Genomic DNA, 57,671 nt, shown 5'->3' on the forward strand with positions numbered 1-57,671 from the left:
GATAACGCCAATGAGATGACGAATGCAAAAGCTTATGGACAGCAAGTGGTGGCCACAAACCCATGTGGTGAACAGCCGCTGGCTCCATTCTCCGTTTGTAATCTAGCTGCGGTCAACCTAGCTGAAATGGCCGATAAAGACAATAAGACCGTTAACTACGAAAAGCTTAAAAGAACGGTTGAAGTGGGCGTGCGGATGCAGGATAACGTCATTGATGCAACTCCTTATTTCTTAGAGGAAAACAAAAAACAAGCACTCGGTGAGAGACGGGTTGGACTAGGTGTGATGGGTCTACACGATTTGCTCATCTACTGTGAAACCGAGTATGGTTCAGAAGAAGGAAAGATCCTGGTAGATAAAGTGTTTGAAACGATTGCGACATCAGCCTACAAAGCTTCAGTGGAACTTGCAAAAGAAAAAGGCAGTTTCCCGTTCCTAACTGGTTCCACAGACAAAGAGACGACTGAGCTTAGGACACGCTTCACGAATACTGGGTTTATGAAAAAGATGCCTGAAGATATCCGTGAAAGTGTTGCCGAACACGGCATACGCAACTCGCACTTATTGACCGTTGCCCCAACGGGAAGCACAGGAACGATGGTCGGTGTTTCGACTGGTCTTGAACCATATTTCTCCTTCACGTATTTCCGTAGTGGACGCTTAGGGAAATTCATTGAAGTCAAAGCAGACATTGTTCAGGAATACTTGGATCGTCATCCTGAGGCAGATCCTGAGAATCTTCCGAAGTGGTTCATTTCGGCAATGGAACTGGCTCCGGAAGCCCATGCAGATGTTCAGTGCATTATTCAACGTTGGATTGATAGTTCCATCAGTAAAACGGTTAACGCTCCAAAAGGATATACCGTTGAGCAAGTCCAAAAAGTATATGAACGTTTATACAAGGGCGGTGCAAAAGGCGGTACGGTATATGTAGATGGAAGCCGTGACAGCCAGGTACTGACGCTTAAAGCTGAAGAAAACCAAATGGAACAGCAACTTGAAATGGATGGCTTAACAGATGTGGAAGAAAAGAAAAAGGTCGTTCTGGTCGATACCATCAATGAATTGCGTTCGACTAATGTTACGATTGGATCAGAAGTAGGTAACACGTGTCCAGTTTGCCGTAAAGGTGAAGTTCAGGAAATGGGCGGTTGTAACACATGTACGAATTGTGGTGCACAATTGAAATGCGGACTTTAAACTGAAGGATAATTAGTCGTTGAGGAGAGCTAAACAGCTCCCCCAGCGACTTTTTTTATTGTCAGATTTACTTTTATTTCATGTTCATACATTTTTTATAAAGGAGATTTCGTGAAGGATTTTATTTTTTATGGTTAAACTATTCATTATTAACTACGATGAGGTGTATGAATGGAAAACCAGAAGAGTAATAAGAAGGTAAGCGTTTGGTGTATTGTCAGCATGGCCTCGATTCCTCTCGTGATGACACTGGGGAATTCAATGCTTATACCAGTACTGCCTGTTTTTGAGGAGAAAGTAAACATATCATCTTTTCAATCAAGTATGATAATCACCAGTTATTCGGTAGCTTCGATCTTTCTCATCCCGGTTGCGGGTTACTTATCTGACCGGATTGGAAGGAAAAAAGTTATTCTACCAAGTTTGATCTTAGCTCTTATAGGAGGATTGATTGCGGGTTTTGCTTCCTGGAAAATGGAAGACCCTTATACTTGGATCATTATAGGACGGGTCCTTCAAGGTATTGGTGCATCTGGCGCATCACCAATTATTCTTCCATTAGTAGGAGATCTATACAAAGATGATGATGAAAAAACCAGTTCGACTCTCGGTATCGTTGAAACATCAAATACGTTCGGTAAAGTGTTGAGTCCCATTTTAGGGTCATTGTTTGCAGCTATACTTTGGTTTTTACCGTTCTTTTCAATATCTTTTTTTAGTTTGATTTCCATCGTTCTCGTTTTCTTTTTCATAAAGGTTCCAAAGAATGAAGATGAACCGGTAAAATTCAAGGAATTCATTAAAAAAACGAAAAGCACCTTCAAGGAAGAAGGAAAATGGCTTTACTTAGTCTTTTTATTGGGCGTTTTCGTCATGCTCATTCTTTTTGCAGTGCTATTTTTCTTATCGGATAATTTAGAAAAAATACACCATTTAAAAGGAGTGAAAAAAGGCTTCGTCCTGGCCATTCCTTTATTCTTTTTATGTGTTTCATCTTATGTAGCGGGAAGGAAAATAAAAGGAAGCATACCATTAATGAGGAAAATCATATTGGTTAGCATATTCTTGATGTCAGCAAGTATAGCTTTTGTTGGCTATACAAAGGCAAAAATCATCTTCTTGCTCATCCTGACCTCCCTATTGGGAATTGCTATAGGTGCTATGCTCCCAACCTTGGATGCTCTCATCACAGAAAATATTGAAAAGGAACAAAGGGGAACGATATCATCATTCTATAGTGCTGCACGGTTTATTGGTGTGGCGGCTGGACCGCCACTCATGTCGATTTTAATGAAAAATCATTTGAACACAAGTTATATCATTGCTGGAGTGATGGGCTTGGTCTTGCTTTTCTTTGTCTTTAAATTCATTACCGAAGATACGATGAAAACCGAAAAAACGGGGAAGGCCGAATCCTGATTCAGGATCCGGCCTTTCTATATTGTGTCAGTTATTTTCTATTTGCTGACCGATTTCCTTCTCGGCCAAGTAATGATTCACTCTTTTACTATTCTAAAAATAAATTTTGTCCAATGAATCTCTAAAATGTATTGAGATATTGGATTTTCGTTACTCGTGACTGCCATATAATCATTTTGTCTTTTTTGAATGAATCATGTTTTCCTTTCATTATTGGTCTCCTTTCTTGTATTTACCAATTTAATTTAATCATGAGGATAAAGGAAGAAGTTAAAACTATCCTTATAGATAAATTGACTAGTTTAAATAAAACCATGACCTGATATGGTCGCAGAATGGAGACGAATATGAAACCATTTATCCCACAACTTGTGTATATAGAACCAAAGGCACTGGAATACCCGCTTGGAAGAGAACTAAAACAGAAATTTGAGGATTTGGGTATCGAGATACGTGAAACGACTTCACATAATCAGATTCGGGACTTGCCTGGAGAAAATGACTTTCAAAAGTATCGCGTAGCAAAGTCCACACTCGTGGTAGGTATCAGGAAAACGTTGAAATTCGACACTTCGAAACCTTCAGCTGAATATGCAATTCCTTTGGCCACGGGATGTATGGGGCATTGCCACTATTGTTATTTACAGACGACGCTCGGTGCAAAACCGTATATTAGGACATACGTCAATCTGGATGAGATCTTTGAGGCTGCAGAAAAATATATAAATGAGAGAAAACCAGAAATCACACGTTTTGAAGCCGCTTGTACGTCGGATATCGTCGGGATTGACCATTTGACCCATTCTTTAAAACGGGCAATTGAATACTTCGGTAAAAGTGAATATGGTGTGCTCCGTTTTGTGACGAAATTTCATCATGTCGATCACCTTTTAGATGCCAAACATAACGGGAAGACAAGATTTCGTTTCAGTATTAACTCGAGGTATGTCATTAAGAATTTTGAGCCAGGGACTTCAAGCTTTGAGGAAAGAATGGAGGCGGCACGAAAAGTAGCGGGTGCTGGGTATCCTTTAGGTTTCATCGTTGCACCCATTTACAGGCATGAGAACTGGCAGGAGGGTTATCATGAATTATTCGAAAGGTTAAGTGTAGCCTTGAAGGGGGTACACATTCCTGATTTAACGTTCGAATTGATACAACATCGTTTTACGGGACCTGCTAAAAAAGTAATTCAAAAAAATTACCCGAAATCAAAATTGGAATTGGATGAAACAAAACGAAAATATAAGTGGGGCCGTTATGGAATTGGTAAGTATGTTTACCAAAACGAAGAAGCTAAAGAACTGGAAACCACCATCAGAGGGTATATAGAGGAGTTTTTTCCCGAATCTGTCGTGCAGTACTTCACTTAAAGAAAAAGTTTCCGTTAAATCAGTCATAATAATCCCTAATCCTGCTTAAAGATGAATAGACCGGGTTAGGGAGGGCAGCTATGATCATTGACGGCGTATTTTCCGGAGGCGGGATAAAAGGGTATGGTTTACTGGGAGGCTTCCAAGAGTTGGAGGAGAATGGGTTTACTTTTCATAGAACGGCAGGGACAAGTGCCGGCTCTATAATAGCTGCTTTTATTGCAGCTGGATATACAGGGGAAGAAATGGAGAAGCTTTTTCTTGATATAAACCTTTCTGGTTTACTGGACAGAAGATACGGTCTTATACCGATTCCTTTTGTCAAATGGCTTCTCGTTTATTGGAAATTAGGTTTATATAAGGGGGAAGCATTGGAGAAATGGGTAGCTGAAAAATTGGCTATTAGAAATGTAGTGACCTTTAAAGATATTCCCCCACAATCTCTTCGTATAATTGCCTCGGATATTACAAACGGAAAGTTGGTCGTATTGCCTGATGATTTGAAGAACTATGGGGTAGACCCACTCACTTTTCCAGTAGCTAAAGCGGTAAGGATGAGCTGTAGCATACCCTATTTTTTTGAACCTGTTAAATTGAATAATGGTAAACGAACTTCTTTATTTGTCGATGGAGGGGTCCTGAGCAATTTCCCTATGTGGTTGTTTAATTCAGAACATGTAAGAAAGGAACGTCCGGTCATCGGTTTGAGATTGAGTACAGATGAAATTTGGAAGCCACATGAAGTGGATAATGCAGTAGAATTATTTTCCGCCTTGTTCAAAACGATGAAAGATGCCCATGATTCACGTTATATTTCTAAAAAACATGTGAATAACATCGTATTTATTCCAATGAAAGGACTCTCTGCAATGGATTTCAATATGAATGATGAAATGAAGGGAGAGTTAATCGAGCGGGGACGTGTATACACAAGGGAATTTTTAAAGCGATGGACCTATTAATAAGTACAAAAAATCGGGCTCTTAAAATGAGGCCCGATTTTTCTTTTTATTTTTTTTTCCTTCAATGACGGTTAAGTGACTATCCGTTTTTTTGCGTGTTGTAATTTTTTTTGATGTTTTCGCTGCAGAAAAGCTAGCCACATTATCCTTTTTAGAAGATTTGCTTTTTATCCTTTTTTTCGACTGACGCGCAGCCTTACGAAATGCCTGCTGCTCTTTTTTTACTGGCTTACTCTTTGTTAACCCGGTGTAAATCATATAAATAATCCCTGCGACTGCGGCTATAATCAGAATATTTTTTAGGAGTCCAATCGGGTCATTAAACATTCTGCTTATTAATCCGAAGATTCCGAGGGCGATGATACCGTATATCAAAATTGATATGAAACGTTTCAACAAAGACACCTCCTTAAGAGCATCATGAGCATTTTTTGCTAATTTTAAACATTATACATCCTAAATTTTACCAATATGAAGAATGGTTTATATATTCTTATTACAAAAGTTTGTTATTAGTGTTTTACACAATAACATCTGAATCTAAACCTTGCTCAGTATTTTTTTCCATCCTTAAGAGCTCATTGAAGGAAGCAAGTGCAACCTCGACTTGATCGTCAGAAGGGGCTTTGGTTGTCAATAACTGTAGCCAAAGGCCAGGATATCCTAGGTAACGAAGAACCGGGATGTCTCTCACCTTATTAGTCAATTGCAATACCTCAAAAGCGATACCGAGGACGACAGGGATGAGTAAAACACGGTCAACGACTCGGAGCCATAGAGGATCGGTCGGGACGAGAAGATACACAAACATGCCAACGATTACGGTAAATAAAATAAAGCTGCTACCACAACGGTAATGGAGCCTTGAACTGGCTTGAACATTGGCTACAGTCAATTCTTTGCCACTTTCAAAACAATTAATTACTTTATGCTCTGCTCCATGATATTGGAAAACACGCTTGATTAATGGCGTCATGGATACTATGTATATATAAACGAGTAATAGTATCAATTTAAACAAGCTTTCCACCATGATCTGTGCCAGGTGACTAGGAAAGATGGGTCTCGTCAATTCAGCAAGAAACACGGGAACAAGAGTAAACATCAGTTTTCCAAAAAGAAAGGATAGGACGCCTATAACGGCAACGCTCAGCCACACGCTTAGTCTCGAAGATTCCTTAGGGTCTTTTTTCTTTTCTACCTTCGTTTCATCCGTTTCTTCTTCATACTGTTCTGTAGAAAAATTAAGATGTTTAGAACCGGTGCCACTTGATTGTATAAGCGCAACGATGCCACGTACAAACGGAACTTTTTTTAGCCGATTCAGAGAAGGCTTTGATTCTCGTGGTAAATGATAATACACAATCGTTGAATCCTTACGTCGGACAGCGGTCACTGTGTGATGTTTGCCGCCGAACATAACGCCTTCAACGACAGCCTGCCCTCCATAAACGGGTTTTTGAACCTCAGACATTTCTACACCAACCTAACTAGTTTTTCACGTAGCTCTCTCGTGGATGCTAACATGTTACCCTCATGTATGTTCAGGATTTATATGACGAACTATCAAAACCATTCAGAGATTCCTAAACAACAATGAATGAACGATCTCAGGAAGAAATATTTCATACATATAAACTTCAACAAACAATGGAAATTATCCTTTGAGAAAAGTACATTATTTATGAATTAATCATACAGAATAATTACTAAAACCTCTAGTAAATCTACCCCCTGCGGACAAAAAAAGAAAATATTCCTATTTAAGAAAGGACATACTACATATCGGAGGTGTTTGAAATGTCTTCTAATGAAAATGAAAATACTCTGCAGGAAGATAAACGTTTGTTGTTTGCTAATGTTTTCGCCATCGGTTTCTTTGGAGGAATCTTTGCTAGTTTGGCCGGAATAGTGGCACATTATTTTAAGTTTATGGAGTTTAGCCCTAAATTCATACTAACCTCCTGGTCGGACATGACCTGGATTGATCGATGGCAGGGAATGGTGATGACTGTGTTGGTGTTCGGAATCCTTTCCATTGGTATTGCTTTTATATATTATGGGCTCTTAAAAAAAATGAAAAGTATCTTTGCTGGCATTATTTACGGATTGTTTTGCTGGGTTATTCTGGTTTTTGCCTTGAAGCCGATGTTTTCCGATTTGCCTACTTTTTCAAAGATGACATCGAATTCCATCATAACCAGTGTTTGCATTTTTATTTTGTACGGCCTTTTTATAGGATATTCTATATCCTATGACCATCACGAATATCTGCGTCAAAAAGAAATCGCTCAAAATCAGTCAGGAAGCTAATCTGGCTGTTTGTAAAAAAGTAGTAAGACAATTTATACTTATGATAGAATATTCATGGAAAGCATTCTTTAACCATGAGCAGGTGTGAAAGATGAAAGAGATCTTATTAGTTAATGGTCCAAATCTAAATCGATTAGGTAAACGGGAACCGGTGCATTATGGTTCCACGACTCTAGAAGATTTGGAAGCACAATTACAAAAGCAAGCAGAAGGGTTAGACGTGACATTAATCTGTTTCCAATCTAACCATGAAGGTGCGATCATCGATAAGCTTCATTGGGCAGAAGACCATGGGGTGGATGGGGTCATCATCAATCCAGGGGCTTTCACGCATTATAGCTACGCGATTCGCGATGCAATTGCGGGTATTGATGTTCCAGTCATTGAAGTGCATATCTCGAACATACATGCCCGTGAGAGTTTTCGTCATGAATCGGTGACTGCCCCTGTATCTGCTGGACAGATCGTAGGGTTGGGGACGCAGGGATATGAATTGGCACTACAGGCCATTACGAAGATTGCAAAGGGGAGAAATGAATGAATAAGTTGGAACGGTTGCGAGCTTCGATGGAAAAAGTGAATGTTGATGGGTTATTAATCACAAGTACATATAATCGCCGGTTTATGACCGATTTTACGGGCAGTGCTGGTGTGGTCCTTATTTCGCAGAAAGGTGCTAAGTTCATCACTGACTTCCGCTATGTAGAGCAGGCAGGGAAGCAGGCCGTAGGTTTCGAAATCGTTCAACACACGGGAACGATTATTGAAGAAGTCGGAAAACAGGCAAAAGAGATGAATATTAGCAAGCTTGGCTTTGAACAAGATCATATGAATTATGCAACATATAAGGCTTACGAGAAGGTTATTGATGGGCAACTTATGCCGTTGTCTGGAGTTATTGAGAATTTACGCTTGATAAAGACTTCTTCAGAGATTAAGATATTAAAGGAAGCGGCTGCTATCGCTGATGCTGCCTTTACACATATTCTTGATTTTATTCGTCCAGGCATCACGGAGCTGGATGTGTCCAATGAACTTGAATTCTTTATGAGAAAGCAAGGAGCAACTTCATCTTCTTTTGATATCATTGTCGCCTCGGGGGTTCGATCGGCTCTTCCCCATGGCGTTGCAACGGATAAGATTATTGAAAAGGGTGACTTCATTACATTGGACTATGGTGCGTACTACAATGGATATGTCTCGGATATTACACGCACAGTAGCAGTCGGTAAGCCAAGTGAAGAACTAATTAATATTTATGACATTGTTTTAGAAGCCCAATTACGCGGAATGGCTGGGATCAAACCTGGTATGACGGGTAAGGAAGCGGATGCACTAACTCGAAATTTAATTGAAGAAAAAGGATTTGGGCAATACTTTGGTCACTCGACAGGTCATGGAATTGGCCTGGAAGTTCATGAAGGCCCAGCATTATCCTTAAGGTCTGATATCATTTTAGAACCGGGCATGGCAGTTACCGTTGAGCCGGGCATTTATTTACCAGGCATTGGCGGCGTACGCATTGAAGATGATACAATCGTTACATTAGATGGTAACGAAGCACTTACACATTCATCAAAAGAGTTAATCATTCTGTAAACATGTACATGTAGGAGGACAAATTTATGATTTCTGTAAACGATTTTCGCACGGGTGTTACTATTGAAGTAGATAATGGAATTTGGCAGGTTATCGAATTCCAACACGTTAAGCCAGGTAAGGGAGCTGCCTTTGTACGTTCTAAACTACGTAATCTTCGCACAGGTTCCATTCAAGAAAAGACTTTCCGTGCGGGTGAAAAAGTGGCGAAAGCACATATTGAGAACCGTAAAATGCAGTATCTTTACGCGAGTGGAGACAGCCACGTATTCATGGATAACGAAACATACGATCAAATTGAACTTCCAGCTTCAAGCATTGAACGCGAATTGAAATTCCTGAAGGAAAACATGGAAGTACATATCATGACTTTCCAAGCGGAAACACTAGGTGTCGAGCTTCCTAATACAGTTGAACTTGAAGTTGCAGAAACAGAGCCAGGCATCAAAGGCGATACATCTTCAGGTGGAACAAAATCGGCTGTACTTGAAACAGGCCTTTCCGTTCAAGTGCCTTTCTTCATCAACCAAGGCGATAAGTTATTAATTAACACCAACGAAGGTTCATACGTATCACGTGCCTAATCATACGAAGTCCGGGATTAATTTCTCGGGCTTTTTTTTGTGCTTTTTTAAGTTTAGTAAAAGGATACCAGACTTTGGTTTCTTTAATTAGCTTGTCATCATTACGGGATTCCCGGCATACATTTTATTGAAAGTGGTGTATACAGGAGGATTGTCTAAATGGAAATGGTACTTTCTTTTCTACCGAAAAAATTATCCGCACATCTCCAAGCCATGACACCCACGATGATCGAAAAGATGGAAGAGTTAAGAATTCGAGTGGGTAGACCGTTAGAGGTGATAGTAGGGGGGGATCCTTTCTTCTTTCCTTATGAAGTGACTCCAAGTGATGCTGAGCAAATATTGAATTCTATAGGCCAATTTTCGTTATATACGCTAGAAGAAGAATTGAAGCGCGGATATATTACCATAGCCGGAGGACATCGTGTGGGACTTGCCGGTAAGGTCATCCTTGAAAATGGGGCGGTTAAGGCAATAAGAGATATCTCGTCTTTTAACATCCGAATCGCGCGTGAAAAGATAGGAGCAGCCGAACCGCTCACTGCTTATTTATATAATGGTGAATGGCAACATACGCTTCTGATCGGTGCTCCCCAGTCGGGAAAAACGACCATTCTACGTGATATAGCCAGGATGATATCTAGCGGAATGGATAGGAAGGGCATCGCTCCTCAAAAAGTGGGTATTGTGGATGAGCGATCAGAAATAGCTGGTTGTGTCCATGGTGTGCCTCAGCTCAGTTTCGGACCAAGAGTGGATGTACTTGATGGCTGTCCCAAAGCGGAAGGGATGATGATGATGATTCGCTCCATGTCCCCAGATGTACTAATCGTAGATGAAATTGGTCGGGTAGAAGATACACAAGCGGTACTTGAAGCCGTGAATGCAGGGATTAAACTGATTATTACCACGCATGGACATACGCTGGAAGATTTGAAAAAACGTCCTTTTATCTCAGAAATCTTAAAGCAAAATATTTTTGAACGTTTTATCGAATTACAAAGAACCAAGTCCGGTGCCCGCAGCTACAGGGTATTCGATTCAGCGGGTGCGCACTTATCTCCGGGGGAAGTTGTGAGCTCTGATGTTTAAATTAATTGGAGCGGTTATCATCATTTTAGCCACAACATGGTCAGGTTTTGAAGCAGCTAAGAAATTAAGTCTGCGTCCCCGCCAGTTACGTCAACTAAAAGTCGCCATGCAATCGCTTGAGGCGGAAATCATGTATGGACAGACCCCATTGAAGGAAGCTTCCCAGAAGCTCTCCAAGCAGATGCCAAAACCGCTATCCGTTTTTTTCGAAACATTTGCAAAACGACTTAATTCTGGCGAAACGACAGTAAAAGAGGCTTGGGACGATAGTTTGAAGAGAATATGGCAGTCGCTTGCCCTAAAACAAGGGGAGTTTGAAATTCTTTCTCAGTTCGGTGAAACGTTAGGGAAGAGTGATAGGTACCAACAGCAGAAACAGATCATGCTAACGATGGCGCATTTGGAACGAGAAGAGGGTGATGCACTGGAACGACAGAATAAATATGAAAAGATGATGAAAAGCCTAGGGTTTTTATCAGGGTTATTATTAATCATTTTGCTGATGTAGGGCATATGCGGGAGGAATTAACATGGGCATTGATGTGGACATCATATTCAAGATAGCGGGTGTGGGCCTGGTCGTGGCATTTCTTCATACGATTCTCGATCAAGTAGGCAAGAAAGAATATGCCCAATGGGTGACACTTTTCGGCTTTATCTATATTTTATTCATGGTAGCTTCTGTGGTAGAGGATCTATTTCAAAAAATTAAGTCCGTATTCCTATTCCAGTAAGGGGGTAATCGCGATTGAAATCATAAAAATCGTCGGAATTGCCCTAGTAGCCACCTTTCTAGCCCTAATAGTCAAGGAACAGAAACCTAATTTTGCTTTCCTGCTCGTCATTTTTGTTGGGTGCACAATCTTTCTTTTTCTAGCGGATAAAATATACGAAATCATTTTAATGCTTGAAAAGATAGCAATCAATGCAAATGTGAATACAGTCTATTTGGAGACTATCTTGAAGATTATCGGAATCGCCTATATTGCGGAATTCGCTTCACAAATCACGAAAGACGCTGGTCAAGGTTCATTAGCCTCCAAAATAGAACTAAGTGGGAAAATCTTGATCCTGGCCATGGCAATTCCTATTCTAACGGTCATTATTGAAACAATTATACAGATGCTCCCTAGTTAATGGATGATTCCAACTAGTCAATGAGGTGAATGTATGAAGCAGCAGATGCCTTTCTTATTCTCCCTATTCTTTTTATTCTTTTTCCTGCATACATCTGTTGGACATGCTGCCGAAAATGGTGAAATCAAGAAAGAACCCATTATGCAATCCGATGAAGAACAGACCATGAAGGATAATCATGAACCAATCATGCAATCAGAATTGGTACAAGCCCAGATTGAGAGGCTTGGCGTCGATGAGCTCAAGCAATACTGGGATGATATCGTAACGGAATATGGTGGTTTCCTACCCGAAAGCCAAAAGGGAAGTTTCATGGACTTTGTAAGCGGGGAAAAACAGTTTTCATTCAATCAGTGGTTCAAAGGCATAATAAAATTCGTATTTCATGAACTTCTCGTAAACGGTAAATTACTGGGGTCACTCATTTTGTTAACCGTGTTCAGTATGTTCCTGCAAGCCCTACAGAATGCTTTTGAACGAAGCTCAGTGAGCAAAGTCGCCTATGCAATTGTTTACATGGTATTGATCATTTTAGCATTGAACAGTTTCCATGTGGCCATTGAATATACAAAAGATACGATTGATTTGATGATTTCCTTTTTAATGGCGCTCCTACCATTGCTACTAGCTTTAATAGCAGCGTCAGGTGGTCTTATATCTGCGGCGTTCTTTCACCCAATCCTGATGTTCCTGATGAATACAAGCGGGATCTTGATACAATATGTCGTTCTTCCATTACTATTTTTCGCCGCCATTTTAAGCATTGTCAGTACGCTGTCCGAGCATTATAAAGTGACCCAGCTTGCTCAATTACTTCGAAACTTTGCCATTGGCATTCTTGGTGCATTTATGACGATATTCCTCGGTGTGATTTCCGTTCAGGGAGCATCATCGGCTGTAGCTGATGGTGTGACAATAAGGACAGCAAAATTCATCACAGGCAATTTCGTTCCTGTGATAGGGCGGATGTTCACAGACGCGACGGATACTGTCATCAGTGCATCCGTCCTTCTTAAAAATACGGTTGGATTGGCAGGCGTCGTAATCCTTCTGCTTATAATCGCCTTCCCTGCCATAAAAATCTTAATGATTGCCTTTGTCTATAAATTGGCGGCAAGTCTTCTGCAACCTCTCGGAGGAGGACCTGTCATAAACTGTCTCGACATCATCAGTAAAAGTATGATTTATATTTTTGCAGCGTTGGCCATCGTATCTCTCATGTTCTTTTTATGCATTACCGTAATTATTGCAGCTGGGAACATAACGCTGATGGTCCGCTAGGAAGGATGAAGTGTGAGTGAGCTTTTTAGCTGGTTGGATAACAAATATTATCGTTTTTGTATTGCTGGCAACCGTGATTGATATGCTTCTTCCAAGTTCCGCACTGCAAAAATATGCGAAAATGGTCATCGGGTTGTTATTGATAGCCATTATTCTCACTCCAATCTTGGGGTTATTTCATACCGATTTTGAAAAGATCCTTACTACTGTGACAAGTGAATTTGAAAATAAAAATAAAAAAGATTTAGGAAATTTAACAGAAATGAAGAAAAAAGAAATACAAGCTACCCAAGGTGCATATATTTTAGAACAAATGGCTGTTGAGCTACAGACAGAAGTAGAAGAGGAGTTGATAGAGGATTATAAAGTGAAAATCAGTTCGATTGATGTAGATGTCATCAATAAAGAAAGTCCAAGCTTAGAAGAATTGCAACATATCAATATTTCTTTGGAGGAGGCAGAAAAAGAAGGCTCAACTTCCGCGATAGAGACGGTGGCGAAGGTGGATATTAACACGGGGGAGGAGACTTCTTCCACTCATGTGAATTTCGAAGCCGTCAAGAAGTTTCTGGCAACAAGCTGGTCTGTAGATGAAGAGATCATTGAAATCGCCGGGGAGAGGAGTGACTAAAAACATGGATAAAGAAAAGGGTCCATTATCCTGGCTAAACAAACTATTGAATAAAGATTCGGACCAAAAAGATCCAAAAGATAAAAAACCGCCAATGTATGTCTATGCCTTAGTTGTTGTCCTTTTGGGTGTGGGAATCATGATGGCCGGAAATCTTTTGAACACTAGTGACCAAACTGGGAAGATTATGGATGATAAAGCAGTATTCAGTAGTGATAAGCAGGATAAAGAGGATGTAGAAACGTTTGGGCAAAAAAATCAGGGCGATTTCAAATCGACAAAAGATTATGAAGTTTACCTTCAAAATGAGATGAAGGAAGCGTTAGAATCCATCTCAGGTGTAGATGATGTAAAAGTCGTAATCTATGTGGATGCTTCCGAGAAAAAAGTCTATGAAAGAAACAAAACCACTCAAAAACAAGTCACTCAAGAAACCGACCAAGAAGGCGGAAAAAGAACGGTCGAAGACACCTCCGTAGATGAACAGCTTGTCCTGATTAAAAATGGGGAAAAAGAGGGACCAATCATTTCCGAAACCCAAAAGCCCAACGTACGCGGGGTACTCGTTGTAGCCAAAGGGGCAGAAAACATACAAATTAAGAAATGGATTGTCGAAGCTGTAACACGTTCGCTGGATGTGCCAAGTCACCGGGTTTCTGTCATGCCTAAAAAATAAGGGGGAAAACGCACATGTTATTAAAAAAACAAACGGTTTGGTTATTGACGATGTTGAGTCTAGTGGTGGTACTTTCGGTCTATTATTTAACAGCTCCAGAGCAAAATGCAGCTGATTTGACTGCAACGGAAGAACAAAAAGAAAATAAAATCGAAAGTAAAACTGAAAGTAAAGAAGACAAAGCGAAGGATAAAGACAAGAAGACTTCTACAGACGAAGCTGGTTCGTCTGTCACCATTGCATCCGGTGATGAATTTGAAGCATTAAGAATGCAAATTGAGGATGAGCGTGCCAAATTGAATGAAGAATTAACGGTTAAAATGGGTGATACAGATCTATCGGCTGAAGAAAGAGATGAAGCCTATGCTAAAATTGAACAATTAAGCGAGACGAAAGTGAAGGAAAATATCATTGAAAACTTAATCGTAGCAATGGATTACAATGCAGCGCTTGTTCGCGTAGATGGAACGGATGTAAAGGTTAGCGTTAAAGCGGATAAACAAACGAAAACAGAAGCTAATAACATCATTCGCCTTGTACGTAAAGAGGTGGAAAATGCAGAAAATGTAGTCGTGAATTTTCAACCCGAAAAATAATTTATAATGTTAGTGGGAACTGATACACAACAGTTCAAAAGGGAATGAATATACGCAAAAGGCCTTTTCTTTAGTAGAAAAGGCCCTTTTTTTTGGAAAATAAATGATTTTGACAATTAGGTGGATCCAAGAGAAGGAGAGAGAGAGGGGTGATAATACTCACCTTCCTTACGCCCTCCTTTATTCCATAAAAGTAATAAATAAGGATAAAACCAGTGATTTTTATGGTTTAATCAGCCATGAAATAGAGATTATCCTAATAAAGTAATTTTAAAAAATTCACAATCTTATGATAAAAGTGTAATATAGAAGTGTAAATACCAAGTCGCAACTAATCTATCATTGAATATTTACAAGCTAATATTGTATGATATTAGAAGCAGGTATTAAAAGGTATAAAACATCCTGCAAGACAATATTTTTGAGAAGTTTAATATTCTGTTATAATACAGGGAAATATGTAAATATCTCGATGTATTATTAGAAAGCTGCATCAATGCAAAGAGATCGCAAGAGCCATACAACACATGGTAAAAGTTACATATACACATTAAATTGTCTCAAATTTCCATTAAATTAGACAAGGGGTGCCTAAAATGAAGGTCCAAGAAATTCGTGAAATTATTAAGCTAGTCGATCAATCCGACATTGGTGAATTCGTTTATGAAAATGAAGGAACGAAAATTAAATTAAAGAAAACAGAGGTAGGTACAGTAGCTTATCCAGCTCCTGCTCAAGAAGTCGTTCAAGTTAAAGCGGCCGAAGTTAAACCTGCACCCACTGCACAGCCAGCAACAAAGGTAGCGGAAACGCCAGCAACACCTGTAAATGAGCAAGAGAACTTACATAAAATTACTTCCCCAATGGTGGGAACGTTCTACCAATCCCCATCTCCAGATGCTGATGCTTATGTGAAAGTAGGCTCCAAAGTTTCAACGGATAAAATTGTCTGCATCGTTGAAGCTATGAAACTGTTTAATGAAATCGAAGCAGAAGTTAACGGGGAAGTTGTTGAAATACTTGTAAAAGAAGGCCAACTTGTAGAATATGGTCAACCATTATTTTTAGTGAAGCCTGAATGAGGAGCTGTTTCTAAATGATTAAGAAGGTATTAATTGCCAATCGCGGTGAAATTGCAGTCAGGATTATTAGGGCTTGCAAAGAACTTGGTATTGAAACCGTAGCGGTTTATTCGGAAGCCGACAAGGAAGCGTTGCATGTGCAAATTGCTGATGAGGCATACTGCATAGGACCTAAGTTATCAAAAGATAGCTATTTGAATACGACGAACATCATCAGTACAGCCAAGAAAACAGGTTCGGATGCGATTCATCCTGGCTATGGTTTCCTTGCTGAAAATGCTAATTTTGCAGAACTATGCCGTGAATGTAATATTATATTCATAGGACCTAGTCCTGAAGCCATAAATAAAATGGGAACGAAGGACGTGGCAAGGGAAACCATGCGTAAAGCCGGTGTCCCAATCGTACCTGGTTCTAAGGGAATCATTAAAGATACGGACGAAGGTGTTTCTCTTGCCAATGAAATGGGCTACCCAGTCATTATTAAAGCCACTGCCGGTGGTGGGGGTAAAGGTATCCGAGTAGCGAGAACGGAAGAAGAGCTCGTTAAAGGCATTAACATAACCCAGCAGGAAGCAGCAACGGCCTTCGGCAACCCGGGTGTATATATTGAAAAGTATATCGAAGATTTCCGTCACGTCGAAATCCAGGTAATGGCTGATAACCACGGGAATGCCATACATTTAGGCGAGCGTGACTGCTCCGTTCAAAGACGTCTGCAAAAGCTTGTAGAAGAAACTCCATCTCCGGCACTTGATGGCGAGACTCGTGCGGAAATGGGACAGGCGGCCGTTACGGCTGCGCTTGCTGTTAATTATTCTGGCGCAGGTACGGTAGAATTTATTTATGACTATGTGAATAGAAAATACTATTTTATGGAAATGAATACACGTATACAAGTGGAACACCCTGTTACGGAAATGGTCACAGGTGTCGATTTGATCAAAGAACAAATCAGGGTTGCTTCTGGTGAAAAGCTTTCCCTTTCACAAGAAGATGTCAGCTTTAACGGCTGGTCAATGGAATGCCGGATCAATGCAGAAAATCCTGAAAAGAATTTTATGCCTTCCGCAGGCAAAATTCAGATGTATCTACCTCCTGGTGGCTATGGAGTCCGTGTTGATTCTGCAGCATATCCAGGGTATACGATACCACCATATTACGATTCCATGATTGCTAAATTAATTGTCCATGCACCGACAAGAGAAGAAGCAATTGAAAAAATGAAGCGTGCTTTGGGCGAGTTTGTCATTGAAGGAATTAAGACCACGATTCCTTTCCATATTAAGTTACTTCAGCACGAACAATTTGTTTCTGGAGAATTCAATACCAAATTCCTTGAAATATATGATGTAATGAACTCATAATGTAAAGGAAGACAGGAGGTGCTTTTAGAATGAGTGAATTGGAAGGCAAGTTACTCGAAATGGATGAATACAATAGTGGACTTGGTAAAGTGGAGATTGCACCTGAGGTTATAGAGGTTATCGCAGGTATAGCTGCATCAGAGGTTGAAGGTGTAGCACATATGCGTGGGAATTTTGCTACGGGTGTAGTCGAAAAGCTTGGCAAGAAGAACCACGGTAAAGGCGTTAAGGTAGACTTAACAGGAGAGGCAATTAAAGTCGATCTTTATTGTGTCATGAAATTTGGTGTTTCTATTCCGAAAATTGCACAGGAAGTTCAAGACAACATTCGTGAGGCGTTATTAAATATGACCGCTATTGACGCTGGTGAAGTGAATATTCATGTGGTAGGAATAGCTTTCGAAAATGCAAAACAGGAAGCGGATTACGAGCAAGAAGTGTAATCGGAATCATTCTAACTCTAACCTGCAAAAACCCGACTATGTGTCGGGTTTTTGTTTTTAAGGTCCTTATTTAATGAGATTCATCCACCTCTAATAATTTTCTGTAATACGAACATAATAAGGCGGTGTATGGAAGTTTCCCTTTAATTTACGGGCGTTTTCTGTTAGAGTGTAAAAGATGAAATATGATCATGAAAGCTAGGCAAGAGCTTTTGACAGTTTCGAAAAATATAACTTTCTGTTGAACAAAAGAGTATATATAGAATATATAACGTGAATACTCACGATGAATAGAGTTGAGTTCACGTAATTAAGAGTCTTTTGGCCTTTGTATTAGTGGGAAATCGATTAATTAAGAGGAAAATTTAATAAAAAGCTTAATATTTTCGATGATTTGTTAATTAATGTTCGTCTGTACTAGCATTTTCATATATAATAGTAGATGTCAAAGGAGTAAGATTATGAAAAGAAGAGTAGCCCGTGAAAAATCCCTTCAAGCACTATACCAAATAGATATTGCCAAGTCAGAGCCGGAAGAAGCTATGGAAAGTGTGCTGAATGGCGCACCTACTGACGAATATTTTGAAACATTAGTTACAGGGATCGCGGAACAACGTGAACAAATTGATGGAATGATCAGAGAGAATTTGGAAAACTGGACACTTGAAAGACTAGCGAATATCGATCGAAATCTACTGCGAATCGCAGTTTATGAAATGGTCTATAGTGAGGATGTTCCGGTAAGTGTTGCGATGAATGAAGCTATTGAAATTGCTAAGAAATTCGGTGATGACCAATCAAGCAGCTTTGTGAATGCCGTTTTATCCAAAATCAAAGAAAAAATCGGCAACTAAGGCTGTTTAGATACTGATAAGTCTCCGCAATTTCTTTAGCAAAAATTAACTTGGGAGGAACGATCATGTCAGCTCAAATCATTAATGGTAAAGAAATTGCAGAGGCCGTAAGACAGGAAATTAGCAAGGAAGTCCAACAATTACGTGAAAAGAATGTCGTGCCAGGTTTGGCCGTTATATTAGTTGGTGACAATCAAGCTTCACAAACCTATGTGCGAAACAAACAAAAAGCCTGTGAAGATTTAGGCATGCATTCTGTTTTAATTAAACAACCTGCAGATTTAACACAGCAGGATTTGATACGAAACATCGAGGAATTAAACCAGGATGACAGCATTCATGGAATTTTGGTGCAGCTGCCATTACCTGGACATATTCAGGAAAAAGCGATTATTGAAGCGATATCACCTGAGAAGGATGTTGATGGGTTTCACCCAATCAATATCGGCAGGATGATGACGGGACAGGACGCTTTTTTACCGTGCACGCCTTATGGAATCATGATCATGCTTGAACATATCAACTATAAGCTTGAAGGAAAGCATGTAGTCATCGTAGGAAGAAGTAATATCGTAGGTAAACCAGCAGGACAGCTGTTTTTAAATGCGAATGCAACGGTTACATATTGTCATTCTAAGACGAACGATCTTGCTTACTATACGAAACAGGCTGATGTTGTAGTGGTAGCTGTTGGGAAAAGAGATACAATCACTAGTTCCCACATTAAAGAAGGTGCCGTTGTAATTGATGTTGGCATGAACAGAAATGACGAAGGTAAGCTTTGTGGTGATGTTTCGTTCGAAGATGTGAAAAATAAAGCTTCTTACATAACTCCTGTACCAAAAGGAGTAGGGCCAATGACGATTACTATGCTCATGAAGAATACTGTTAAATCTGCTCAGAAAACACTTAACTTGGATAAACAAGCAATGAAAAGTTAAAAAAAACGCCAAATTATTTTAAAGAAGCGGACCTCTTGTTTTATAATAACAAGAGACCGCTTCTTTCTATATTAAGATTACTGGGAAGTATAAGTCTGCTTTATAGGCTAGCTTCCTTTATGTCCGATTCTGTCGGAAGGAGATAAAAGATGAGCGACCAACAATATTTAAGTGTGTCGGCATTGACGAAATATATTAAAAGAAAGTTCGATGTGGATCCACATTTGCAAAATGCATACATAAAAGGAGAAATATCCAATTTTAAACAGCATACAAGTGGGCATATGTACTTTACTTTAAAAGACGAGAAAGCCCGTCTGCTTGCTGTCATGTTTGCGGCTAGTAACAAAGGGATGAAATTTCTTCCTGAAAATGGAATGAAAGTGCTGGTAAGGGGAGATATTTCCCTATATGAAGCAAGCGGACAGTATCAGTTGTATGTCAAAAGTATGGCTCCAGACGGTGTAGGGGACCTATACATCGCCTATGAACAGTTAAAGAAAAAGTTGGAAGATGCAGGATTATTCTTGCCTAAACATAAAAAGGCCATTCCGAAATACCCCAAATCAGTGGGGGTTATTACCTCACCGACAGGGGCAGCCTTAAGGGATATAATAACGACGATCAAGCGACGCTATCCAATAACTAGAATCATTATTTATCCTGCTCTTGTTCAAGGGAACAATGCAGCTAAATCAATTGCACAGGCCATCTCACTGGCAAATGCAAGGGCCGAATCCGACGTGCTGATTGTTGGAAGGGGCGGTGGTTCCATAGAGGAGCTATGGGCGTTCAATGAAGAAATAGTAGCAGAATCGATTTACGATTCGGATATCCCGATTATTTCTGCGGTGGGACATGAGACTGATTTCACGATAGCTGACTTTGTTGCGGACATGCGGGCGCCAACTCCTACGGGGGCAGCAGAGCTTGCAGTTCCCCATTTAAATGAAATATTGGAAAGGTTGATGAACCGTAAGAATCGTTTGACACGCTCCATTCAGGAGAAAGTGAATTCCGAACGTACGCATTTGAGTAGGCTCGAAAGGTCTTATGCCTTCCGTTATCCTCATAAAATGTATGAACAAAAACTTGAACAGCTAGACAGAGCGACAGAGAGATTAGGAAAAACGAGCACGCGATATTTCATGAAAAAGAGGGATGATTTGAATCAGATGACTGACATTCTGAAAAAACAGCATCCTGAACAAATCGTCAAGACTTCAAAAGAAGACTTACAGCAGTACGAAAGAACATTGCGTAAGACAATGGAAGCGATTTATCGCCAAAAATCACAGCAATTCGTTTCATTGACAGCTACCTTGTCGGCCTTAAGTCCCCTCAAAATCATGGAGCGGGGTTATGGGCTTGTTTTTACCGAAGATGAGAAGCTGATTAAGAGTACACAGCAAGTATCGACTGGGGATAAGATAGCTGTTTCAATCAAAGATGGAACACTTGAATGTGAGATAACCGAAATAAAGGAGCGGATTGAGCCATGACGGACAAACAGGACTTTACATTTGAAGAAGCAATGGAAAACCTAGAGAAAATAGTCGAACAATTGGAAGAAGGAGACGTTCCACTGGAAAAAGCCATTTCCATTTATAAACAAGGTATGGATTTATCAAGACTATGCCATACCAAGTTAAAAACGGTCGAGGATCAATTGACGCAAATTTTACGCGAAGATGGGGAACTGGAAACCTTTGCTGTGCAGGAGGAAGAATAATATGAGTACAGCAACCTTTGATACCTTTTCAAAAGAGTATAAAGCTCTAATAGAAAAAGAAGTCGTTGAATATGTACAGAAATTGAATGCTCCTGCAAGTGTTAAAGAAGCTATGTCCTATTCCTTGGAGGCAGGGGGGAAACGTATCCGTCCTTTATTGGTCTTCTCGGTATTGGCAGCATTCGGCAAAGATATGAGATTGGGGATACCAGCAGCAGCGGCACTTGAAATGATTCATACATATTCCTTGATTCATGATGACTTACCAGCGATGGATGATGATGATCTTCGACGCGGGAAACCGACCAATCATAAAGTGTTCGGTGAAGCGGTCGCAGTCCTTGCAGGTGATGCGCTGCTTACCTATAGCTTCCAATTGATAGCCGATATAGCGGATCCTGAAGTAAGTGCTGAAATGAAGTTGGAGTTAATAAGTGAAATTGCAAAGTCTGCAGGTGCCGAAGGGATGGTTGGTGGACAAGTAGCTGATATGGAAGGTGAAGACAAGCAGTTGACCCTTAATGAGATGGAGTATATTCATGAACATAAAACGGGAAAACTATTGGAGGCAAGCATCCTTTCTGGTGCGATTTTAGCCGGAGCCAATCCAAATCAACGACAACATTTACGTGACTTTGCATATCACCTGGGACTTGCTTTTCAAATTCGGGATGATATTCTTGATATTGAAGGTTCAGTTGAGGTAATAGGCAAGCCAGTCGGCAGTGACACGGCCAATCATAAAAGCACATATCCATCATTGTTGACGCTTCAGGGAGCAAAGGATAAGCTGAATCAGCATATTCACTTAGCGCATCATTCCTTATCGGAAACGAATTTACAAACTGGGCTGTTGAATGAATTGACCAATCTAATTGCGAACCGAGATCATTGAGCGCTACTAAATTTGTTAACGAACAAAGTTTTATGGTATACTCATTGTGAAAATTTATGCAAACAAAAATGACTTTATAAATGACGATACGTGATAAAATAGGTACAATAAGCCGCCGAAATCACCTGGGTGTTGGCGGCTATTTTTAACTTAAAAAGAATTTTTCGGTCAAGCCTTTTATATAGTCGCTTTTAGGCTTTGATTATGCTTATAACCGGAAATGACAGAAAGTGAGTGGTCCTGTTTGGATCTTCTATCTATAAAAGACCCTTCATTTTTGAAGAATATGAATAATGAAGAGCTTGTCGAATTGAGTAAGGATATTCGTAAATTCCTTGTGGAAAAATTATCGGTAACAGGTGGGCATATTGGTCCCAATTTAGGCGTAGTAGAGTTGACAATAGCGCTTCATAAAGAATTCGATAGTCCGTACGATAAGATTTTATGGGATGTTGGTCATCAATCCTATGTTCATAAAATTTTAACAGGAAGAGCTGGGGAGTTTGATACCTTAAAGAAATATAAAGGTCTTTGTGGCTTTCCTAAAATGGTTGAAAGTCCTCATGATGTATGGGAAACGGGCCATAGCTCGACTTCCCTTTCTGCTGCGATGGGGATGGCTGCAGCTCGCGATATCAAGGGAGAAAAAAGTTTCATCTTACCTGTAATTGGCGATGGCGCCCTTACAGGGGGGATGGCTCTAGAAGCTCTGAACCATATCGGTGATGAAAAGAAGGACATGATTGTTATCTTGAATGATAATGAAATGTCCATCGCTCCTAATGTAGGCGCTTTACATTCGGTACTGGGTAGATTAAGGACTGCAGGGAAATACAATTGGGCAAAAGATGAATTGGAAATGTTCTTGAAGAAAATCCCTGCCGTTGGTGGGAAGCTGGCAGCAACAGCCGAACGTTTGAAGGACAGTATGAAATACTTGTTGGTCTCTGGCATGTTTTTCGAGGAACTAGGTTTTACTTATCTTGGACCAGTAGATGGCCATAATTATGAAGAACTGCTAGAAAACTTGAGATTTGCCAAGAAAACAAAGGGTCCGGTCCTTCTGCATGTAATCACCAAAAAAGGAAAAGGATACTCGCCTGCCGAGTTGGATACGACCGGCAATTGGCATGGGACAGGTCCTTACCAAGTGGAAACAGGTGACTTTGTTAAATCCCCTACTAAAGGTCCGGCTTGGAGTTCGTTAGTAAGTGAAACTGTACGTAAGCTTGCACGGGAGGACGAACGTATAGTAGCGATAACACCTGCAATGCCTGTTGGATCGAAGTTAGTAGGTTTTGCGAAGGAATTCCCTGAGCGTTTCTATGATGTCGGAATTGCTGAGCAGCATGCGGCTACTTTTGCAGCTGGATTGGCTACACAGAAAATGAAACCGTTTTTGGCCATTTATTCTACTTTCTTACAGAGAGCGTATGACCAAGTGGTACATGATATCTGCCGTCAAAATTTAAATGTCTTTATTGGAATTGACAGGGCGGGACTTGTCGGTTCTGATGGGGAAACGCATCAGGGTGTATTCGATATTGCTTTCTTACGCCATATCCCTAATATCGTATTGATGATGCCGAAAGATGAAAACGAAGGTCAGCATATGGTCAATACAGCCATACACTATAACGATGGTCCCATAGCTATGCGTTTTCCACGTGGAAATGGACTTGGTGTTGTCATGGACACTGAATTACAACAAATTCCTATCGGTTCTTGGGAAGTCTTGAAAGAGGGCACGGATGCTGCCATCTTAACATTTGGTACAACCATTCCTATGGCTCTTGAAGCAGCAGCCAAACTTGAAAAAGAGGATTACTCCGTTAAAGTTATCAATGCTCGTTTCATAAAGCCTCTTGATGAAAAAATGCTTAGTAGTTTACTTGGTGAAAAGATGCCACTGCTTACAATTGAAGAAGCAATTCTTCAAGGGGGATTTGGTAGTTCGGTGCTTGAGTATGCACATGATCAAGGTTTCTATGGGGCAATCATTGACCGTATGGGTATACCAGACTATTTCATTGAACATGGGAGTGTCAACGAGTTACTGGATGAAATTGGCTTGAATACTGATACCGTTATGAAGAAGATAAAAATGATAACGCCAAAAAAAGAAAAAAGGGCTTGACAATATGAAGGTAGCGAAAGAAAGATTAGATGTTTTATTGGTAGAACAAGGACTGGCCGATACACGTGAAAAAGCAAAACGAATGGTCATGGCAGGACTTGTCTATGCAAATGAAGAAAGATATGAAAAACCGGGTGAAAAAGTGCCGGTAGATCTTGAATTGACGATTAAAGGGAAAGTGATGCCTTATGTATCGAGAGGTGGACTTAAACTTGAAAAGGCGTTAAAAGAATTTGATTTGCACGTGGATGGGAAAATCCTTCTGGATATTGGTTCATCCACTGGGGGCTTTACCGATTGTGCTTTGCAAAATGGCGCCATCATGTCATATGCTCTTGATGTTGGCTATAATCAGCTCGCATGGAAGCTAAGACAAGATGAGCGGGTTAAGGTGATGGAACGGACTAATTTCCGCTATGTCACACCTGCTGATCTTGATGGGCAGATGCCTAATTTTTCAAGCATCGATGTGTCTTTCATCTCGCTCACTTTGATTTTACCTGTCTTAAAGACCTTGCTTGTTTCAAAAAGCGACGTCGTGGCACTTGTAAAACCTCAATTCGAGGCTGGTAAGGGCCAAGTCGGTAAAAAAGGGATTGTCCGGGAACCTAAAATCCATAAAGAAGTGTTGAATAAGATTATTTCCTTTGCAAAAGCGGAAGGATATGATATTAAAAATGCCTCCTTCTCACCTATTACTGGTGGAGATGGCAATATTGAATTCCTGCTTCATTTATTTTGGGAAGGTTCAAAGAACGTGGGAGATATACTGCTCTCCAAAACGGTGGATGACATCGTTGGAGAAGCCCATGCTCAATTTAAAAAAGAATAGATTGATCTATGCATGGCTCCTTGGCTGAATGGTTAGCTAAAGGAGCTTTTTTTAACTTGAAAACATGGGGAGATAGAAAATCAAAGAAATATACAAAAGTATGCTAAGAAAGTTTTGGAACAAAATAATCGTGAAAAACGGTGCAGTAAAGAAAAAGTTGTACAATTGTATAAAAATCCGCTAACATTAATATTAGCCTCTATCTTCAACAATCCATTTGTATTGGAAGAACATTTATGAAGATTAGGAAAAATCCGAGCGATTACATACAAGGAAAGCTTACTAGAGCTACCAACGTAGATTATTAAAATGAGCAACAGTTGAGAGGTGCTTCTACTTATGAATAAAGGACAGCGTCATATAAAAATCCGAGAAATTATTACGAATAATGATATTGAAACACAAGATGATTTAGTGGAAGAACTTAAAAATGCCGGTTACAATGTTACACAAGCTACCGTTTCACGAGATATTAAAGAGCTCCATCTTGTAAAGATTCCACTATCGGATGGCAGATATAAATATAGCTTACCAGCCGACCAACGCTTTAATCCATTACAGAAATTAAAAAGAATGCTGGTCGATGCTTTTGTTCGCATTGATGCAGCAAATAATTTACTTGTCATGAAAATGCTACCAGGAAATGCCCAAGCAATTTGTGCCTTAATTGATAACTTAAATTGGCCAGAGATACTCGGAACCATCGGTGGTGATGATACTTGTTTAATCATTTGTCGCTCCGATGAAGAAGCAAAGATCATATCCGGCAAATTCTTGGACATGCTCTAATATTTTGATGAGGTGATTCTGATTGTTAACAGAACTTTCGATAAGAAACTTTGCGATTATTGATAGCCTGTCCGTTTCGTTTGAAACAGGGTTGACAGTATTAACGGGTGAAACTGGTGCAGGGAAATCAATTATCATAGATGCCGTCCATTTATTGGTTGGAGGGCGTGGTTCGGCAGAATTTATACGCCACGGTGAATCGAAGGCAGAGATAGAGGGCTTGTTTCAAATTGAAGATGATAAACATCCGGTTTTTGAAAAAGCCAAAGAATTCGGAATAGACATGAATGATGGAATGGCAATTCTGAGAAGGGACATTTCGCTTAGTGGAAAAAGCGTATGCAGGGTAAACGGGAAGTTAGTCACGATTGCCATATTGCGTGAAATTGGGCGCACTCTAATTGATATTCATGGACAGCATGAACATCAGGAGTTAATGGATGAACGACTTCATCTTCCTTTACTGGATCAGTTTGGCGGAGAAAAAATTGCGGCTGCCCTTATGGAATATCAAAAGCTATATAAAAATTACGAAGTTACGTACAAACAGCTAAATAACCTAAGCCAAAATGAACAGCAAATGGTCCATCGATTAGATTTAATCCAGTTTCAATCCGACGAAATCCAAAAAGCTGATTTAAAGCTTCATGAAGATGAAGAATTGATGGAAGAACGTAAAAAGATTAACAATTTCGAAAAAATTCATGAGGCGCTACAAACTAGTTATAATGCCTTAAATGGAGAGCAACATGCATTTGATTGGTTGTCGGTTGCCATGAGTAATATGGAAGAAGCGGCAAGTCTTGACGAATCGTTAAAAAAGAGCTCGGAAACCGTTTCGAATAGTTATTTCCTTCTGGAAGAAGCGGTCTCTACTATTAGAGATCAGTTAGACTCCCTGGATTTTGATACAGAACGGGTGGAGTTCATTGAAAGCCGCCTAAATGAAATCAATCAATTGAAGCGAAAATACGGGCGAAGCATCGAAGAAATATTGGAATATGGTGCCGGAATCGAAGAAGAAATTGAAAAGTTGCAAAATCGGGAGAGCCATATCTTGAAGCTTGAAAAAGAACTTAAATCGATTAAGGCCGATTTAATTATTGAAGCGAAAAATTTGTCTGAGCTTCGTCAAAAATACGCCCAGCAGCTAACGAAGAACATTCACCAGGAACTAAAAGATTTATATATGGAAAAAACGATATTCGAACCACATTTTATTCAAACAGCCTATACATTTGATGAATTATCGGAACGTGGGATAAATCATTCTGGTCTGGATATCATGGAGTTCTACATATCAACCAATCCCGGAGAACCGTTAAAACCGTTGTCAAAGATCGCTTCGGGCGGAGAGTTATCACGAATTATGCTGGCATTGAAAAGCATTTTCTCCAAGCATCAAGGAATTACTTCTATTATATTTGATGAGGTCGACACAGGTGTAAGTGGTCGGGTAGCCCAATCCATTGCCGAAAAAATTTATAAAGTGGCTATAGGTTCCCAAGTACTTTGTATTTCGCATTTGCCGCAGGTTGCGGCCATGGCGGACACTCACCTATTCATTGCAAAGAATGTTAAGGCTGGTCGAACCAATACTTCGGTTAAACCCCTGATAGAAGCAGAAAAGATACGAGAAATTGGCAGGATGATATCCGGTGTGGAAATAACGGACTTAACAAGGCAACATGCCAATGAATTGATTCAACTTGCTAAAAAGCTTAAAATTACTTCCTGATGTTTCTTGTAAGAAGATATCTACAACTTATCATAAGCATTCATTGTAAAGCTATCCAAAAACGGATAGCTTTTATTTTGCTCTGCTGTTATAAATGATTGTCATGAAGGCTAAATTAAAGGGGTAGCCATAAAGTTTTAGAGAGCGAGGAGAGTGAATGGATTGAAATTTGTATGGATTAACAGGATCATCGGTGGAATTCTCCTTGTTTCGCTATTAACATTAGGGTTATACCAGCCATTTCGTGAATACTTTTTAATTCCAAATCAGCTTGTGCTCTTTGAAGGTAATCACTATAGTATTTCCAAGTCATTACCCGTTTCTGCAAAAGTTTTGGATTCAAGCCAAGGAATTTCGGTCCATGATGAGAAAACTTCCATTACACTTGATGCCGAAAAGCCGGGGACCAATGAGGTGCTGCTTGATGTTGCAGGTTTGCCGGCCAAAAAAGTCGATATTAAGGTGCTAAAAGACTTTAAAGTGCTCCCTGGTGGACAATCCATTGGGGTAAAGCTTAATACTTTGGGTGTGCTTGTAGTCGGCCATCATCTGGTTGATACACCTCAAGGAAAGAAATCACCAGGTGAAAAAGCGAAAGTGGAAATCGGGGACATCATTACTGAAATCAATGGTCAAACGATAAAAAAGATGGGTGACGTGACTCCTTTTGTTCAGCAGGCAGGTGAAAAGGGAGAGCCATTGGATCTAGTGATCAATCGTGATAATAAAGTGCTTCACAGTTCGCTTATGCCTTTGAAGGATAAAAGAGAAGGTATTTTCAAATTGGGTTTGTATATCCGTGATTCAGCCGCGGGTATCGGTACGATGACATTTTATCACCCGGAGACTAAGAAGTATGGAGCATTGGGACATGTCATATCAGACATGGACACTAAAAAGCCTATCGTGGTAAAAGATGGGCAAATTGTGCAATCGATGGTGACTTCCATTGAAAAGGGAAGTAATGGGGACCCGGGGGAGAAACTGGCTCGCTTTTCAGCCAACAAAGAAAAAATCGGCAATATTAACCGTAATAGCCCCTTTGGGATTTTCGGAAAATTAAATCAGGATTTCAAAAATGGTGTTATGGATAAGGCATTGCCAATTACCCTTTCTCATGAAGTGAAGGAGGGTCCTGCACAAATTCTTACGGTGGTGGACGGTTCCGAAGTGGAAGCCTTTGATGTTGAAATAGTCAGCTCCATTCCACAGAAGTTTCCTGCGATCAAAGGAATGGTTCTAAAAGTGACAGATAAAGAATTACTCCAAAAAACGGGTGGGATCGTTCAAGGGATGAGCGGAAGCCCCATCATTCAAAATGGCAAATTAATCGGTGCCGTTACCCATGTATTTGTCAATGATCCTACAAGTGGGTACGGAGTCCACATCGAGTGGATGTTAAACGAAGCCGGTATCAATATATATGACAAAGACGATTATGAGAAAGCAAGCTGAAATTACAGGGTATCCTTTTGGATACCTTTTTTCTGTATATCTTCTCTGTAATTCGCTGACAACTAAAATGATTTAATAAGAATAAGGTTTTTTGGAGGAAATATGTTAAAATGATGTTAAAATGATGATTTTTCGACAAACAGCTTCGTGTGATAGCAAACGAAGTCGAAAACAAGAGATATCCGGAGAATAATATTGAATTCCTTTTATTTTTTCGAAAATAAAAGGAATTTAGTTTCCATTGTCGAAAAGTTCAATTACAATAGTATTTAGTCATATAGAAAAAAAGACCATTGTAGTTGAGGAGGAAATCAAGAGTGAAAAAAATCAAGGTATGCGTAGTAGATGATAATAGAGAACTGGTTGGTCTTTTGGAAGAATACATTTCAGCCCAAGAAGACATGGAGGTAATCGGTATAGCACATAACGGTCAAGATTGTCTGGGTATGCTAGAAAGCGTTGATCCGGATATTTTAATTCTTGACATTATTATGCCTCATTTAGATGGCTTAGGGGTACTGGAGAAACTTCGTGAAGTAAAACGGGGAAACATGCCTAATGTGATTATGCTTACTGCATTCGGTCAAGAAGATGTAACGAAGAAGGCTGTGGATTTGGGGGCTTCCTATTTCATCCTAAAACCTTTCGATATGGAGAACTTGTCTAATCACATCCGTCAAGTGAGCAATAAAGGACAGTCTGTCCTCAAGAATCATAGTCAGTTTAGTTACCGTCCACAAACTGAATCAAAACCGAAAAACCTGGATGCCAGTATTACAAGCATTATTCACGAAATTGGAGTGCCTGCTCACATTAAAGGATACCTATACTTAAGGGAAGCGATTTCGATGGTGTACAATGATATTGAATTGCTGGGTTCAATAACTAAAGTCCTGTATCCCGATATTGCAAAAAAATATAATACCACGGCTAGTCGGGTTGAACGTGCCATCCGTCATGCGATAGAAGTAGCCTGGAGTCGCGGTAATATTGAATCCATTTCTTCTTTATTTGGTTATACGGTAAGCATGACCAAGGCTAAGCCTACGAATTCCGAATTCATTGCGATGGTCGCAGACAAGCTACGTCTTGAACACAAAGCTTCTTGACAGGGTTAGGGGATAGGCCTTCCAGATAATAGTAGGCCAATAAATTCTTAAAAATTATACTAAAAATCGATTTCAAAACCCATAAACTTATTCTGGAATGGCCAATGAATGTAAAAAATTCACTGGTCTTTTTATTTTGTTTAAAGGGTGATGAAATGAAGCTAACAGAGTTAGAATTTTTTCTGGAAGATTTTCTTCTTTACTGTCAATCAAAGAACTTGTCACTAAAAACTTTGGCTTCTTACGAACAGTCGTTAAAATTGTTTCTTTTGTATTTAAAGAATGAGCATGAGGTTATTGAACCAAATAAAGTGAAAACAGGACATATTCGTCAGTATATAAAGTACGTACAAGAACGAGGGAAATACACAGTAGTGGGGAATAATAAAAGTATTAAAATAAATCATCCTCAAAATAGAAAAGACTATAAAAAGACAGTCAGCAATGTGACAATCAATAATTACCTTAGAAATATAAAGGTCTTTTTTAATTGGTTGCATATAGAAGGAGAAGTAAGGAAAAATCCAGTCGATTCAATTAAACAGATCAAGACAGAGCGGAGACAGAAAAAAGAAATTAAAGAAGATGAGTTTAGATTATTACTGAATCAGTTTGATTACACTAAATTTCATGGTTATAGAAACAAAGTAATTGTAATGCTACTCCAAGATACAGGAATGAGGATTGGGGAATGCTTAGCCATTGAAGCTGATCATATTGATTTTAAACATAGAATGATACTTCTTACGAAAACCAAAGCAAGAAAAGAGAGGTATGTTTACTTCTCTCAACAAATGTCAAGAGAGCTACGCCATTACGTTAAGTTTAAAGAACGGTATACAACGGTAGAACTCCTTTTTCCAACTACAAGAAACACTGAGTTGACAATTGCATCATTTGAAAAACAACTTAAACAAGCCGGAGAAGAGATTGGGCTTTCGGTTCATCCCCATCAAATAAGGAACAACTTTGCAAGGCAATTCTTAATGAATGGAGGAGACCTTTATACCTTGAGTAGAATTTTAGGTCATTCTTCTGTTACGGTTACGGAACAAGCATACTTAGATCTCACTAGAGAAGAGATTGCAAAAAAGTACCATCAACATTCCCCTTTATCAAAATGGAGATTATAAATCCACAAACAAAACACTGTTGTACTTTACTGTGGTAAAGTATTATAATTAAATAAAGACCTTACCCATTATAGAGCTGGCACTCTAGGATAAGGTCGACCAACAATTCACAAGGAACTGTCATTGTCATTATATCAATGTTTTTCCTTGTACTCAAGGAGTAGATGGTATGTTAGTGAATGGAAAAATGGAAGAGCTAAAGAAATATAGTAAAAATACATATGATAAACAAGCTTTTGTAGAACAAGTTAAAAATAATTGGGACCTCACTGATCTTCAAATAAGAATGACCTACTTAATATCTGATTTAGCGGTGCAAGCAGATGGCGTTTTTTCAATCGCCTATAATACATTCGTTAATATGTTTGAACGTCGATTCAGTATGAAAATAAGTTTATCTTCTGTACGTCGATTCTTTAGTTTACTCTCAAAAATTGGAGTCTTGTCAGTTAATCCTGCTAAACGAAAAAATAATAAACAATCTGCAAATATTTATATTGTTGAGAATTTCAAAAGTGAAATTGCTGTAGAGAAAAAACTTAATGAAAATCATGAGCACCCAGTAGAACAACCATATGAACACCTTGAAGAGCATCATAATATACCTTTAACTAAACCATTAACTAAACCTCTAAATAAAAAGCCTAATTTCAATTGAAATTACAAGAAATCTGATATCGATAGATTCAAAAGTTTATTAACTAATGCTGCTAATGAAATGTATCCTAAGTTTTCTTTAGGTAGATGGTCAAAAAAACAGTGGAATACTCTAATTACCCAATTTGTGAATGATACGATTACAAGTGGACGCTATAAAAATGTACCTGACGAGAAGATTAACGGATTTACATATAAATGTCTTGAAAAAATTGTTTCTAATTCTGATTATAAAAGATCTCAAGACTTTTATGATTACCAACAGACAATGTCTGAATTGGCTCAAAATAAAAATAGAAATAAAAGTAATGAGGGATATCCGTTTATTTACAATTGGTTAGAAAACTGAGTTATAATAATATTAGCAAATTATGGAGGTTGTAACTGTTATGGTTAATTCTCATGATGTTGTTAGTGTAGCTGATATTTTAGGGGTTAGCCCATCTACTGTTAAAAAGTATTATCTACTTATGGAAGAAAATGATCATCGTTTTCAACGGAACACTATTGGGCGAGTAATTTTTTCTGATGCGGAATTAAATTTATTTCTTAAATTAATTTCCTTGAAGAATGAACCGGGGATGACAGTGAAGAAGGCAGTAGAACAGATTATAGGCGAGATGAATACAAGTGCGAAAGAACCTCAACCTATTAACAGTTTAGACCCTTTAATACATGAACAGGACTTTCTTAGCGTTACAAAACAAGAGTTTCGAGAAGCAATTAAAATAATTGAACAAATTGAAGAGTTAAAAATGGATTTAAATCAAACGGTTAAAATAATAATCTGAAAAATTTTAAATCATAAGTGAGAGAACTAACCCGATAATTAGATAGCTCTCAGAGGTTCATAATGACCTCGTGTTGAATCTTTAGAATATTAATGGAGAATTATATAGAATCTTTCATAAGGTTCAGTAATGAGCAATTTTGGATAGGAGATGACTGTTATGAAAGCAGAAGAGATTTTAGTAATAATTGAAAAAATGGAAAACGAAGAACGGTGGAAGCTGCTCGATGAAATGTTTAATAAGTATTACAACAATAGAGGGATTCCAAAAACTGAGCTGGATTTAGAGTATTAAACATAGGTGAGAAGAGGGCTGCGATTTTTATCGCAGTTTTTTTGTGGTTTGCTTTACATTCTTGGAATAGAAGATATAAAGACTCCGTAATAAAAAACATAACTACGGAGGTTATTCATATGAAACAAAATCAGATCGCTGAATTGAAAAGTAAGTTAACAATTCTTTATAGTAACTATAGGGGTCTTAATATAATAGCTGAAACTAAGGAAGATTTTGAGGAGCTTGATTGTATTGAGAAAGGGATAGATTTTATTAAGTATAAATTATTAGAACTAACAGGCGATGATAGTTATAATCCAAGTATAGTAGCAGTAGTAAAAAAGTATCGAAGAACATATTGGGATTTTCATGAGTATGGAGCAATTTCGCTTTCTGAACTATACAAACGGAAGCAAGCTAAAATCGCAATCATTAAACGAAAACACAAACAAAATGGTATAGCAAACATCACTGTAAATATGATGAATATTCATTCTTTTGGTGTTGGAAAAGAAGAGATAGAAGTTTATTTGAAAAATCGAAGAAATAAAACAAAGCAACTTAATCGAAGAAAGAATCACCTTGATATGCTTTTGCAAGAAGTGTGGGCATATGCATTTTATTTTAACACTCGCGATCGATTTGAAGAAGTTCAAGATTTAGTTCTTCAAGTCTTTGGGCCTGATAAAAAAGTTAAGGAAGCTAAATTAAATGAAACTAGAAAAGTTATAAAACTGGCAAGAATGTTAAGGAATCAGCTCTAATAGCTGATTCTTTTTTGGTGAAATCAATATTTTATAAATCCAGCAACAGACCTCTAAGCCCCTTCTCAGTTGATTAAATTAACGTACCGCTAGAAAGTTTAAGATACTAAACTATTCTTCTTGGTATTTAACAAACTCGACTTTTTTTTCACTCAAGTTTGGTTTTGCCTTAAATCCAGCTTCTGTCCAGGAATAGGCTTGTGTGTGCTGCGAAGCACCATCCCACCATGCCATATACCTAGACGCAGATACTGGAAGAGTAAATCCAAGCACGTCTTCCACTTCTAAAAAAGTCATAACTATTCGATTCGAACCGTTTAATTTTAAAAATTTATGCAGCGGTTCATATTTACTGTTCCTTGTACCCATCTCTTCAGCCCCTTAAATCTCATGGTTTATAATTTTTAGCTAATAAATTTATTAAATACCTCTTTGTTGTAGCCTTCAAAAAGTTCATTGAAAGTGAGAATGATCCAATCTACCTGTTTGTAATTCGGATTCGTTATAGCTTAGATTAACAGTTTTTCTCATCTCGTTGTATTCAATTACTATTGTTTGGATAAGATCAGCTAACAAAGCAATTTCAGCAGAATCAAAGGCATCTCTCAATTTACTATCTTCAACATTCTTAGTTCCTGAATAGTTACCATACGTATATCGGTATGAAACTGCTAATTTTAGGAGCCTTGGAGACGCATATTGTCCATTTATAATGATGAATTCATATAAAGCTTTTTTATTTGCAGACGTAACATCATTGATTATTTTAGTAACTTCTTCGGATATAAGCCTTCCTGTTAACTCAGTGACTCTTTTAATTTGAGAGGCTTCAATTTCAAGAAAAGGAAATTGTTCAAACTCAAAGTTTTGTCCATTCTTCATATAAAAAAATCGGATATATTCTGATTGAATAACAATTGAATAAATCTCCGTATATAAGAGACTATACCGTTTAAAAGCATAATCATTGCGGAAGGTTAACTCATTTGAAAAAATTGTAATATCTCGTTCGAATATTTGCTTAACCTCTTCTGTTTTCTGGGTAATTAATTGTATATCTTCTTTGGTTGCTAGATTCTTGCCTTTCTCCTTTGCATAACTCGGAAGATAATTTTTAGTGAATAAGCCCAAGATAAAACTAACTACAATTAATAAAAAATATTCTACCATATTGCACCAACATCCTTTGTCTTATATTCTACTATAATCTGTTATGTTGTTAAACTTTACAACAAATTATAAGGTATAAAATTCTCATTTTTTAATTATAAGGAAAAAGTGGTTTAATCTTAAATTAACCTCTAGTTTTAGATAATAAAATTCATATCCTACTTATAATAATTTGAATATGTTGTCAGTTAAATATGATTTTGTGCGAACTCTACTTCGTAAGATTCTTTTTGTCCAACCTAAAGGTTGTCCAAAGTTAGAAATTTAACATATTTTCAGAAAGTGGAAATACGTTGTCCAGAAACCCTTTGGTACCAACACTTCTTGAACATTTTTGTAATAATAAATATTATAAAGTGGGTATCATACGAAAACCTTTCGAAGAAAGTTTGAGTAAAAGTTTACGACAGTGGTGCTCCGTTTAATTTACGTTTTAAAACCTCCAGATATATTAACAACAAGAAATAACTATCTTGGAGGAATTAAAATGACAGTAAAAGTATTAGATGCAATTTGTGGATCAGGTAAAACAAGTTACGCAATCCAATATATTAATGAAAATCCGGATAAACTATTTATCTATGTGACCCCATTTTTATCAGAAGTTAAGAGAATTAAAAATGAATCCATGCAAGAATTTTACGAACCAGAAACAAAATATGGTAAAGGTAAAAAATCAAATCACATAAAAACCCTTGTTAAAGAAGCAGCCAATATTGTTATGACTCATGAATTATTTGCTAGACTCGATCAAGAAACGTTAATGAACATTAAGTTAGAAGGATATACATTGATTATGGACGAAGTAGCTAACGTGCTTAACAGTGTTGGAGACATAACAAAAGATGATATTCGATCTTTAAGAGCTTCGAAAATTCTTAGAATTGCACCAACTGGAGAAATCACTTGGCTCGATAGCGATTATAATGGAGTCTTCAATCATTTGAAGGTATTAGCTATGAAGAAAAATCTGTTCCTTCATAATGGAGTTATTATTTTTTGGACAATGCCAGTGATAAATTTCAGTTCTTTCGAAGAAGTTTATATCCTTACATATTTATTTGTTGGGCAAATTCAAAAGTATTACTACGATATGCATGAAATCAAATATCAAAAATATTCAGTAGTCAAAGCTGAAGAAAAATACAAATTAACTCAGTATTCAAAGAGTCTTGAACCGAGAGATTATATTGGAAGTCTTCTTGGTATATATGAAGATTACCAGAATGGAAAATCAATTAGTAAATTGAATTCGAATTATCTTGTCAAATCTAGTAAGCCTGATAAAGTTTTATCCAAAAGATGGTTTAATGAAGCGGATACATCTCAGATTGATCAACTTAGAAAAAATCTATTAACCTTCTTTACGACTCAAGCTTCAACAAAAGTTGATGATCTTTTCTGGACTACTTTTAAAACTCTAGCTCCAAAAATAAAAAATAAGAAATGTAAGATCAATAAGGAAGACGACCGTTCCAAAGACAATTTCATCCCATTTAACACAAGAGCTACAAACGCTTATGCAGATAAAACAGCAATGGCTTTCGTACTTAACCGTTTCATGAATCCTAATGAGAAGCAATTCTTCTCCAATCGTGGAATAGAAGTGGATGAAGATTTATTAGCAACCTCAGATTTAATTCAATTTTTGTTCCGTGGTTGTATACGAAATAATAAACCTATGAATTGTTACATTCCATCAAGCAGGATGAGAACTCTGTTGAAAAAATGGATAAATTTCGAAATATAAGAATGGCCTTATAACTAATTGTTAAAACGAACAAAAATATTGTTAAAACGAACAAAAATCCGTACAAATTCCCTTAGAAATATATATATATATTAGAGAGTTATAGTGGTTTTTCATTACTATATCAAAGAAAGTTTCTCCAGGCTTTCTTCAATTTTTTCAACGTTTGAATATAAGAGAAAGATATATACATTTCTTTTCTCAACCTAAGACGCTCAAATTACTTGAGTGTCTTTTTATTTTTTGCCTACTACAAAAATTGTTAAACTCAACAAATATTAAATATCTCACAAAAGGAATCAATAATAGCATAGGAGATTCCTTAAATAGAATTAACAATGTCAATAAATATATGGAGGAAAACAGATGAAAATGGAAATACGTGTCGTTACATCTCAGTTAGAAGCTAATCCTGATGGATCAATGACTGTTTCAGGATATGTCAATAAGACAGAACAGCTTAGTAATGTTTTAGGGACAGCAAAAAAATTCGTTGAAAAAATCGGAAAAGGAGCTTTCGCTCGAGCTATTCAGAATTCTTCTAGTGATATAGATTTTCTAGCAGAGCATAAAAGAGAATTGATCCTTGCATCAACTCGAAATAGTTCTTTAGAACTTAAAGAGGATGAGCAGGGTCTTTTTATGTCAGCGACAATTACGCCAACTTCTTGGGGAAAGGACTATTACGAATTAATTAAGTCTGGAATCCACAGAAGTATGTCTTTCGGTTTTAGGACCATAAAAGACAATTGGAAGTTAATTGGTCAAGATTTCTATGAAAGAACGATTGAAGAGTTAGAACTATTTGAGGTTAGTGTTGTTAAAGATCCAGCCTATTCTCAATCAACTATTTCAGCAAGAGGAATTGATCTTATTGAAGACGTGAAAATACCGTCTAATTTAGAATTATTGAAAAAGGGAACTAAACTTTCAGTTTATAAAAAAGAGGAGAGAAAATCTAATATGAAAACAGTACATTACTATGGACAACCAACAAAAGAATCAGAAGCAAAAGAACAGAGAAAAGCTGAGTATAAAAGGGTAGCAAATTATCTTCGTGGAGAAGAACGAGCATTGAACTATACAGGTAATGGTACTAGTGCTGTTCCTCAAAATGTTCATCAAGAGATTATTAAGAAGTTAGAAGAAACAGCTCCAGTATTTGGACGGTCTCGAAAGTTTCCCACCGTTGCAGGTTCATTGAAAATACCAAGAGAGAATAGTACGGATCAAGCAGGATTTGTAGGGGAAGGCCAAAATGTTACAGAATTAGCAATATCCTTTGGTGAAGTAAAACTTGAACAAAAACGCGTAGGTGCATCAATTTCATTAACAAATATGTTAATCAATGATTCTGGTGTTAACATTGTTGATTATGTTGCAGATCTGTTATCACGACGAGTTGGAAAGACAATTGAGAGTTCTATCTTTACTGGTAACACAGCAGAAGAATTTCGTGGAATTGTTCATGACACAGATGTTAAAGAAGTAAAGGTTGTAGTTCCTGTTGGTAAAAATCTTATAGAGTTTTTGAAAATAGAAGATTTATTAGACCTATACAACACAATTCATCCTGACTATCTTACTGGTTCTGCATTCTACATTCAGAGAGATGCATTCAATGTAATTTCGAAAATGAAAGATGAAGCTGGACACTTTTATATGCAGAATGGATTCGTAAATGGAAGATTGACCTACACGTTGTTTGGTGCTGAAATTATCGTAACTAATTCTCTAACTGCTGAAAATCCTATTGTCTTCGGAAATGTTGGATTAGGATATGCAATCATGGTTAAAGGTGAGTCGGGTCTTCAGATGATTACGGATACTAAGAATGCTCTTGCAGGTACGAAAATGTTCATCTACGATATGTATGTTGATGGAGCTGTATTCAATCCTGAAGCATTAGCGAAGTTAACTGTTTCTAACTAAAGTCATTGGAAGTGGATGAGACCTATATCTCTGAAACTTCCTTCTTTTTTTAGGCTCTGTTCGTAAAGATTGTTGCTATCAGCTATATAAAACAGGGACAGCTATAGTTTAGCTGTCCCTGTTATTGAATAACGTACCCGTTTGTTTAGCAAGAATTCATCTCTAATGCTCCTCTTTAAAAATAATCTTAGCCAATACTGCACCAACCATAGCCATTATTCCTGCAAAAAGACCCGTATATATTGACTTATCCCATTCTACAAAAGAAGTTACAACGGTAAGTATTGTGGCAGTAAACGCAGAAGTAAAGATGATTTGTGCTGTATTTAATTTAGCATTTAATTTCATATTTGAATTCCCTCATTTCTTTGCTGTCCCGCCCCTTTAGCCCTATTCCTTCTATATATTCTACTTTAATAAGGATTTATCCTTCTTGAGCTATCCTGCCCCGTTAGTTGAATAAGATAAGGTATCTAGAGCAACAATCTCTGCGGACTGAGCTTTTTTTATGAACGAAAAAAATGAGGTACCGATTATCAATACCAAGATTGATGTTTTGTAAAAAAGTTAGATGCCTGTTTGAGACTCAAGATGCAAGGCAGTAGTTCGTATTATTAGGGCTGATATAAGTCTGTTAGGTATTAGCTCTTAAAAATATGGTATTACTGGAGTTAGTACTTGCTGTAAGTTATGAATTATAACATGCTGCCATAGATATAGGCTTTATATGGAGAGTATTACAATACAACAATATATAAAATAATATTCGAAAGGAAGGATAATGATGGATAAGAAGATTGAATGTTTAAAGGATATTAAAGAAGATGTAGGTGTGGATTTATATCGTAAAGCAGTGACTAAGGTTGTTGCATCATACTATTCTAAAGTGTTATCTAACAGAGGTAAGAAAGTAAAGAGAACTGAGGTTTGGGAAAGAACAAACATAAAGCTAAAGGAGTTAGGTATAGAAGAAGTTTCATATGAGTTCATGAGAACTGTGGTTTGAGTTAAGTTTAATCATTTAAGGTGAAAGCTGAAGTAGATGATGTAGACTCAAGTGCAGAGTAGTAGCTCAGGTGAAGATAGTAGTTTGTAATTGGATGTGTGATGCAAGAGTGAAGAGTAAATTGGGAAAAAGAAAATGAATTTCAAGTGTTAAGGGTAGCTAGTCAGTGACGATATGGCCTACCTTCTTTTTGAAAAAAAGTTAAAACGTCTTAAATAACCGTGAGGGAGTATTTATTCAGACGTTACCGTTTAAAAGGGTCCACGTCATTTTTATAAAAAGGAGAATTTTGATGAACAAAAAAATTGTAGGAACTCATAAGGATAGTAATGTAACTCGTTCTAGAAGGAAACAAGAACAATCAGAAGAATTTAAAAGGGCTTTGCCACAAACTGACTTTTCTGAAGTTCCAAAGGGCTTTTTCTTAAGAAATGAATTAATATTCAATATTCTCATTAAAGAACTTGAAAAGCTTGGAGCAACACATTTAGTTGGTATTGACAAATTTGGCTTAGTATCAATTACGAATACTTTTGACCTGTTGAATGAAGCTGAAAAAATTATTGCCCAAGATGGAATGCAACAAAGATTAGAAACACGTGAAGGAACAATAAAAACCATACCGAATCCAATGCTTCAACAAAGAAATACGCTACTTAATACTTTAAACGCTCAGCTAAAGAGCCTACAACTCGATCCAGCAAGTCGTAGAGAATTGATTGAAATAGTTAGTAACGACATTTCCAATATTCGATTTAATGAAGATGATGAATTTCTTATTAACAGTTTAGTAGAAGGAGCTAATTGATGTTTGAAAAAGAACAAGAACTAATAAATAAAGCTAAATCATTAAATCAAAAAGAAGCTCTTGAGACAATGCTTAAAAACCCTGAAGTTCTTGATCCTTTAATCTATACTCTTTTTGCTATTAGCGCAAAAGTTAATGATTTACTTCCTCACAATAAGTATTGTTTGTTGATGAAGAAGAAAGCAATTCAAACAAACAATAAGAAATTATTGAAAATGATTGAGGAATATGAAGGGACCTTTAGGTAGACCACAAATGAAACAATTAAATTATAATAAAAAAACTTAATTATTTTTAAATTTCTACAACATAATTGTTTTCTATTAGATATAATTAATTTACACCCAAATTATATAATATTTGTGGTGGTTTGAAGGAATTATTAAATCATTGCAGAATTAATAATGTATTAAACATGTTCCTTATCTGAAAAAGGAGGGTGGATAATGGATGTTCGTCGGGTAGCTTTATACTTTTTATACAGAAGTATTCATGGTGGCAATTTTTCTATTACTCATTTGAAATTACAAAAACTTGTCTATTATGCTCAAGCTTGGAGTATGGCATTGAGAGAGCGTAGGTTATTTCAAGAAAATTTAGAAGCATGGTTACATGGACCCGTTTCACGTGATCTATATAGGGAATATCGAGAATACGGTTCAAATGTAATTGAGCCAATTACACAATTGGATTTTGAAATTGACTCCAACGATCTTGGGATTTTAGAAGGTGTTTGGGAATTATACGGAAAATACGATGGGAAGTATTTGGAGACTCTTACTCATCAAGAAGATCCATGGAAAAATGCATGGAAAAAGGGTATGAACTCAGATATCGACATAAATGATATGCAAGAATACTATGGGAGATTATTATTACAGGGCGCAAATTAAATTGCGTCCTTTTTTCTGAGGAGGGAGATGGGTTTTATTGGTTATATTACTGATTATAGTTTTAATAATCATTATTTTCATGTATACAAGCAGATATAGAAATTATCTTACATATTCACATGAGGTATTTAAAGAAAATGATCAATATATGAAACAAAGGAAAATTATAGAATTAGGTATAATGTCGAGGATTTCTCTTTGGCAAAAGGAATTATCTTACTCAATAAGTAAAAAGAACTTCGAATTTACAATGTTAAGCCCTGTTATTTTCATAGCTTCATTTTTCCTACTGTATATAACTTTTCCTCAATTAGATTGGGTCAAAAAAATACTTAAAGGTATCAATGAATATTTAGTGACCTCTAACAATATTGATATAGTAAATCTATTGAGGTCCAATCCTTCCTATACAATAGGAGGAATTGACATGGTATCTAATTTATTAGCGATATTTTGGTCAATATCTCTAACAATTTACTTTTTTGTTTATAGAGAAAGAAAGACCATTTCTATAAGTAGTAACCTTGCATCGGGAAATATTAGTTTCATATTAGGACTAGCATATATTCTATTTAATATTGTTTTTGGAAAAGCGGTTTCTATACCTTTCACTGGTGGGGATTTAGAAAACTTTTATAAAGATCCTAATAATTTTGTGAGGCTCTTAATTTGGTCACTATTAACACTTGCTAGTATTTTTTATGGTATGAATACAATTAGAAAAATGATTAGTAGTATAGACATTAGGAATTTATTAGCTAATTCTATTTTGAATGTAAACTTAGTAATAAATCAATTTATGTTGTTAAATGGAAAATATCGAATTAATAAAGGTTTATATAAATACATGACTGCTTCAATTGAAACTTTCTATCAAACATTAATAGTTTGTATTGATAAAAATATGATGGAAGTTTACAGTGATTCATTTAATTCTCTTAAAAAACTTGCCACTTTGTATAATCAAGGTGTTACTAATGAAATGATGGATTATTTAGGACCTAAATTGAAGATGAATGTTCCTGCTCATTCCTTATATGAAGCTTCTCATTTAGATCATGTAAATCTTCATAAATCTTTTTTAGTACACCATGTGTCATTAATAAAGTCTTTACATGATAATAATCGCCACGCAGAAATTCCGGATTGTATTGATGTTCTATTTACATTAGAGCCATCAGATCAATTTAAAGAATTAAAAAAAGATTTCTATACTATTTTGCACGAGCTAATAATCTATCTGGACTCAAAAGAAACAGTTTTATTTAGAACAGGTATAGAAAAATTAGAAAAGTTTTGTAGTAGAGAACTGACTCAGGATCCATCATATATTGGAGGTCTTAGAATATATAAACATTTATTAATAAATGCAGTCGAGCAAGATCAACTCAACTTAATTAGCTCCTTGGTATATTCAATGAAAAGACTAATTAAGAAAGAGCCCAGAATAGAGATATCTTCTGCTTGGGCTATTAGGGTTTCAATTCAGCAGGAAACAGAAAAAGATACTACAATTGAAAAAGCAATAATCTACCTTGTTTTACAGGTTCTTTTAAAAAGTATTGAACTTTCTAAGTACCCAATTACTGGTTTCTTAATTAAATATTTAATAACTAACCATGGTGAAGGGAAAATTCTTAAAGATATATTCAACATGTTTGAAATTAATGGTGGAAGGGATGTATTTTTAATAAAAGCTAAACTTAGTGGAAATACATTTTCAGATATCGAGGTAGAATTCACATTTAACGAAGATACAATAGAGTACTGCATGCAAAAAATGGCTATCATTATTTATACGCAGCAAAAATTTGCAAAAGCAAATTCTTTACCTGGTTCATCAAATCATGGAGAATTAATAGACATTAGTCTTGTTTCATCCCCAAACATCAAGGAGAATTTCTTAATATATCTTGTGGGAAAAATAAAAAAAGCTGAAGATAAGTTTGGTTTAGTATCTTTGGAGAATACAAAAGAATATTTTAACATTCAAGATAAGGAAAGCGAAAATAAAGGTGCTTCAGTATCTAGTTAAGGGATTTTAATTATTTGTAATTATTCAATATATAAGGAAGTATTGATTCCATTGCTTAACTTCTCTTTAAAATTTAAATAGTTTGTTTACAAATTCAATCACCTCGATATAAAAATGTCGAGGTGATTAGTATATGTACTATGTATATATTCATAAAGACAAGAAAACTGGAGAAATAGTTTATGTTGGGAAAGGATCTAATTTTAGATATTGTGGTTATAACAGTAGATCATCTGAACATGCGTCCATGATGAAAAGTGGAAAATTAGAATACATTATTTTAAAGTATTTTGATGAGGAAGAAGAAGCTTATACATATGAAGAAAAAATCACAAATCAGTACAAAATGCTCAATCAAGGTAAATTTAATATAAGCATTGGAAGAAGACTAGGGGAAGAAACAAAGATAAAAATATCCAATATTCTTAAGGGGAAAAAAAGAAGTTTGGAAACTAAAGAATTGATTAAGAGAAATCATGCCAGACCTCATGCAAAAGAAGTGATGATGTATAAAGATGGTATTCTCATAAAAAGATTTAGAAGTTCCAGAGACGCTGGAAAATTTGCTGCTACTCAGGGTATTTGTTCTTATGGATGGTGCGGAAGAAGTCTAAAAACTGGAGAATCTACAAAACCTACGAAAAATTTTCCAATTGGGGGCTATCGTTTTGTTTATATGGATGATAAAATACAATCAAGGAAAGACCAATGTATTTAAGCTATATACCGATAAATTCTTGGCTATTAAAGAAGAAGTTTGGAAATTGATGTTGATTATATTAACGTTTAAGAATTCAAGATAACCCCTATACTCCGAGAAGTTCGGAGTTCATTGCGATGGTCGCAGACAAGCTACGTCTAGAACATAAAGCTTCTTGACAGGGTTAGGGGAATGCCATTGTTTTTATAACAATCGACCATAAAAAGGCTAGAGCCGATAAAATAGAATAACGATTCGAGGCCTCCTTTTAAGATGAGGAGGAGGATCTGCCTTTTTTTATTAAGTTAAACGCCTTTTATTTATTGGATTTTTCCTAAAGAATCCAATAAATAAAAGGCGTTTTTGTTCATTTGTAAATTATTGGTCCTATATAGTATAGTGGAAAAATACTTAGTAAAATATGTATATTGTTTGTCTTTTTTTCGTGTTTATGAATTATAATTATAGGTATATATACGTAGGTGCTAGGGGGAAAGCATGTGATTTATGAAAAAAATGATTTCTTTATCTTGGAAATGGAAGAAGAAATTATATATATGACCGTTTTTCAAAAGGGTTTTTCTATTTTGCAATTAAACCCGATTCTGAATGAATTCCCACAGATCTCACTGGATAACTTTAAAGATTTAAAGGAGGCGCTAATACAAGCTAGTGGAGAGAAAATTAAAGTGGGAAAACAAAAGCCACTTTTAGATTGGAATATAGCGGAAGACAAGATGACAGCTAGTGTGAAAATTAACTGTTCCGAGGAATATTTAAGAAGTCATCATTCAAAAATAGTAGGTAATATCTTACAAGATCTTCAACGAAATAACATTACTGAAGGAATCCTCATGCATGTTTTGCAAAATCAGTTAGGAGTGAAGGGTTCCAACGTCGTGGCAAAGGGAACGGAGCCTGTTCATGGAATGGATGCTGTGATTACCTATTATAAACGATCAGATAGAAAGCCAGCGATTCGGGAAGACGGCAAGGCTGATTATTACGACATGAATTTTCTAGATGAAGTGAAAAAGGGAGATTGGCTTGGGGAAAAGACTCCACCTACAGATGGAACGATGGGTAAGACAATCACTGGGGACTTCGTTCTTGCTCAAAAGGGGAAAAATAAAAAAATCCAATATGATCAAAAAAGTGTAGAGGCTATTGAAAGTAACGGTAAAATCGTCCTTCGGGCCATGATAGATGGAGTAGTGGAGTTCAAGGGCGGAAGGATATCTGTGGGGAATCACCTTGTCATTGAGGGAGATGTAGGAAATGAAACAGGCAATATCGAATTTGAAGGAAGTGTCACCATAAAAGGAACGGTCCTGGATAATTTTTCGGTAACGGCAACCAAGGATATTTCTATTCTAAGTGAACTGGGAATAAGCAATGTAAAAGAAATCCATTCAATAACAGGTGATGTATTCATTAAAGGCGGAATTTTTGGTAAAGGGGTATCAGAGATAACTGCAGGGAAAAATATTTTTGTTAAACATGCCAATGAAAGTCACTTGAAAGCAGGACAAAGCATACATATTGGATATTATTCGCTCGGAAGTTTTCTGAAAGCGAAAAATATCTACACGGATGAAAAGAAAGGGAAATTAATTGGAGGTGTAATTGAAGCGCACGGAAAAGTAAGAGCAGCTGTAATCGGAAATAAGATGGAACGGAAGACAATCGTAAATGTACAAGGATTTAACCGTACGAACCTTAAAGAGGAATTGAATGAAACGCTACTTCGGTATAAGTCGAAAGTTCAAGAGCTGGATCTAATGAAGGAGAAGCTGGAAGTCTATGAAAGGTTTGTCGGACAATTGAACGTATCGCAAAATTATCAATATGAACATGCAAGAAATCAGCTAGAACGTTTGAATGTTGAAATTTTCCATATTGATGAAAAGCGTAAATCTTTGATGGATACACTTGAATCAAAAGGTGAGGGGGAAATTACCATCGGCCAAATGGCGTTTCCGGATACACGGCTGCAAATTAAAAGTATGGAGAAAAAATTAAACGATTTAACAAAAGGAACATTCTATGCAGAAAATAATAATCTTCATTTTGATTAATTCAATTTAATTTAATGAATCAAAATAATTTGCTGCTTCTTTTCATAAAATTGAAGATCTACTGAAATCTTATGGGAGGCAGCTTTTCTATGACGTTAATCTTCGCACACCGAGGATCATCAGGAACACATCCAGAAAATACGATGTTGGCCTTCAAAGAGGCTGCCCGTGTTGGAGCGGATGGAATCGAAATGGATGTACAGCTTTCAAAAGATGGTGAAGTAGTCGTCTTTCATGACGAAAAGCTGGAACGTATAACAGGCAGCTCTGGTTTTGTTAAGGACAGAACATTAAAGGAGTTACAAAATTTGAATGCAGCCTTACACTTCAAAGGTAAAGTAGCTAATGAAAGAATCCCTACACTTGAAGAACTATTGAAATGGCTGTGCAACAATTATCTTTTTTGTAATATTGAACTCAAAAACACTTTTTTTATGTATCCAGGTTTAGAAGAAAAAGTTATTCGTCTCATTCGAGAGTATGGAATGGAGGAACGAATCGTTATTTCTTCCTTTAACCATTATAGTCTAGTATACTGCCACCAGTTGGCACCAGAAATTGAAACGGCGCCGTTATATAGGGACGGTCTATTTATGCCATGGGTGTATGCACGGGCGATTGGTGGAAGTGCAATCCATCCCAGCATTCGTTCAGCTCCGGACCTGATCATCCAATCGTCGATGAAGGCAGGGATCTTGGTTCGACCCTATACTATCAATAAAGAACTGGATATGAAACGGTTATACAGCTTGGGTTGCAGTGCCATCATCACCGATTTTCCGGAAAAAGCAAAAATAATCAGAGCAAGCTTTGAATATTGAAAAACAGTGAACGAGGGGCCATGTGTTTCATGGCCCCTCGTTCACTGTTTTTTAGAATTTGTTAAATCTACTTTGGACCTTGTCTTTTTTACGATCCCGATGAAGGATAAAACCAGCGATAAACGCTATTCCACCAATGGTGATCAGAAGTCCAATCAAAAATTGTAGCCAAAGTGCCGGATAGGGGGGCTGAAGAATGCCAAATACCATATCCCGCATTATTTTAATACCATAGGCGGCAAAAGCACCAGGGATAAAAAGGATCAAAAAAGCGATTAATCGATTCATGTAGCCAAGTCCCTTCCAAAAATTCCTTATAAAAAATGATAAAGGATAATATTTTTTTGTCAAGTTTGGGTAATTAAGAAAATGATTGGCATGTATGAGCGGTGCCTTTGGAAATGATATGGTACTATGAAAATATAATATGTAAAAGTCTATAGCATCGTAGGAGGGGGGAATTTCATGCAGAAGGTAATGATTGTAGGTGGAGGAAAAGGCGGAAGTGCTGTATTGGAGCTTATGTCGGAAAGCGAAGCTTTTTATATAGACTGCATGGCTGATACGAATGAAGCTGCCGAAGGGATCTTGGCTGCGAAAGCACGAAATGTTAGAACAGTAACAAGTTGGAGTAGTGTAATGGATAGGGAATTAGATATCATTATTGATACGACAGGGGACCCTACCGTTTTTGAGGAGATTAAAATGAAGATGGGGAAGCAAACCATTTTGATTCCCGGGAGTGTTGCCCATATTCTTGCTAACCTCTTTGAAGAGAAAAATAAACTTATTAACAAGTTAGAGAATGTATCGGCCAACAGAAACTTGATACTTAATGCAATTACTGAAGGGATGCTTGTAATTGATCGAGAGGGTTATGTCACCATATTCAATAATAGTGCTGAACGAATAACGAATACAAAAAGGGGAGCGGTAATAGGGAAATATATCCTAGAGATTATCCCTTCGAGTGGATTATTGAGGGTGATGGAAACTGGAGAGCCAGAAGAAAATCAATACGTGTCAATCAGAGAAACGGGAATCGAGTTCATTACATCCAGAATTCCTTTAGTAAGTTCAGAAAATGAGATTATTGGAGCCTTCTCGTTGTTTAAGGAAAGAACGGAAGTGGTGGAATTAGCTGAACAAATAACGGACTTAAAAGAGGTCCAGACCATGCTTGAAGCGATCATTCAGTCTAGTGATGAGGCGATATCTGTGGTGGATGATCGGGGATACGGCTTATTGATTAATCCAGCTTACTCTAGGATAACAGGCTTGACCAAAAATGAAGTAATTGGTAAACCGGCTGCCATTGATATTTATGAAGGGGAAAGCATGCATATGAAGGTACTCAAGACTAAAAAGCCGGTTCGTGGAGTCAACATGCGTGTTGGTCCAAAACATAAAGAAGTAATTGTCAATGTTGCTCCCATCATTGTTGAGGGAGCACTGAAAGGAAGCGTCGGAGTCATTCATGACGTTTCTGAAATTCAATCGTTAACACATGAATTGAACCGTGCAAGGCAAATTATTCGGACACTTCAGGCTAAATATTCTTTTGATGATATTATTGGTACTTCTGAAGAAATGATGCTTCCTATTGAGCAGGCGAAATTGTCTGCCAGTACTCCAGCCACTGTCCTGTTAAGAGGGGAATCCGGGACAGGCAAGGAGCTATTTGCCCATGCTATCCACAATGAAAGTGAGAGGAAATTCAATAAATTTGTTCGCGTCAATTGTGCCGCGATATCGGAATCCTTGCTAGAAAGTGAATTATTCGGTTATGAAGAGGGAGCCTTTACAGGAGCAAGAAGAGGGGGGAAGACCGGACTTTTTGAAGAAGCCAACCATGGAAGTATATTCCTGGATGAAATTGGTGAGTTGCCGGCGAGTATCCAGGCTAAATTACTTAGGGTACTACAGGAACAAGAACTCATTAGAGTGGGCGGGACCAATTCAATTCCAATCGATGTCAGAGTCATTGCTGCAACCAATATCAACCTAGAACAAGCAATTAGAAAGGGAAATTTCCGTGAGGATCTATATTTCCGTTTAAATCGCATGCCCATTTTCATTGCTCCACTGCGAAAGAGAAAAGGAGACATAAAAGAATTGGCCGAACATTTAATTCATAAAATCAACCAGGAATATGGGCGAAGCATTGAAGGTATTACAGTAGAAGCAATAAAAAAACTGCAGGGATACGACTGGCCAGGAAATGTTAGAGAACTTGAAAATATTTTAGGGAGAACAATAATTTTCATGAAGTTGACAGAGACAATTATTGATATTCAGCACATTCCGGATTTTATTGAAGATAATACTCCTTTAAAACAGGAGAAAGCTGCAAGACCTGAGGCTTACGTTTCCGGAAAAACGCTCATGGAAATAATAGATAGACATGAAGCAAAGGTTATCCAGGAAGCGATACATATGTATAAAGGAAATAAAACCCTTACGGCGAAGGCTCTTGGAATATCCGTCAGAAATTTATACTATAAGATGGAGAAACTAGAAGTATGAAATAATTTGCATGCAATTTATTGCAATCTGTGCAAATTATTGCATGATTATTATTCGTTATTCGAGGGCAGGAAAAAGAATGGTTTGATTCATTTAAAAAATTTCAAACGAGGGAGTTCTTTCCTGTTGCATGTTTAGTTCCAGAAATCCATAAAGTTATGCTGATTTTCCAATAGTCTTTGTTATATTGGCATGAATATTGCATGTTACTAGTTGGAAAATAAAATTTTCTAAATAACCATTCGTGAAACTTAAAACTATCATGGGGCAATAGAACAATCATTCAAAAAGACAGCTTAACAGGGAAGAGTGGGGATTTACATTCAGCCTCTTTTTATCTGTCTACTATGAAAACATCTGAGGGGGATTCCTTTATGGAAATTTTTAATTATTTGGAACGCTATGACTATGAGCAATTATTATTTTGCCAAGATAAACAATCCGGTTTAAAAGCAATCATCGCGATACATGATACAACTCTGGGCCCTGCCCTTGGAGGCACGAGAATGTGGACGTATGCCTCGGAAGCAGAAGCCATTGAAGATGCTCTTAGACTGTCTAAGGGAATGACTTATAAAAATGCGGCTGCCGGCTTGAACTTAGGGGGAGGAAAAACCGTCATTATCGGGGATCCCCGTAAAGATAAGAACGAAGAAATGTTTAGGGCATTTGGCAGGTATATTCAAGGATTGAATGGTCGTTATATCACAGCTGAAGATGTGGGGACGACGGTAGAGGATATGGACCTAATTCACGAAGAAACAGATTATGTTACAGGCATTTCTCCTGAATTTGGTTCATCGGGTAACCCGTCTCCTGTTACCGCTTATGGCGTATACCGTGGTATGAAAGCTGCGGCAAAAGAAGCTTTTGGAAACGACTCCTTGGAAGGAAAAGTAATCGCAGTACAAGGGGTAGGCAATGTTGCTTATAACCTGTGCCGCCATCTGCATGAAGAAGGGGCTAAGCTCATCGTCACTGATATTAATAAAGAGAGTGTAGACCGGGCTGTTGAGACATTCGGTGCTAAAGCTGTGAATCCCGATGAAATATATGGGGTGGACTGTGATATTTATGCACCGTGTGCATTAGGTGCGGTTATAAATGATGTAACGATAAGTAAAATTAAAGCCAAGGTGATTGCTGGTGCGGCTAATAACCAGTTGAAGGAGCCCATTCATGGGGATCAAATACATGAAAGAGGTATAATTTATGCTCCGGATTATGTTATAAACGCGGGCGGGGTCATTAATGTGGCAGATGAACTTAAAGGGTATAATCGGGAAAGAGCATTGAAAAAAGTAGAAGGTGTTTATGATAACATTGAAAGGGTCATTGATATTGCAAAACGCGATAAAATCCCGACATATAAAGCAGCAGATCGTATGGCAGAGGAACGGATTGAAAGAATGCGCAACTCCAGAAGTCAATTTTTACGTGATGAGAAACATATCTTAAATCGACGAAAATGATACAATATATAAAACAACATGAAATTCCTGTGATTCAAGATGATCACAGGAATTTCCAACTGGAGGGATGAGCATGGCTGAAGAATACGATCTTGTCATTCTTGGCGGAGGAACCGGAGGGTATGTTGCCGCAATCCGGGCAGCACAACTCGGTTTAAAAACCGCTATTGTGGAAAAAGGAAAATTAGGCGGGACATGTTTACATAAAGGATGCATCCCCTCTAAAGCGTTTTTAAGAAGCGCAGAGGTTTATCAAACCGCATTAAAAAGTGAAGAGTTCGGTGTCTTCACTTCAAATGTGAATGTTGATTTCAAAAAGGTGCAGGAGCGGAAAAACAAAGTTGTCGATCAGTTATATAGAGGGGTTCAGCACTTAATGAAGCAAGGGAAAATCACAGTGTATGAAGGGATAGGCCGTATACTTGGACCCTCCATATTTTCACCGATACCTGGAACAATTTCTGTGGAAATGAATGATGGCAGTGAAAATGAAATGCTGATTCCACAGAATATCATCATCGCTACGGGCTCCCGTCCAAAATCATTACCAGGTTTAGCGGTAGATGGCGAATTCGTCCTAACTTCCGATGAGGCGCTTCAGTTGGATAGCTTGCCGAAATCGATGATCATTGTCGGGGGAGGCGTAATAGGTGTAGAATGGGCCTCGATGTTAAATGATTTTGGAGTGGAAGTAACGGTACTTGAATACGCAGATAAAATCATTCCAACCGAGGATCACGAGGTATCGGATGAAATGCTGCGCATATTAAAGAAAAAGGGTATTACTTTTTATACGGGAGCTAAAGTATTGCCCGAGACCCTGAAACAAGATGAGTCAGTGTATATATCAGCAGAGATAAACGGAACAGTCGAGGAATTTAAGGCGGATAAACTGTTGGTATCTGTGGGAAGAACGGCAAATCTTGAATCTATTGGGTTGGATAATACTGAAATCGTCATAGAGAACGGATTCATTTTGACCAACGATTTTTTCCAAACGAAAGAGACACATATGTATGCCATAGGTGATTGCATTGGGGGATTGCAGCTTGCCCATGTTGCTTCTCATGAAGGATTGGCAGCTGTTGAACATATTGCAGGGAAGCAGCCGAAAAAGATAGATTATTCTCTTATTTCGAAATGCATTTATTCCAGTCCCGAAGCAGCCAGTGTCGGTATGACAGAAGAACAAGCAAAAAAGGATGGATACGAATTGAAGATCGGAAAGTTTCCGTTCAGGGCGGTCGGTAAAGCGCTGGTATTTGGGGAAACAGATGGTTTTGTCAAAATTATCTCAGATAAAAAAACGAATGATATTCTGGGTGTCCATATGATTGGTCCCCATGTAACAGATATGATTTCCGAAGCAGGCTTGGCAAAAGTACTCGATGCCACACCTTGGGAAGTGGCGAACACGATTCACCCCCACCCAAGTCTTTCTGAAGCAATAGGAGAGGCAGCTCTCGCGGTGGATGGCCTTGCCATTCACTCATAAAAAGGAGGAGGTTTTTTGATAATGGCAGAAACACGTCATAAACAATTGGGCTTAAATGATGAAACTGTTTTGGATATGTATCGGACAATGCTTTTGTCCCGAAGGATGGATGAACGGATGTGGCTCTTGAACCGTTCCGGTAAAATTCCCTTTGTGATTTCTTGTCAGGGACAGGAAGCTGCACAAGTTGGGGCTTCTTTTGCCTTGAATCGGGAAAAGGATTACGCATTACCCTATTACAGGGATGTTGGTGTAGTTTTGTCCTTTGGAATGACTGCGAAAGAACTAATGCTTTCCGGATTTGCTAAAGCAGAAGATCCCAATTCAGGTGGAAGACAAATGCCAGGCCATTTCGGACAAAAGAAAAACCGGATCGTTACTGGTTCTTCACCTGTCACTACACAGGTCCCGCATGCAGTAGGTATTGCCCTTGCAGGCAAAATGGAAGGAAAGGACTTGGTTACATTCGTAACATTCGGGGAGGGCTCCTCGAATCAAGGTGATTTTCATGAAGGTGCCAATTTTGCAGGAGTTCACAAGCTTCCTGTCATCTTTATGTGTGAAAATAACCAATATGCGATTTCTGTTCCAATATCGAAACAACTTTCTTGCGAAAAAGTCTCTGATCGTGCTATTGGTTATGGGATGCCTGGAGTTACGGTGGATGGCAATGATCCATTGGAAGTTTATAAAGCTGTAAAAGAAGCAGCTGATCGTGCTCGCAGAGGGGAAGGTCCAACTTTAATTGAAACTGTTTCATATAGGCTCACTCCCCATTCAAGTGATGATGATGATCGTAGTTATCGTGAAGCCGAAGAAGTGGCAGAAGCGAAAACTAAAGATTCCATCAGGACTTTTGGAGCGTACTTAATGGAAACAGGCATCCTGGATGAAAACCTAGAAAAACAACTTAATGATGAAGTGATGAAAATAGTGAACGAAGCAACAGATTATGCAGAGCTTGCACCATATCCTAAAGCGGAGAGCGCTATGGATCATGTTTATGAACAAAAGTAAGGGGGGAAAAAGATGGCAGTGATTTCTTATATAGATGCAGTAACAATGGCAATGAGAGAAGAGATGGAAAGAGATTCACGTGTATTCATCTTGGGAGAGGACGTTGGAAAAAAAGGGGGAGTCTTTAAAGCGACAAATGGGTTATATGATCAATTTGGAGAAGCAAGGGTCATAGACACGCCTCTTGCAGAGTCGGCGATAGCTGGTGTTGGCATTGGAGCTGCCATGTATGGACTTCGCCCGATTGCTGAAATCCAGTTTGCAGATTTTATCATGCCCGCAGTGAATCAAATCGTATCCGAAGCGGCAAAAATCCGCTATCGTTCCAATAATGATTGGAACTGTCCAATGGTCATACGCGCTCCTTATGGTGGCGGGGTCCATGGGGCTTTATATCATTCCCAATCTGTAGAGGCTATGTTCGCGAATCAACCGGGACTGAAAATCGTGATGCCTTCCACTCCCTATGATGTAAAAGGTTTGCTTAAGGCGGCCATTCGGGATGAGGATCCTGTGCTTTTCTTTGAGCATAAGCGTGCATACCGTTTGATTAAAGGCGAAGTGCCAGCGGATGATTATGTGCTTCCGATTGGCAAAGCGGACGTGAAAAGAGAGGGAGAGGACATTACGGTCATAACTTATGGCCTTTGTGTACATTTTGCTCTTCAGGCAGCAGAAAAACTAGCAATGGATGGTATCTCGGCACATATTTTAGATTTGCGCACCGTATATCCTTTAGATAAGGAAGCCATCATGGAAGCTGCCTCTAAAACGGGCAAGGTCCTGCTGGTTACGGAAGATAATAAAGAAGGTAGCATAATGAGTGAGGTCGCGGCCATCATTGCCGAGCATTGCTTATTTGATTTGGATGCGCCAATCAAGAGGTTGGCTGGTCCTGATATCCCTGCCATGCCTTATGCACCTACAATGGAAAAACACTTTATGGTGACACCAGATAAAGTGGAGAAGGCGATGAGAGAACTAGCTGAATTTTGATGATAGAAAAGAAGGAGGTTTTGAAACATGGCGATAGAACAGATGAAAATGCCCCAGCTTGGTGAAAGCGTGACCGAAGGAACAATCAGTAAATGGCTAGTCCAGCCAGGTGATCACGTCACGAAGTATGATCCACTTGCTGAAGTGATGACGGATAAAGTAAACGCTGAAGTTCCTTCTTCCTTTACAGGGGTTGTTAAAGAATTAAAGGCAGATGAGAATCAAACGCTAGCTGTAGGGGAAGTCATATGCTCGATTGAAGTGGAGTCGACTATGCCCAAGGAATTGGAAGAAGATAACGACAAAGAGAAACATGATGACACGGAAACTACTAAGATGAAGCCATCAACTGAAATTCCAAACAAGGTACGATTTTCCCCAGCTGTCTTGAAGCTCTCCCAGGAACATGATATCAATCTATCTCAAGTGAAGGGAACAGGGCATGAAGGCAGGATTACACGTAAAGACTTATTAAAGCTCATTGAATCAGGTAATCTCCCTAAACCGGTTGTTGAACCTGAAAGAACCGTTGTAAAGGGGAACGAACCTCCTTCAGTACCAATAAAAGAAAATAAAGAATTCACGATCCCTTCCGTGGCTGGGGATAGAGAAATTCCTGTCACAGGGGTGCGGAAAGCGATTGCTTCGAATATGTTGAAAAGTAAGCATGAGATTCCACATGCCTGGACGATGGTTGAAGTAGATGCAACGAATATGGTTAAACTTCGGGATACACTTAAAGCTGATTTTAAACAAAAGGAAGGTTATAATTTAACCTATTTTGCCTTCTTTGTTAAAGCGATTGCTCAGGCATTGACGGAGTTCCCTCAAATCAACTCCATGTGGGCGGGCGATAAAATTATCCAAAAGAAAGAAATCAATATTTCCATCGCCGTTGCAACGGAAGATGCCCTATTTGTTCCTGTCATAAAAAATGCCGATGAGAAATCAATTAAAGGGATCGCAAGGGAAATTAACGAATTGGCTTTAAAGGTGAAACAAGGAAAATTAAAGGCAGATGATATGCAGGGTGGTACGTTCACTGTCAATAATACAGGTTCATTTGGTTCTGTTCAGTCTATGGGAATTATCAATTATCCCCAAGCAGCCATCATTCAAGTGGAGACCATTGTAAAAAGACCGGTGATTATTAATGACATGATTGCTGTCCGTGATATGGTCAACCTTTGTTTATCACTCGATCATCGAGTATTGGATGGTCTGGTATGTGGACGATTCTTAGCGAGGGTAAAAGAAATCATTGAGAAGATATCAGCGGACAATACATCGGTATATTAATGGGGAAAAAGAAGGAGGTAACCATAAAGGTGCTTCCTTTTCTCTGTGCCTCTGTAACTGTTTTTACATATAAAGAAATAGAGTATTTAGAAAATAGTCGACAATGTTTATATTTTTGCTATTATTTTATAGAGGCACTTCTCGTAGAAAGGAAAGCTACTTTTCGTCAGTCATTGCGTCCCTCTCACATAATTCTATAATTTCTTAAATTATAAGAATATTATGATAGAATGAAAGTAATGGGTCGGAGAGTGTTTTTCTTATGTGATTGACTGAGCGTTCGGTCTTCGTGTGATTCAGCCATTAGGTAGCAAACTATAAGGGAGCGATACAAATGGATTTGAAAGATGTACAAAACATATCCTTTCCAATACCGTCATTAGATGAATGGAAGGAAGCGGTAGAGACTAGTTTAAAAGGAAAAAGTGTCGAAAAATTAAAAACAAATACATATGAAAGCATTACTTTACATCCCCTCTATACCGAATCTGATTCAGCAGATAAAAAGGCTGAGCTTCCTGGATTTGCACCCTTTACCCGTGGAATCTCTCCAACGGGTTATTATGAGCAACCCTGGCTTGTCGTACAACCTGTAAGCGGTATCACGGCAGAAGAGGCCAATGAAAAAATGCGTGCCGCGTTAGAACGAGGTCAAAATATTGTCGTTTATCCCGTTCAGCTACTTGCTGAAGGAGCTAGGGCTTCAACACTTTTTAATAACCTACCATTGAAGGAATTTCCCGTTTTCATTGACCTAAAAGGGAAACAAAAAGAACTACTCCCTCAATTCAAAGCTGTAGCAAATGAACAAAATGCAGAGATGACAGGTGTGCTAGCAGAAGATCCGATTGCAGAATGGTTGGTACGTGGCCAACTTCCAAAAGATATAGAAAAGTATTTTTCAGAGTGGGCCAAAACGATTCAAGGTTACCAACATGTAGGTACAGATTTAAAGTCCGTTCTTGTCAACACGGCTATTTTTCATAATGGAGGAGCCAATGCGGTACAAGAGCTTGCCTATGGATTGGCTGTAGCAGTCCAATATATATTAGAAGGGCAAAAGCAGGGACTTTCCATACGGGATATTACTGAAAAAATCGTCTTTTCTTTTGCTGTGGATTCCAATTACTTTATGTCAATTGCGAAGCTACGAGCGGCTAGAAGATTATGGGCAGGTATGGCGGAAGCGTTTGAGGAAGATGCTTCTTATTTTAAAATGACGATACATGCCGTTACTTCTGAATTGACAGAAACGCTTTATGATGAATATGTGAATATTCTTCGTACCACGAATCAAGCATTTGCTGCGGCAATTGGAGGTATTCAATATTTGCAGATTCATCCATTTAATCACGCTTCTGGAGCGTCCAATGAATTTTCGGAAAGAATTGCGCGCAATACGCATTTAATCCTTAAAGAAGAAACGAATATGACAGCAGTGGTTGATCCTGCTGGAGGCTCTTGGTATATAGAGGAATTGACAGATGAGCTAGCTGAAAAAGCATGGGCGAAGTTTCTTAAAATTGATGGTGCTGGTGGCATTCTAGAGGCCATTAAGCAAGGTGCTTTGCAATCAGACCTTGGAGAAGTCTATCAAGCTAGGGTCCAAAATGCAGCATTGAGGAAAGAAAGTATCATCGGTACCAATGTTTACCCGAACCCTACCGATAAAATCTCAACAGGATCCACTTATGTAGAACAGCAGTCGTATATGGTTGTGGAGGAGCCAGTGACTATTACGCCAATCCAATTACAACGCATATCATCCCAATTTGAACAGTTAAGATTACGAAGTGAAAAAAGTAAGCAACATGA

The 57,671-nt window shown here is 38.0% G+C and carries 59 protein-coding genes (2 of these 59 running past the window's edge); 53 read left to right on the plus strand and 6 right to left on the minus strand.

From position 1 onward, the window contains the following. The 4 genes from ACQKL5_RS01995 to ACQKL5_RS02010 form a co-directional block, all read left to right on the plus strand. A protein-coding gene (locus ACQKL5_RS01995) for a vitamin B12-dependent ribonucleotide reductase (RefSeq protein ID WP_427606345.1) crosses the window boundary here: on the plus strand, nt 1-1,200 show its end. It extends 1,371 nt beyond the left edge of the window; only the last 1,200 of its 2,571 coding nucleotides appear in the window; its start codon lies beyond the left edge, outside the window; the stop codon is at nt 1,198-1,200. 171 nt (nt 1,201-1,371) lie between these two features. Then, nucleotides 1,372-2,619, plus strand: coding sequence for an MFS transporter (locus ACQKL5_RS02000; RefSeq protein ID WP_427606346.1), 1,248 nt, complete (start codon nt 1,372-1,374; stop codon nt 2,617-2,619). Between the two features lie 347 nt (nt 2,620-2,966). Then, on the plus strand, nt 2,967-3,992 hold the full coding sequence (splB, locus tag ACQKL5_RS02005; protein ID WP_427606347.1) for a spore photoproduct lyase: 1,026 nt from the start codon (nt 2,967-2,969) through the stop codon (nt 3,990-3,992). A gap of 80 nt (nt 3,993-4,072) precedes the next feature. Beyond that, complete coding sequence (locus ACQKL5_RS02010) at nt 4,073-4,954, plus strand: patatin-like phospholipase family protein (protein WP_427606348.1); 882 nt, start codon at nt 4,073-4,075, stop codon at nt 4,952-4,954. A 21-nt stretch (nt 4,955-4,975) separates the two neighbouring features. Here the strand turns inward: ACQKL5_RS02010 and ACQKL5_RS02015 are convergent, their stop codons facing one another. Beyond that, nucleotides 4,976-5,350, minus strand: coding sequence for an SA1362 family protein (locus ACQKL5_RS02015; protein WP_427606349.1), 375 nt, complete (start codon nt 5,348-5,350; stop codon nt 4,976-4,978). A gap of 124 nt (nt 5,351-5,474) precedes the next feature. Further along, nucleotides 5,475-6,428: a DUF1385 domain-containing protein gene (locus ACQKL5_RS02020; protein WP_427606350.1), complete on the minus strand. Its 954-nt coding sequence runs from the start codon at nt 6,426-6,428 to the stop codon at nt 5,475-5,477. Between the two features lie 326 nt (nt 6,429-6,754). On the opposite strand from ACQKL5_RS02020, the gene ACQKL5_RS02025 reads away from it, so the two are divergent. The 32 genes from ACQKL5_RS02025 (at nt 6,755) to ACQKL5_RS02180 (ending at nt 33,858) form a co-directional block, all read left to right on the plus strand. Beyond that, nucleotides 6,755-7,267 carry a YqhR family membrane protein gene (locus tag ACQKL5_RS02025; RefSeq protein ID WP_427606351.1) on the plus strand — a complete coding sequence of 171 codons (513 nt, stop codon included), beginning with the start codon at nt 6,755-6,757 and terminating at the stop codon, nt 7,265-7,267. A gap of 91 nt (nt 7,268-7,358) precedes the next feature. After that, nucleotides 7,359-7,808 carry a type II 3-dehydroquinate dehydratase gene (gene aroQ, locus ACQKL5_RS02030; protein WP_427606352.1) on the plus strand — a complete coding sequence of 150 codons (450 nt, stop codon included), beginning with the start codon at nt 7,359-7,361 and terminating at the stop codon, nt 7,806-7,808. Continuing rightward, nucleotides 7,805-8,866, plus strand: coding sequence for a M24 family metallopeptidase (locus ACQKL5_RS02035; RefSeq protein WP_427606353.1), 1,062 nt, complete (start codon nt 7,805-7,807; stop codon nt 8,864-8,866). The genes aroQ and ACQKL5_RS02035 overlap by 4 nt, the downstream gene beginning before the upstream one ends. Before the next feature lie 26 nt (nt 8,867-8,892). Then, nucleotides 8,893-9,450 carry an elongation factor P gene (efp, locus tag ACQKL5_RS02040; RefSeq protein ID WP_034308328.1) on the plus strand — a complete coding sequence of 186 codons (558 nt, stop codon included), beginning with the start codon at nt 8,893-8,895 and terminating at the stop codon, nt 9,448-9,450. A 159-nt stretch (nt 9,451-9,609) separates the two neighbouring features. Continuing rightward, nucleotides 9,610-10,542 carry a stage III sporulation protein AA gene (spoIIIAA, locus tag ACQKL5_RS02045; RefSeq protein ID WP_427606354.1) on the plus strand — a complete coding sequence of 311 codons (933 nt, stop codon included), beginning with the start codon at nt 9,610-9,612 and terminating at the stop codon, nt 10,540-10,542. After that, on the plus strand, nt 10,535-11,050 hold the full coding sequence (gene spoIIIAB, locus ACQKL5_RS02050) for a stage III sporulation protein SpoIIIAB (RefSeq protein ID WP_427606355.1): 516 nt from the start codon (nt 10,535-10,537) through the stop codon (nt 11,048-11,050). Before spoIIIAA ends, spoIIIAB begins: the two co-directional genes overlap by 8 nt. 22 nt (nt 11,051-11,072) lie before the next feature. After that, nucleotides 11,073-11,276, plus strand: a complete 204-nt coding sequence (spoIIIAC, locus tag ACQKL5_RS02055; RefSeq protein ID WP_034308319.1) for a stage III sporulation protein AC — start codon at nt 11,073-11,075, stop codon at nt 11,274-11,276. A gap of 7 nt (nt 11,277-11,283) precedes the next feature. Further along, nucleotides 11,284-11,679 carry a stage III sporulation protein AD gene (gene spoIIIAD / locus ACQKL5_RS02060; RefSeq protein WP_427606600.1) on the plus strand — a complete coding sequence of 132 codons (396 nt, stop codon included), beginning with the start codon at nt 11,284-11,286 and terminating at the stop codon, nt 11,677-11,679. 33 nt (nt 11,680-11,712) lie between these two features. Then, the gene (spoIIIAE, locus tag ACQKL5_RS02065; RefSeq protein ID WP_427606356.1) at nt 11,713-12,960 is read left to right on the plus strand and encodes a stage III sporulation protein AE; all 1,248 of its coding nucleotides are present in this window, start codon (nt 11,713-11,715) and stop codon (nt 12,958-12,960) included. A 16-nt stretch (nt 12,961-12,976) separates the two neighbouring features. Continuing rightward, a complete protein-coding gene (gene spoIIIAF, locus ACQKL5_RS02070) occupies nt 12,977-13,591 on the plus strand; it encodes a stage III sporulation protein AF (RefSeq protein ID WP_427606357.1) in 615 nt (204 codons plus the stop codon). A gap of 4 nt (nt 13,592-13,595) precedes the next feature. Next, a complete protein-coding gene (gene spoIIIAG, locus ACQKL5_RS02075) occupies nt 13,596-14,267 on the plus strand; it encodes a stage III sporulation protein AG (protein WP_427606358.1) in 672 nt (223 codons plus the stop codon). A gap of 14 nt (nt 14,268-14,281) precedes the next feature. Continuing rightward, entirely contained in the window at nt 14,282-14,863 is a 582-nt protein-coding gene (locus ACQKL5_RS02080) for a SpoIIIAH-like family protein (RefSeq protein ID WP_427606359.1), read from the plus strand. Between the two features lie 596 nt (nt 14,864-15,459). Continuing rightward, entirely contained in the window at nt 15,460-15,945 is a 486-nt protein-coding gene (gene accB / locus ACQKL5_RS02085) for an acetyl-CoA carboxylase biotin carboxyl carrier protein (protein WP_427606360.1), read from the plus strand. Nucleotides 15,946-15,959: 14 nt separating this feature from the next. Continuing rightward, complete coding sequence (gene accC / locus ACQKL5_RS02090) at nt 15,960-17,312, plus strand: acetyl-CoA carboxylase biotin carboxylase subunit (RefSeq protein WP_427606361.1); 1,353 nt, start codon at nt 15,960-15,962, stop codon at nt 17,310-17,312. A gap of 29 nt (nt 17,313-17,341) precedes the next feature. Continuing rightward, nucleotides 17,342-17,755, plus strand: coding sequence for an Asp23/Gls24 family envelope stress response protein (locus tag ACQKL5_RS02095; protein WP_427606362.1), 414 nt, complete (start codon nt 17,342-17,344; stop codon nt 17,753-17,755). 461 nt (nt 17,756-18,216) lie between these two features. Further along, nucleotides 18,217-18,609 (plus strand): transcription antitermination factor NusB, encoded by a 393-nt coding sequence (nusB, locus tag ACQKL5_RS02100; protein WP_427606363.1) that lies wholly within the window; start codon nt 18,217-18,219, stop codon nt 18,607-18,609. Nucleotides 18,610-18,674: 65 nt separating this feature from the next. Then, nucleotides 18,675-19,550: a bifunctional methylenetetrahydrofolate dehydrogenase/methenyltetrahydrofolate cyclohydrolase FolD gene (gene folD, locus ACQKL5_RS02105; RefSeq protein ID WP_427606364.1), complete on the plus strand. Its 876-nt coding sequence runs from the start codon at nt 18,675-18,677 to the stop codon at nt 19,548-19,550. A gap of 149 nt (nt 19,551-19,699) precedes the next feature. Continuing rightward, nucleotides 19,700-21,052 (plus strand): exodeoxyribonuclease VII large subunit, encoded by a 1,353-nt coding sequence (gene xseA, locus ACQKL5_RS02110; RefSeq protein ID WP_427606365.1) that lies wholly within the window; start codon nt 19,700-19,702, stop codon nt 21,050-21,052. Further along, a complete protein-coding gene (locus tag ACQKL5_RS02115) occupies nt 21,049-21,282 on the plus strand; it encodes an exodeoxyribonuclease VII small subunit (RefSeq protein ID WP_427606366.1) in 234 nt (77 codons plus the stop codon). Before xseA ends, ACQKL5_RS02115 begins: the two co-directional genes overlap by 4 nt. 1 nt (nt 21,283) lies before the next feature. Continuing rightward, nucleotides 21,284-22,177, plus strand: a complete 894-nt coding sequence (locus ACQKL5_RS02120; protein WP_427606367.1) for a polyprenyl synthetase family protein — start codon at nt 21,284-21,286, stop codon at nt 22,175-22,177. A 244-nt stretch (nt 22,178-22,421) separates the two neighbouring features. After that, nucleotides 22,422-24,314, plus strand: a complete 1,893-nt coding sequence (dxs, locus tag ACQKL5_RS02125; RefSeq protein ID WP_427606368.1) for a 1-deoxy-D-xylulose-5-phosphate synthase — start codon at nt 22,422-22,424, stop codon at nt 24,312-24,314. A gap of 4 nt (nt 24,315-24,318) precedes the next feature. After that, nucleotides 24,319-25,146: a TlyA family RNA methyltransferase gene (locus ACQKL5_RS02130; RefSeq protein ID WP_427606369.1), complete on the plus strand. Its 828-nt coding sequence runs from the start codon at nt 24,319-24,321 to the stop codon at nt 25,144-25,146. 339 nt (nt 25,147-25,485) lie between these two features. Beyond that, on the plus strand, nt 25,486-25,935 hold the full coding sequence (ahrC, locus tag ACQKL5_RS02135) for a transcriptional regulator AhrC/ArgR (protein ID WP_427606370.1): 450 nt from the start codon (nt 25,486-25,488) through the stop codon (nt 25,933-25,935). Between the two features lie 22 nt (nt 25,936-25,957). Continuing rightward, nucleotides 25,958-27,673 (plus strand): DNA repair protein RecN, encoded by a 1,716-nt coding sequence (gene recN / locus ACQKL5_RS02140; protein WP_427606371.1) that lies wholly within the window; start codon nt 25,958-25,960, stop codon nt 27,671-27,673. Nucleotides 27,674-27,835: 162 nt separating this feature from the next. Then, nucleotides 27,836-29,128, plus strand: coding sequence for a SpoIVB peptidase (spoIVB, locus tag ACQKL5_RS02145; protein WP_427606372.1), 1,293 nt, complete (start codon nt 27,836-27,838; stop codon nt 29,126-29,128). A 317-nt stretch (nt 29,129-29,445) separates the two neighbouring features. Beyond that, entirely contained in the window at nt 29,446-30,237 is a 792-nt protein-coding gene (gene spo0A, locus ACQKL5_RS02150) for a sporulation transcription factor Spo0A (protein WP_427606373.1), read from the plus strand. 155 nt (nt 30,238-30,392) lie between these two features. Continuing rightward, on the plus strand, nt 30,393-31,370 hold the full coding sequence (locus ACQKL5_RS02155) for a tyrosine-type recombinase/integrase (RefSeq protein ID WP_427606374.1): 978 nt from the start codon (nt 30,393-30,395) through the stop codon (nt 31,368-31,370). A gap of 169 nt (nt 31,371-31,539) precedes the next feature. After that, nucleotides 31,540-32,028, plus strand: coding sequence for a hypothetical protein (locus ACQKL5_RS02160; protein WP_427606375.1), 489 nt, complete (start codon nt 31,540-31,542; stop codon nt 32,026-32,028). Between the two features lie 126 nt (nt 32,029-32,154). Then, nucleotides 32,155-32,376 (plus strand): hypothetical protein, encoded by a 222-nt coding sequence (locus ACQKL5_RS02165; protein ID WP_427606376.1) that lies wholly within the window; start codon nt 32,155-32,157, stop codon nt 32,374-32,376. 40 nt (nt 32,377-32,416) lie between these two features. Further along, nucleotides 32,417-32,818, plus strand: a complete 402-nt coding sequence (locus tag ACQKL5_RS02170) for a hypothetical protein (protein WP_427606377.1) — start codon at nt 32,417-32,419, stop codon at nt 32,816-32,818. A 159-nt stretch (nt 32,819-32,977) separates the two neighbouring features. Beyond that, nucleotides 32,978-33,112: a hypothetical protein gene (locus ACQKL5_RS02175; protein ID WP_427606378.1), complete on the plus strand. Its 135-nt coding sequence runs from the start codon at nt 32,978-32,980 to the stop codon at nt 33,110-33,112. Nucleotides 33,113-33,231: 119 nt separating this feature from the next. After that, a complete protein-coding gene (locus tag ACQKL5_RS02180; protein ID WP_427606379.1) occupies nt 33,232-33,858 on the plus strand; it encodes a hypothetical protein in 627 nt (208 codons plus the stop codon). A 111-nt stretch (nt 33,859-33,969) separates the two neighbouring features. Here ACQKL5_RS02180 and ACQKL5_RS02185 read toward each other — a convergent pair whose 3' ends face one another. Continuing rightward, nucleotides 33,970-34,227, minus strand: a complete 258-nt coding sequence (locus ACQKL5_RS02185) for a DUF7662 domain-containing protein (protein WP_427606380.1) — start codon at nt 34,225-34,227, stop codon at nt 33,970-33,972. Nucleotides 34,228-34,311: 84 nt separating this feature from the next. After that, nucleotides 34,312-35,028: a hypothetical protein gene (locus ACQKL5_RS02190; protein ID WP_427606381.1), complete on the minus strand. Its 717-nt coding sequence runs from the start codon at nt 35,026-35,028 to the stop codon at nt 34,312-34,314. 487 nt (nt 35,029-35,515) lie between these two features. Between ACQKL5_RS02190 and ACQKL5_RS02195 the strand changes: the two genes are divergently transcribed. Beyond that, complete coding sequence (locus ACQKL5_RS02195; protein ID WP_427606382.1) at nt 35,516-36,778, plus strand: DEAD/DEAH box helicase family protein; 1,263 nt, start codon at nt 35,516-35,518, stop codon at nt 36,776-36,778. A gap of 366 nt (nt 36,779-37,144) precedes the next feature. After that, complete coding sequence (locus ACQKL5_RS02200; RefSeq protein ID WP_427606383.1) at nt 37,145-38,710, plus strand: phage major capsid protein; 1,566 nt, start codon at nt 37,145-37,147, stop codon at nt 38,708-38,710. A gap of 162 nt (nt 38,711-38,872) precedes the next feature. On the opposite strand, the gene ACQKL5_RS02205 is transcribed toward ACQKL5_RS02200, so the two are convergent. Next, the gene (locus ACQKL5_RS02205) at nt 38,873-39,058 is read right to left on the minus strand and encodes a hypothetical protein (protein ID WP_427606384.1); all 186 of its coding nucleotides are present in this window, start codon (nt 39,056-39,058) and stop codon (nt 38,873-38,875) included. Between the two features lie 436 nt (nt 39,059-39,494). Here ACQKL5_RS02205 and ACQKL5_RS02210 point away from each other — a divergent pair, with 436 nt between their 5' ends. From ACQKL5_RS02210 to ACQKL5_RS02245, 8 genes are all read left to right on the plus strand, one after another. Next, nucleotides 39,495-39,716, plus strand: coding sequence for a hypothetical protein (locus tag ACQKL5_RS02210; RefSeq protein ID WP_427606385.1), 222 nt, complete (start codon nt 39,495-39,497; stop codon nt 39,714-39,716). Nucleotides 39,717-40,008: 292 nt separating this feature from the next. After that, entirely contained in the window at nt 40,009-40,524 is a 516-nt protein-coding gene (locus ACQKL5_RS02215) for a P27 family phage terminase small subunit (protein WP_427606386.1), read from the plus strand. Then, nucleotides 40,524-40,772, plus strand: a complete 249-nt coding sequence (locus ACQKL5_RS02220) for a hypothetical protein (RefSeq protein WP_427606387.1) — start codon at nt 40,524-40,526, stop codon at nt 40,770-40,772. The genes ACQKL5_RS02215 and ACQKL5_RS02220 overlap by 1 nt, the downstream gene beginning before the upstream one ends. Nucleotides 40,773-40,970: 198 nt before the next feature. Beyond that, nucleotides 40,971-41,417 carry a Panacea domain-containing protein gene (locus ACQKL5_RS02225; protein WP_427606388.1) on the plus strand — a complete coding sequence of 149 codons (447 nt, stop codon included), beginning with the start codon at nt 40,971-40,973 and terminating at the stop codon, nt 41,415-41,417. A 427-nt stretch (nt 41,418-41,844) separates the two neighbouring features. Then, nucleotides 41,845-43,452 (plus strand): hypothetical protein, encoded by a 1,608-nt coding sequence (locus ACQKL5_RS02230; RefSeq protein ID WP_427606389.1) that lies wholly within the window; start codon nt 41,845-41,847, stop codon nt 43,450-43,452. A gap of 133 nt (nt 43,453-43,585) precedes the next feature. Beyond that, nucleotides 43,586-44,170: a hypothetical protein gene (locus tag ACQKL5_RS02235; RefSeq protein WP_427606390.1), complete on the plus strand. Its 585-nt coding sequence runs from the start codon at nt 43,586-43,588 to the stop codon at nt 44,168-44,170. A 482-nt stretch (nt 44,171-44,652) separates the two neighbouring features. Then, nucleotides 44,653-46,230 carry a DUF342 domain-containing protein gene (locus ACQKL5_RS02240; protein WP_427606391.1) on the plus strand — a complete coding sequence of 526 codons (1,578 nt, stop codon included), beginning with the start codon at nt 44,653-44,655 and terminating at the stop codon, nt 46,228-46,230. Nucleotides 46,231-46,319: 89 nt separating this feature from the next. After that, nucleotides 46,320-47,051: a glycerophosphodiester phosphodiesterase gene (locus ACQKL5_RS02245; RefSeq protein WP_427606392.1), complete on the plus strand. Its 732-nt coding sequence runs from the start codon at nt 46,320-46,322 to the stop codon at nt 47,049-47,051. Nucleotides 47,052-47,102: 51 nt separating this feature from the next. Here ACQKL5_RS02245 and ACQKL5_RS02250 read toward each other — a convergent pair whose 3' ends face one another. After that, on the minus strand, nt 47,103-47,339 hold the full coding sequence (locus ACQKL5_RS02250) for a DUF2627 domain-containing protein (RefSeq protein ID WP_427606393.1): 237 nt from the start codon (nt 47,337-47,339) through the stop codon (nt 47,103-47,105). 177 nt (nt 47,340-47,516) lie between these two features. Between ACQKL5_RS02250 and ACQKL5_RS02255 the strand changes: the two genes are divergently transcribed. From ACQKL5_RS02255 to ACQKL5_RS02285, 7 genes are all read left to right on the plus strand, one after another. Continuing rightward, complete coding sequence (locus tag ACQKL5_RS02255) at nt 47,517-49,577, plus strand: sigma 54-interacting transcriptional regulator (protein WP_427606394.1); 2,061 nt, start codon at nt 47,517-47,519, stop codon at nt 49,575-49,577. Nucleotides 49,578-49,951: 374 nt separating this feature from the next. Further along, nucleotides 49,952-51,049, plus strand: a complete 1,098-nt coding sequence (gene bcd, locus ACQKL5_RS02260; protein ID WP_427606395.1) for a branched-chain amino acid dehydrogenase — start codon at nt 49,952-49,954, stop codon at nt 51,047-51,049. Between the two features lie 73 nt (nt 51,050-51,122). Further along, the gene (gene lpdA / locus ACQKL5_RS02265; protein WP_427606396.1) at nt 51,123-52,544 is read left to right on the plus strand and encodes a dihydrolipoyl dehydrogenase; all 1,422 of its coding nucleotides are present in this window, start codon (nt 51,123-51,125) and stop codon (nt 52,542-52,544) included. Nucleotides 52,545-52,565: 21 nt separating this feature from the next. Beyond that, entirely contained in the window at nt 52,566-53,561 is a 996-nt protein-coding gene (locus tag ACQKL5_RS02270; protein WP_427606397.1) for a thiamine pyrophosphate-dependent dehydrogenase E1 component subunit alpha, read from the plus strand. A gap of 12 nt (nt 53,562-53,573) precedes the next feature. Beyond that, nucleotides 53,574-54,557 (plus strand): alpha-ketoacid dehydrogenase subunit beta, encoded by a 984-nt coding sequence (locus ACQKL5_RS02275; protein ID WP_427606398.1) that lies wholly within the window; start codon nt 53,574-53,576, stop codon nt 54,555-54,557. Nucleotides 54,558-54,584: 27 nt separating this feature from the next. After that, a complete protein-coding gene (locus tag ACQKL5_RS02280) occupies nt 54,585-55,856 on the plus strand; it encodes a dihydrolipoamide acetyltransferase family protein (RefSeq protein WP_427606399.1) in 1,272 nt (423 codons plus the stop codon). Nucleotides 55,857-56,190: 334 nt separating this feature from the next. Further along, nucleotides 56,191-57,671, plus strand: the 5' portion of a protein-coding gene (locus ACQKL5_RS02285) for a methylmalonyl-CoA mutase family protein (RefSeq protein WP_427606400.1). Its footprint extends 397 nt past the window's final position; the window shows 1,481 of its 1,878 coding nt (coding positions 1-1,481); it begins with the start codon at nt 56,191-56,193; its stop codon lies off the right edge, out of view.

This window comes from Peribacillus sp. NPDC097675 (assembly GCF_050277655.1).
Taxonomy (GTDB): Bacteria; Bacillota; Bacilli; order Bacillales; family DSM-1321; genus Peribacillus.

Excerpts from the sequence above, each read along its gene's own strand:
- spoIIIAC (WP_034308319.1), top strand. The coding sequence starts at position 11,073 with ATGGGCATTGATGTGGACATCATATTCAAGATAGCGGGTGTGGGCCTG.
- ACQKL5_RS02215 (WP_427606386.1), top strand. The coding sequence starts at position 40,009 with ATGAACAAAAAAATTGTAGGAACTCATAAGGATAGTAATGTAACTCGT.
- spoIIIAA (WP_427606354.1), top strand. The coding sequence starts at position 9,610 with ATGGAAATGGTACTTTCTTTTCTACCGAAAAAATTATCCGCACATCTC.
- lpdA (WP_427606396.1), top strand. The coding sequence starts at position 51,123 with ATGGCTGAAGAATACGATCTTGTCATTCTTGGCGGAGGAACCGGAGGG.
- accC (WP_427606361.1), top strand. The coding sequence starts at position 15,960 with ATGATTAAGAAGGTATTAATTGCCAATCGCGGTGAAATTGCAGTCAGG.
- ACQKL5_RS02120 (WP_427606367.1), top strand. The coding sequence starts at position 21,284 with ATGAGTACAGCAACCTTTGATACCTTTTCAAAAGAGTATAAAGCTCTA.
- ACQKL5_RS02235 (WP_427606390.1), top strand. The coding sequence starts at position 43,586 with ATGTACTATGTATATATTCATAAAGACAAGAAAACTGGAGAAATAGTT.
- nusB (WP_427606363.1), top strand. The coding sequence starts at position 18,217 with ATGAAAAGAAGAGTAGCCCGTGAAAAATCCCTTCAAGCACTATACCAA.
- accB (WP_427606360.1), top strand. The coding sequence starts at position 15,460 with ATGAAGGTCCAAGAAATTCGTGAAATTATTAAGCTAGTCGATCAATCC.
- folD (WP_427606364.1), top strand. The coding sequence starts at position 18,675 with ATGTCAGCTCAAATCATTAATGGTAAAGAAATTGCAGAGGCCGTAAGA.
- ACQKL5_RS02025 (WP_427606351.1), top strand. The coding sequence starts at position 6,755 with ATGTCTTCTAATGAAAATGAAAATACTCTGCAGGAAGATAAACGTTTG.
- splB (WP_427606347.1), top strand. The coding sequence starts at position 2,967 with ATGAAACCATTTATCCCACAACTTGTGTATATAGAACCAAAGGCACTG.
- ACQKL5_RS02210 (WP_427606385.1), top strand. The coding sequence starts at position 39,495 with ATGGATAAGAAGATTGAATGTTTAAAGGATATTAAAGAAGATGTAGGT.
- ACQKL5_RS02160 (WP_427606375.1), top strand. The coding sequence starts at position 31,540 with ATGTTAGTGAATGGAAAAATGGAAGAGCTAAAGAAATATAGTAAAAAT.
- ACQKL5_RS02230 (WP_427606389.1), top strand. The coding sequence starts at position 41,845 with ATGGTATCTAATTTATTAGCGATATTTTGGTCAATATCTCTAACAATT.
- ahrC (WP_427606370.1), top strand. The coding sequence starts at position 25,486 with ATGAATAAAGGACAGCGTCATATAAAAATCCGAGAAATTATTACGAAT.
- ACQKL5_RS02280 (WP_427606399.1), top strand. The coding sequence starts at position 54,585 with ATGGCGATAGAACAGATGAAAATGCCCCAGCTTGGTGAAAGCGTGACC.
- ACQKL5_RS02200 (WP_427606383.1), top strand. The coding sequence starts at position 37,145 with ATGAAAATGGAAATACGTGTCGTTACATCTCAGTTAGAAGCTAATCCT.
- ACQKL5_RS02170 (WP_427606377.1), top strand. The coding sequence starts at position 32,417 with ATGGTTAATTCTCATGATGTTGTTAGTGTAGCTGATATTTTAGGGGTT.
- ACQKL5_RS02115 (WP_427606366.1), top strand. The coding sequence starts at position 21,049 with ATGACGGACAAACAGGACTTTACATTTGAAGAAGCAATGGAAAACCTA.
- ACQKL5_RS02095 (WP_427606362.1), top strand. The coding sequence starts at position 17,342 with ATGAGTGAATTGGAAGGCAAGTTACTCGAAATGGATGAATACAATAGT.
- ACQKL5_RS02180 (WP_427606379.1), top strand. The coding sequence starts at position 33,232 with ATGAAACAAAATCAGATCGCTGAATTGAAAAGTAAGTTAACAATTCTT.
- ACQKL5_RS02205 (WP_427606384.1), bottom strand. The coding sequence starts at position 39,058 with ATGAAATTAAATGCTAAATTAAATACAGCACAAATCATCTTTACTTCT.
- ACQKL5_RS02275 (WP_427606398.1), top strand. The coding sequence starts at position 53,574 with ATGGCAGTGATTTCTTATATAGATGCAGTAACAATGGCAATGAGAGAA.
- ACQKL5_RS02195 (WP_427606382.1), top strand. The coding sequence starts at position 35,516 with ATGACAGTAAAAGTATTAGATGCAATTTGTGGATCAGGTAAAACAAGT.
- ACQKL5_RS02080 (WP_427606359.1), top strand. The coding sequence starts at position 14,282 with ATGTTATTAAAAAAACAAACGGTTTGGTTATTGACGATGTTGAGTCTA.
- aroQ (WP_427606352.1), top strand. The coding sequence starts at position 7,359 with ATGAAAGAGATCTTATTAGTTAATGGTCCAAATCTAAATCGATTAGGT.
- bcd (WP_427606395.1), top strand. The coding sequence starts at position 49,952 with ATGGAAATTTTTAATTATTTGGAACGCTATGACTATGAGCAATTATTA.
- ACQKL5_RS02035 (WP_427606353.1), top strand. The coding sequence starts at position 7,805 with ATGAATAAGTTGGAACGGTTGCGAGCTTCGATGGAAAAAGTGAATGTT.
- ACQKL5_RS02175 (WP_427606378.1), top strand. The coding sequence starts at position 32,978 with ATGAAAGCAGAAGAGATTTTAGTAATAATTGAAAAAATGGAAAACGAA.
- ACQKL5_RS02000 (WP_427606346.1), top strand. The coding sequence starts at position 1,372 with ATGGAAAACCAGAAGAGTAATAAGAAGGTAAGCGTTTGGTGTATTGTC.
- efp (WP_034308328.1), top strand. The coding sequence starts at position 8,893 with ATGATTTCTGTAAACGATTTTCGCACGGGTGTTACTATTGAAGTAGAT.
- ACQKL5_RS02270 (WP_427606397.1), top strand. The coding sequence starts at position 52,566 with ATGGCAGAAACACGTCATAAACAATTGGGCTTAAATGATGAAACTGTT.
- ACQKL5_RS02225 (WP_427606388.1), top strand. The coding sequence starts at position 40,971 with ATGGATGTTCGTCGGGTAGCTTTATACTTTTTATACAGAAGTATTCAT.
- ACQKL5_RS02155 (WP_427606374.1), top strand. The coding sequence starts at position 30,393 with ATGAAGCTAACAGAGTTAGAATTTTTTCTGGAAGATTTTCTTCTTTAC.
- ACQKL5_RS02245 (WP_427606392.1), top strand. The coding sequence starts at position 46,320 with ATGACGTTAATCTTCGCACACCGAGGATCATCAGGAACACATCCAGAA.
- spoIIIAE (WP_427606356.1), top strand. The coding sequence starts at position 11,713 with ATGAAGCAGCAGATGCCTTTCTTATTCTCCCTATTCTTTTTATTCTTT.
- spoIIIAG (WP_427606358.1), top strand. The coding sequence starts at position 13,596 with ATGGATAAAGAAAAGGGTCCATTATCCTGGCTAAACAAACTATTGAAT.
- ACQKL5_RS02220 (WP_427606387.1), top strand. The coding sequence starts at position 40,524 with ATGTTTGAAAAAGAACAAGAACTAATAAATAAAGCTAAATCATTAAAT.
- ACQKL5_RS02185 (WP_427606380.1), bottom strand. The coding sequence starts at position 34,227 with ATGGGTACAAGGAACAGTAAATATGAACCGCTGCATAAATTTTTAAAA.
- ACQKL5_RS02255 (WP_427606394.1), top strand. The coding sequence starts at position 47,517 with ATGCAGAAGGTAATGATTGTAGGTGGAGGAAAAGGCGGAAGTGCTGTA.
- spoIIIAB (WP_427606355.1), top strand. The coding sequence starts at position 10,535 with ATGTTTAAATTAATTGGAGCGGTTATCATCATTTTAGCCACAACATGG.
- ACQKL5_RS02010 (WP_427606348.1), top strand. The coding sequence starts at position 4,073 with ATGATCATTGACGGCGTATTTTCCGGAGGCGGGATAAAAGGGTATGGT.
- ACQKL5_RS02190 (WP_427606381.1), bottom strand. The coding sequence starts at position 35,028 with ATGGTAGAATATTTTTTATTAATTGTAGTTAGTTTTATCTTGGGCTTA.
- ACQKL5_RS02130 (WP_427606369.1), top strand. The coding sequence starts at position 24,319 with ATGAAGGTAGCGAAAGAAAGATTAGATGTTTTATTGGTAGAACAAGGA.
- xseA (WP_427606365.1), top strand. The coding sequence starts at position 19,700 with ATGAGCGACCAACAATATTTAAGTGTGTCGGCATTGACGAAATATATT.
- ACQKL5_RS02250 (WP_427606393.1), bottom strand. The coding sequence starts at position 47,339 with ATGAATCGATTAATCGCTTTTTTGATCCTTTTTATCCCTGGTGCTTTT.
- ACQKL5_RS02020 (WP_427606350.1), bottom strand. The coding sequence starts at position 6,428 with ATGTCTGAGGTTCAAAAACCCGTTTATGGAGGGCAGGCTGTCGTTGAA.